Below are 56148 nucleotides of genomic sequence, written 5' to 3' on the forward strand. Positions count from 1 at the left end.
AGGGCTTTCCGGGCGTGGATTGTAGTAGCCGGATGGGCGCAAGCGCCCTCCGGCCTCTGTCAGAAGGTTTCCCAGTTCCCGTCAACCATCGCTGCTGCGGGTTTGGCTTTTGCGACGTAGGTTTTCACCGGTGCCGCTTTTACCGCCTGACCGCGAGTGATTTTAAACACCGCGACCGCTTCGTTCAGGCGCGCCGCCTGATCTTCCAGCGCCGCCGCGGCTGCCGCTGACTCTTCCACCAGCGAGGCGTTCTGCTGAGTCACGCGATCCATCTCGGCGACTGCCTGCCCGACCTGATCGATACCACGGCTCTGCTCGTCGGACGCCGAGGCGATTTCGCCCATGATATCGGTCACGCGGGTGACGGCATTCACGATCTCAGACATGGTCTCCCCGGCCTGATTCACCAGTGCAGAACCGGCGTTGACGCGATCGCCTGAATCATCGATCAGCGCTTTGATCTCTTTCGCGGCCTGAGCGCTACGCTGGGCCAGAGTACGAACTTCCCCTGCCACGACTGCAAAACCACGGCCCTGCTCACCTGCACGCGCCGCTTCTACCGCCGCGTTGAGAGCCAGGATGTTGGTCTGGAAGGCAATGCCGTCGATCACGTTGGTGATCTGGGCAATTTTGCTGGAACTGGTGGCAATCTCATCCATCGTGCGCACCACGCCTTCCACCACGCTGCCGCCTTTTTTGGCGGTGGTTGATGCATCCAGCGCCAGTCGGGACGCCTGACGGGCGTTATCGGCGTTTTGCTTCACGGTGGCGGTCAGCTGTTCCATGCTCGCGGCGGTTTCTTCCAGCGACGCCGCCTGCTGCTCGGTGCGGGAGGAGAGATCGTTGCTGCCGGCGGAAATTTCACCTGCGCCCGTATAGATTGTGTCAGCCCCTTCGCGCACCACGCCGACGGTGTTCGCCAGTGCGGTTTGCATCTCTTGTACGTTACGCGCCAGTACCGCCATTTCGTTCTTCCCCTGGGCGTCGATCGGCTGCGTCAGATCGCCTGCCGCAATCGCGCGGATATGGCTGATCACATCATGCAACGGAAGCAACAGCACGCGGCGCATCGCAATCCAGCTGGTAATAATAACGGCTGCGACCACCACCATAATGGCGGAGAGGATCCACAGGATACGCGTGTAGTCGCTTTCATTGTCCTGAATGCCTTTGCTGGTCAGCTTCGCCTGCGCTTCACGCCACTCGCGATACACCTTTTGCATCGCGGTCTGCTTTTGCTCGGCGTTTTGCTTGAACATATCTTCCAGGTTGCCCTGTGCCAGTAAGGTGTTCATTTGCGTCAGGGTGGAGGAGTAGACGCGGTACTGCTCTTCCAGCTGTTTGGAGAGGTTTTCGTCCATTCCCGGCGTTTCCGGCAGGGCGTAATATTTATCGTAATGACCCTGCGCTTCCGTCAGCAGGTTTTTCGCGGTAGCGACCAGCTCATTCAGCTGCCCGCCGTTAATCTGGCTCGCCACGCTGCTCTGCAAGCGGAGCATTCCACGGTTGAGAGTGACGCGCGCCTGGTTGAGGCTGATCCAGGCGTCAGTAAATTCCGCGACGTTCTGGCTGGAGAGCTGAGAGACGGTGAAATTGTCTTTGTCATTATTCAGAGCATTGATGAATACCCCGGCGGAGATCAGCTGAACGGCGCCCAGCCCGAGCAACACCGAGATTAAGAGGGTGATGACTTTTATACGTTTAAACATGCGATGCCTTTAGTTATCTGCAGGATTTTATCTGACCTGTATCTATCGGCAGGGGCGCGGGGTTGTTTAACGCCTTCTCCGGCATGAGAAGCCCATTCGCGGAATTTTTCAAATCCATTCAGCAGGTTAATACATCAAAATAAATGTGACGGATCTCTCATTTTCGCCGCTGCCCCCAAAGGGTTATAGCTTCACCATAAAGATGCATTTAAAATGCATCTTATATTCTTAATGATGAGGTAACGACGATGGCCTTCCGCGACCAACCTTTAGGCGAGCTGGCGCTCTCCATCCCACGCGCATCTGCGCTGTTTCGTAAATACGATATGGACTACTGCTGCGGCGGGAAGCAAACGCTGGCGCGTGCGGCATTGCGTAAGGCGCTGGATGTTGATGCGATTGAAGCTGAGCTGGCGCAGCTGGCCGAACAGCCCATCGAGAAAGACTGGCGCAGCGTGGCGCTGGCGGAAATCATCGACCATATCATCGTGCGTTACCACGACCGTCACCGCGAACAGCTCCCGGAACTGATTCTGCAGGCAACCAAAGTTGAGCGTGTGCATGCCGATAAAGCCTCCGTACCGCGCGGCCTGGCGAAATACCTGACCATGCTGCACGAAGAGTTATCCAGCCACATGATGAAAGAGGAGCAGATCCTGTTCCCGATGATCAAACAGGGCATGGGTACGCAGGCGATGGGACCGATCAGCGTCATGGAGAGCGAGCACGACGACGCGGGCGAACTGCTGGAGGTGATCAAACACACCACCAATAACGTGACGCCGCCGCCAGACGCCTGCACGACCTGGAAAGCGATGTACAACGGCATTAACGAGATGATCGACGATCTGATGGAACACATCAGTCTGGAAAATAACGTCCTGTTCCCGCGTGCATTAGCCGGGGAATAAAAAAAGCCCGGTCGCGTGAACGCTTACCGGGCCTCTGTTTTGTGCCTTAGTGTGCCGGAGAGGCGAAAGGCGCCTCCGGCAACAGACTTAGCGCATGCCTGCCATACGTTTCTTACCGATAAACAGCCAGCCTAACCCCAGCGCAATGAACCACAGCGGCGTCACGATCAGCGCCTGACGGGTGTCATCTTCCAGCGTCAACAGAACCAGCACAAACACGAAGAACGCCATACAGACCCAGCACATCAGCTTGCCGAGCGGCATCTTGTAGATGGATTTCTCATGCAGCTGCGGACGCTGTTTGCGGTACACTAGGTACGAGCAGAGGATGATGGTCCAGACAAACATGAACAGGATCGCGGAGACCGTGGTGATCATGGTGAAGGCGCCAATCACACTCGGGTTGACGTACAGCATCACCACACCGCCCAGCAGGCAGATGCAGGAGAAAGTCAGCCCTTTCGCCGGTACGGCACGTTTGGAGAGCTTCGCGAAAGCGCTGGGTGCCACGCCTTCCTGCGCCAGACCGAACAGCATACGGCTGGTCGAGAACACGCCGCTATTGGCGGAAGAGGCCGCCGACGTCAGCACCACGAAGTTAATCAGGCTTGCCGCAGCAGGCAGACCAACCAGCACGAACAGTTCTACAAACGGGCTTTTGGTTGGAACGACGGAGCTCCACGGCGTCACGGACATAATGACGATCAGCGCGAAGACGTAGAACATGATGATACGAATCGGGATGGAGTTGATTGCGCGCGGCAGGGATTTCTCCGGATCTTTGGTTTCCGCAGCGGTGGTGCCCACCAGCTCAATACCCACGAAGGCGAACACCGCAATCTGGAAGCCAGCAAAGAAGCCGCTCAGCCCTTTCGGGAACCAGCCGCCGTCATTCCACAGGTGTGTAAAGGAAGCCTGCACGCCGGTCGGTGACTGGAAGTGCGTCAGCACCATCACCAGCCCCACGACAATCAGCCCGACGATGGCGACGATTTTGATCATCGCAAACCAGAACTCCATCTCACCAAACATTTTTACGGTGGCGAGGTTAAGGCTCAGCAGCAGGACGATCACCGCAAGGGACGCCACCCAGTCGGAAAGACCGGGGAACCAGAACTGCGCGTAGGCGGTGATGGCGACAACGTCAGCCATGCCGGTGACCACCCAGCAGAACCAGTACGTCCAGCCGGTAAAGTATCCCGCCCAGGGGCCGAGCAGGTCAGAAGCGAAGTCGCTAAAAGATTTGTATTCGAGATTCGAGAGCAGCAATTCACCCATTGCACGCATCACGAAGAACAGCATAAAACCGATGATCATATAGACGAAGATGATCGACGGCCCGGCAAGACTGATGGTTTTGCCCGACCCCATGAACAGCCCTGTGCCGATGGCACCGCCGATGGCGATAAGCTGAATATGACGGTTTGTGAGATTGCGCCTTAGCGACTGTTCAGACGAAGCCTCTTCGTCGGCAACGACTTTTACCTGATCTACCATGTGTTTTTTTCCTGTTATGCCTGTCTGTGTTGTTAAGGCTCTTCTGGCCTTTAGTTACGTCATGATGTGACGGTCCCTTAAAAAGGACTCATCGATAGTAGGTAAGAATCGGCGGGATGAATACTATGAAATAGATATTATGTTAATAATATGTTTAAAGTGAGTGTCATATCACTCATACAACGCGAAACAGCTCACAAAAATACACGCAACTCGTAGCTTTGCAAGATAAAATATTGATATCGGCTTAACTATAGGTTTTCTCACTATTTCCCCTCCCGCAGGGGGAGAGGAAATGTGTGTGCCGATTACAGAATTTCCAGCAGCTCGACTTCAAACACCAGGGTGCTGAATGGCGGGATGGACGCGCCAGCGCCACGCTCGCCGTAAGCCAGGTTCTGCGGGATAGTCAGTTCCCATTTGGAACCCACAGGCATCAGCGTCAGCGCTTCGATCCAGCCAGGGATCACGCCGTTGACCGGGAATTCAGCCGGTTCGCCACGGGCGACAGAGCTGTCGAACACCGTACCGTCGATCAGTTTACCGGTGTAGTGCACGCGTACATGGTCAGTACGTGCAGGGATTGCGCCTTCGCCCTGAGTGATGACGCGGAACTGCAGGCCGGATTCGGTGCTGTTCACGCCCTCTTTCTCACGGTTCTCTTCCAGGTATTTCACGCCTTCGGCGGCCATCTCTTCAAAACGCTCGCGACGAACGGCATCTGCACGTTCGTGAACTTCACGCAGTGCGCGATGTACAACGTCTACCGGTACAGCCGGGTGTTTGCCTTCCAGCGCGTCAGCGATACCCGCCACCAGTGCTTCAGGTAACAGTCCTTCCAGGCCGGATTCGCTCAGCTGCTGTCCTACCTGCAAACCGATACCGTAGCTTGCCTGCGCTTCGATAGTGTCAAAAGTCGGGGTGGTCATGGGTTTTCCTTCCATCACATTTAAAGTAGCGGGCAGCATATCAGCCACGCCCTTATGGGTAAAACTTTGTCTTAAGTTAAGATGACAAACTGCGCTGAAACAGAAACAATAGAGGTGACCAGGTGTTTTCCTAAACGTGAGTCACACGAGTCGGGTTTACTACGCCATTCAGGCAGTTAGCAGACTATACTTCTCAGGACAGGATTATAATGATGCGGAGCAGGAGGAGAGCCATGCCCGGGCGATTTGAACTGAAACCTACCCTGGCGAAAATCTGGCATGCGCCGGACAACTTTCGCATCATGGATCCGCTGCCGCCCTTCCATCGCAGAGGCGTGATTATTGCTGCCCTGTTGGTGGTGATTGGGTTCCTGCTTCCTTCTGGCGATGACAGCAGCGATACGCAGCCTGTCACGCGTAATGCGCAGTTAGATATTCAGTCGCAGTCGCGGCCACAGCCCGATCAACAGCCGATGCAAACACAGCTGGTCACGCCGTCAAACGATCCAGGCCAGGTGGCGCCGGTCTCTCCGGAACCGATTCAGGAAGAGCAGCCGCAGGAACAAGCCGCAGCGCCAGTTCAGTCGCAAGCGCAGCAGCCCACTGGTATTGAACAGCAGTGGCGCTCATATCGCGTCGAGCCGGGTAAAACCATGGCGCAGCTCTTCCGCGACCATAATCTGCCACCGACCGATGTGTACGCCATGGCGCAGGTAGAAGGCGAAGGAAAACCCCTGAGTAATTTGCAGAATGGCCAGATGGTACAGATTCGCCAGAACGCCAGCGGCGTGGTGACAGGGCTGACGATTGATACCGGCAGCGGTCAGCAAGTGCTTTTTATGCGTGAGCCAAACGGCAGCTTTATCCGCGTGAAGTAGCCGAAAGCCCGGTCACACCGACCGGGCGTTCATATCAGGCGGTTTTTTTCGCCTTATTCACCCACCAGATCCCCGAACAGACCAGCACCAGCGCAATAGCGTATTTTATCTCCAGAATGTTTTCCCCGAGGAAAATGGCGGACAGCACAGTACCGGCAACGGGAATGACAAAGTTGAAGGGGGCTATCATGCTGACGCGGTTTACTTTGAGCAGCATACTCCACAGGGCAAAGGCCACGGACGAGAGCAGCGTCAAATAGCCGAGAACGGCCACCGCAGCCGTGCTGTGCACTTCCAGCCGCCCACCCGTCGAGTAGCCCCCTACCACCAGCACCAGCCCGCCAATGGCCAGTTGCCACCCGGTCATTACCGTGGGATCGACGGTTTGCGAAATACGTTTCCCGTACAGCGTGGCTGCCGAGAGGATGAGCGCCGCCAGCACCACAAAACCATCGCCGTTCCAGACAAAGTGAAAATCCAGTAATCCGCTGTTGAAATTCACCAGCATCACGCCCGCAAAGCCCAGAATACAGCCGATGGTTTTGTTATAGCTGAGTTTGTCGTTTTGATAGATAAAGTGCGCGAGCAGTACGCTGAAGAAGGTTCCGGTCGCATTCATGATCGACCCTTTCACGCCGGTCGTGTACGCAAGGCCCACATAGAAGAAAACGTACTGGATTGACGTTTGCGTCAGGCCCAGCAGGGTCAGCTGCCCAAACTGCCGTGGCGTGAGCCGGGCGATGGGTTTGCGTTGCGCGAGGGCAAACATCAGCAGTAGCAGGCCTGCAAAGAGAAAACGGTAACCGGCAAAGACCACTTTCGACGGAATATCGTCAGTGGCAATCTGAAAAAGTTCGTAACCGCTTTTGATCGCCGGATAAGAGCTTCCCCACAGCAGGCAGCAGAGCGTGGCGCTGGCGTAGGCGATATTCTTACGGGCAAACAGGGATACGGGCTGAGAGGCATCCATAGCAAATCTCAAAGATAAAATAGCGTTTCAATTATTATCAGGGATTGCGACGGGAATAGCTACCATACAAGTTGAGAGGTGTGATTCTGGCGGGGCTAAAAAACAAAACGCCGGCACAAGGCCGGCGCTTAGACGCTAACTAAGTAAAAAATTACTCAGCTACAACGTTAACAACCAGTTTAGCGAACACTTCGCTGTGAACCTGGAAGTCCACTTCGTGCTCACCAGTGGTACGCAGAACGCCGTTCGGCATGCGAACTTCGCTCTTAGCCACTTCAACGCCAGCTGCAGTTACAGCGTCAGCGATGTCGCGGGTACCGATAGAACCGAACAGTTTACCTTCGTCGCCAGATTTAGACGCGATGGTAACGGTGCCCAGTGCATTGATTGCTTCAGCACGAGCGTTAGCAGCCGCCAGAACGTCAGCCAGTTTGGCTTCCAGTTCAGCACGACGTGCTTCGAAAAACTCAACGTTTTTCTTAGTAGCTGGAACAGCTTTACCCTGTGGAACCAGGAAGTTACGTGCGTAACCCGCTTTAACGTTAACCTGATCACCCAGGCTGCCCAGGTTTGCTACTTTATCAAGCAGAATAACTTGCATTACCTTATCCTCTTAAAGTCGTATTAATGGACCGTGCCCGATTACTGATGACGATCAGTGTACGGCAGCAGGGACAGGTAGCGAGCGCGTTTGATAGCGCGAGCCAGCTGACGCTGATATTTTGCACGAGTACCGGTGATACGGCTTGGGACAATCTTACCGCTTTCGGTGATGTAGTTTTTCAGCGTTGCGATATCTTTATAGTCGATCTCTTGAACGCCTTCCGCGGTGAAACGGCAGAACTTGCGACGACGGAAATAACGTGCCATATGGCTAGTCTCCAGAATCTATCAAATCAATCTGCTCGGCATGCAGAACCATTTTGCTCAGACCGTTCTTTGCCTTGTGGCAAGAGATGAACCCCTGAACGGTGACTGCACAGCCGACCGTTATACTGTGAGTAATGGCCTGGTTTTCGTGTCCGCTAATAATAACGGGCATTTGGCACCACGCCTGCCGGTGAAACCCGGCTTCCTCCTGCACAGAACGATGCTCAAGCACGAACTGGCAATGAGGAATTCCTGATGGGCTGACCTTACGAAGGGGGGTCCTGCACACGGTACCGGACAACACCAGACGGTTGGTCATCAGAAATTACTCTTCAGAATCCCCAGCATCAGAATCATCTGCGGTTTCGTTTGCGAAATCATCGCGACGCTCACGGCGCTCGTCTTTCGCTTTAACCATCGGAGATGCTTCGGTAACTGCGTTCTTAGTACGCATTACCATGCTGCGGATAACGGCGTCGTTGAAGCGGAAGTTAGTTTCCAGCTCATCGATCACTTCCTGCGGAGCTTCAACGTTCAGCAGAACGTAGTGAGCTTTGTGCAGTTTGTTGATCGGGTAAGCCAGCTGACGGCGGCCCCAGTCTTCCAGACGGTGGATCGTACCTTCTGCTGCAGTGATTGCACCAGTGTAACGTTCGATCATACCCGGAACCTGTTCGCTCTGGTCAGGATGGACCATAAAAACGATTTCGTAATGACGCATCGAATTGCTCCTTACGGATTATTCAGCCTCCTGTCTGGGTCAGCCGCGGCCCATGGAGGCAAGGAACGTGTTAAAGGGCGGCCGAAAAATTGACGCGTCATTCTAATTGCGAACCCCCATAAACTCAAGCTGATTGCACAAATAATTCGCACAAAGCGTAAAGCTGGCCTAAGTGGATGATTTAAAATTAGACACATCGGAAAGCGCTACTTTTTTGAACAACAGCATCAGAAATGGTCGCCATTCCACATACTATTAGCGATTACACTTTAATCAGACCCTATCCCAGGCGAATAAGGAGAGGAAAACCGTCACACAGCACGCAGTCGTGGAGCGCATATCATGAAAAAAATCGTAATAGCCATTCTGGCTGCGCTTTTGCTCAGTGCAAACGCGATGGCAGCCATCAAGATCGACGGTCGACAGGCCAGAAATATGGATGATGTGCAGAGCTTAGGCGTAATTTACATAAACCATAACTTCGCCACCGAAAGTGAAGCAGATCAGGCGCTGAATGAAGAGACCGATGCATCGGGCGCAAAGTACTACCACGTCATTTTGACCCGTGAGCCCGGTAGCAACGGCAATATGCATGCAAGCGCAGATATCTATCGATAAGACTTTGACGCTAGCACCAGGAAAGCCAAAACGAGAACATAGCCATAGTTTGACTTGCCCCCTGCCCGGGGGCTTTTTTTATTTCTGCCCGTAATAAGCATCAGGGCCATGCTTGCGCAGATAGTGCTTGTTCATCAAATAGCGATCAATGGGCTGTAGCTGCGGATTGATTCCGCGCGCAATCCACGCCATCTTCGCCACCTCTTCAAGTACTACCGCGTTGTGCACCGCCTCGTGAGCATTTTTGCCCCACGCAAACGGGCCGTGCTGCCAGACGACAATCCCCGGCGTATGCAGCGGCTCGCACTCGCCGATCGTCTCGATGATGACCTTGCCCGTATTCAGCTCATATTCACCCTGTACTTCTGCTTCGGTTAATGGCCGGGTACAGCGAATATCACCGAAGAAATAGTCTGCGTGCGTGGTGCCGAGTGCCGGGATAGCGAGCCCGGCCTGCGCCCAGGCTGTCGCATGGGTGGAGTGGGTATGCACCACGCCGCCGAGGGTAGGATAGCGGCGGTACAGCGCCAGATGGGTTGCTGTATCCGAGGAAGGGTTCCATTTCCCCTCGATAACGTTACCCTCAAGATCCACTACCACCATATCCTCTGGCTGCATGACGTCATACGCCACCCCGCTTGGTTTGATGACCGCCCACCCGCGCACGCGGTCGATAGCACTCACGTTGCCCCAGGTGAACGTCACCAGGCCGTAGCGCGGCAAATCCCTATTCGCGTCATAGACCTGCTGTTTAAGCTGTTGCATGAGCCGCCTCCCGCAATCCCGCCCGCGCCATGCGCTCGCAAACCCAGTCGCGCGCTTTCGCCACTTCGGCTAGTGGGTCGTCTGCCGTTTCGCTCCACATCTCAATCAAATAAGGCCCGCAATAACCGCTCTGTTTGAGTGTCCGGAAGCACTGTTCGAAATCCACCACCCCGGTGCCGAACGGTACGTTTTTGAATACGCTGGGACGTGTATCTTTGACGTGAACAGCCACGATATGCCCGCAACCTGCCTGCAACTCCATTTGTACGTCGTTATCCCACGCCGAGAGATTGCCGATATCAGGATAGATCTGGAACCACGGATTATTGAGATAGTGTGCGTAGCCCAGCGCTTTGCTGATGGAGTTCATCAGCGGGTAATCCATGATCTCCATCGCCAGCGTCACCTGGGCACGGCTGGCCATTTCTACGCTTTGCTTCAGCCCCTCACGAAAGCGACGCCGCGTTTCGTCATTGGCCTCCTGATAATAGACGTCATAGCCCGCCAGCTGGATGACGCGAATCCCGACATCCTGCGCGAAAGTGATGGCTTTACGCATGATCTCCAGCCCCTGGTCGCGAATCTGGTCATCTTCGCTGCCCAGCGAAAAACGGCGGTGCGCACTTAAGCACATTGACGGCACCCGCACGCCCGTTTCCGCCACCGCATTGACCAGCGCCAGCCGCTGTTCACGGCTCCAGTCGAGACGCGCGAGACGAAGATCGGTCTCATCCACCGACATTTCGACAAAATCGAACCCCAACTGACGCGCCAGTTGCAGGCGCTCCCGCCAGCACTCCCCGGCAGGAAGTGCTTTTTCGTAGATCCCGAGCGGGACCTGTTTCGATAACATATCCGCTCCTTATCCCCACAGCTGGGCGATGGAGCGTTTAAACTGACGCGCAGCCTCTACCGGTGAAACCGCATCACGAATGCTGCGCCCGGCAATAAAGACGTGAATCGGAATGCCTTTAAAAAGCGGTAAATCTTCCAGCGCCAGGCCGCCGGTCACCGTCACTTTGAAGCCCATCTCCGAAAGACGTTTAATTGCGCTGATATCCGCATCACCCCAGGCGACCCCTGCGGCCTGCGCGTCGCGGCTGCGGTGATACACCACCTGCTGAATGCCCGCATCACGCCACTCTTGCGCCTGCTCCCAGGTCCAGTAGCCGGTCAGCTCAATCTGCACATCGCCATTAAACTCGTTTGCCACTTCCAGCGCGCCTTTGGTGGTGTTGATATCGGCACAGCAGATCACCGTCACCCAGTCTGCGTTCGCTTCAAAACACATGCGGGAGAGAATTTTCCCGGCGTCAGCGATCTTGGCGTCGGCCAATACGATTTTATGCGGGTATAGCGCTTTCAGGTCACGGACGGCGCGAACGCCTTCCCCGACGCAGAGAATGGTGCCGACTTCGATGATGTCCACCTCTTCAGCAATCAGACGCGTGGTTTCATACGCATGGGCCATCGTTTGGTTATCCAGTGCGACCTGCAACATCGGTAATGACATTTTCAATTCCCTCTTAAACTGCCGCCGCAGTGGCGTGATCGATTAATTCCAGCACTTCCTGCTCGGTACGGCAGGCGCGTAAACGGTCGAAATTGGCTTCATCATCAAACAGGTTAACGATCTGCATGATGCCCACCTCCTGGTGAGTCGTCGCATCGACTGCCGCCAGGGTGATCAGGATATCGACCGGGTCGTTATCTTCATGGTTAAACACCAGCGGCGACTTCAGCGTCACCAGCGCAAAACCGGTTTTTTTAACGCCCTCTTCCGGGCGGCCATGCGGCATAGCCAGACCCGGTGCGATAACAAAGTACGGGCCGTGCTGCGCCACGCCGTCGAGGATGGCCTGGTAATAGCGCGGCTCAACCACATCGGCGTTAACCAGCAAATCGACGCCCAGTTTGACGGCGTCCTGCCAGGTGCTGGCCTCGGCCTGAAGCAGGATGGAATGGTTCTCCGCCAGCGAATCTCGTAATTTCATGACGCGTCCTTATTTGATATCACCAGGGAAGTGCGCTTTGATGACCTCCATCAGCTTCGGACCAAAATCGGCAGCAGAGAGCATGTTGCGCACGCCCACCACATATTTATTGCCCGTCACCGTGATCTCCCCTGCGATATGCGTGGAGGCAATAATCACATCTGCCCCGCTCAGTTCGCTTTTGTATTCGCCCACGGCACAGCTATTTACCGAATGATCAACGCCCTGCCCGGTGAGAAACTGGTCCACTTTCATTTTCATGATCATGGAGCTGCCCTGTCCGTTACCACACACTGCCAGAATACGTACGGTCATAATCAAAACTCCTTATTAAGCAGACTGATCTGCCAGTTGTTTCTCTGCGTCTTCTTCAGCGCGAAGTGCGCGTCCGGCGAAGACCATATAAACCAGTGCAATCAGGATAATGATGGCCATAAATGCGAGCCCGATGGAGGCGAAGCCCTGCATCATCGGCGGCGCCAGAATCGACCAGTCGGCCATGCCCATCCAGGCGCTCATGCCGGTCAGTTTGACCGCCCATACGCAGCCGAAGATTTCGATCATCCCCATCACCAGACAAATCTTCAGCGCCGCGCGCCAGCCGCCGAAGTGGTTAGCAAACACGCCGATGGTGGCGTTAGAGAAGAACATCGGGATAAAGCCGGGAATGATCAGAATGGAGGAGCCGCAGCCAACCAGAATGCCCACGGCAATCAGCTGGCCGATGGTGCCCCACATAAAGCCCCACACCACGGCGTTCGGCGCAAAGCTATAGATTGCCGCACAGTCGATCGCCAGAACGGCACCGGGGATCAGGCGCTGAGAGATACCGTTGAAGGCTTCGGAAAGTTCAGCCACAAACATGCGCACGCCCTGGGTGATGATGAAAATCGCCACCGCGAACTGGAAGCCCGTTTGCAGAATGTAGATAGTCCAGTGGGTTTTGCCGGCCATTGCCTGCACAACGTCAATGCCGAAGGAGAGCAGGATCGCGCCAAAAAAGAGGGTCATGACGATGGCGGTGGAGACAATATTGTCGTGGAAGATATTCAGCCAGCCGGGCAGTTTGAGATCTTCAACGCTCTCCTCTTTCTTACCGAGGTACGGCGCAACTTTATACGCAATCCAGGAGGCAAACTGCTGCTGGTGACCAATGGAGAAACCGCAGCCGTCGGTCACGTCCTGCGTCGGCTTGTACATCATGTTGGAGGTGATACCCCAGTAGAGCGACACCAGCACCGCCGTGCAGATAATGGTGGTCCACATCGGGTAACCGAAGATATAGAAGAAGACGGCAATCAGCCCCGCCTGCTGGAACATGATGTGCCCGGTGAGCATGATGGTGCGAATGCCGGTAATACGCCGCAGCAGGACGAACGTAATGTTCAACGCCAACGCAAGCAGCACCGCATACCCCACCCAGCTGTAAGCCTCGCCCATGCGTTCAATGGTCGCCATCATCGAGGCATAGGTGTCAGAGATGGCACCGTTAATGCCGTAAACTTCCGACATTTTGGCGACAACAGGCTTGAACGTGCTGGTTAATATGCCTGACCCTGCCTGCAGCAACATAAACCCGATAATCGTTTTGATGGTGCCTTTAACAATTACGCTCGCGCTTTTGCGTAACAGGATATAGCCGAGGCAGGTCACAATACCCAACAACAGCGGCGCATTGGTCATTACCTGATTGAAGAAAACGGTAAAGACGCTGTAGAGGATTTCCATAACACACTCCAGAAAGTGAGGGTACGAAGGATAAACTGCGTACAAGAAGTGCCCTCACTCTAGTAATCACAAATAATCACCACAAGATTGCATTTGATTATTTGTGACGCGTCACGCAAATAATTTCCCTGCACTTTATAGTGATTTTCATTCAGCATTCACCATCACAAATTTTTTCTTTAAATTTATATAATTAACTCAACAAGCTAACAATTAAGCCTGTTTGCACGCTCGCGCCAGGCATCCATGCCCGATCCATCAATCAGTAAAATCGCCATTGCAAAGCTGATTTAATGGTGACAACATAAATCACAACACATCACATTGTGATTAATTATGATTGAAACAGGGAGTCAAACGATGAGTAAAGTAAAATCCATCACCCGCGAATCATGGATTCTGAGCACTTTCCCGGAATGGGGTAGCTGGCTGAATGAAGAGATCGAGCAGGAACAGGTCGCACCGGGCACCTTTGCAATGTGGTGGCTGGGTTGCACCGGGATTTGGCTAAAATCGGAGGGCGGCGCAAACATCTGTGTCGATTTCTGGTGCGGGACGGGCAAGCAGAGCCATGGCAATCCGCTAATGAAAGCAGGACATCAGATGCAGCGCATGGCTGGCGTCAAAAAACTGCAGCCGAACCTGCGCACCACGCCGTTTGTGCTGGATCCATTCGCGATTCGTCAGATCGATGCCGTGCTCTCAACCCACGATCACAACGATCATATCGACGTGAACGTGGCAGCGGCGGTCATGCAAAACTGCGCTGACGATGTGCCCTTTATTGGGCCACAAACCTGCGTGGATCTGTGGATGGGCTGGGGCGTGCCAAAAGAGCGCTGCATCGTGATGAAGCCCGGCGACGTTGTGAAAATCAAAGACATTGAGATCCATGCCCTCGACGCCTTTGACCGTACCGCATTGATTACTCTGCCTGCCGACCAAAAAGCGGCTGGCGTGCTGCCGGACGGCATGGACGAGCGCGCGGTGAACTATCTGTTCAAAACGCCTGGTGGATCGCTCTATCACAGCGGCGATTCGCACTACTCCAACTACTATGCGAAGCACGGCAACGAGCATCACATCGACGTAGCGCTGGGATCGTACGGGGAAAACCCGCGCGGTATCACCGACAAAATGACCAGCGCCGATATGCTGCGCATGGCGGAAGCGCTCAACACCAAAGTCGTGATCCCGTTCCACCACGATATCTGGTCAAACTTCCAGGCCGATCCGCAGGAGATCCGCGTCCTGTGGGAAATGAAAAAAGATCGTCTGAAGTATGGCTTCAAGCCGTTTATCTGGCAGGTCGGCGGCAAATTTACCTGGCCGCTGGATAAAGATAATTTCGAGTACCACTACCCGCGTGGTTTCGATGACTGCTTCACGATAGAACCCGATCTGCCGTTCAAATCGTTCCTGTAGTGGCGGAACTCAGGTTGCCAGGCGAGTCGCCTGGCAATTCTCTCATTTGCTTAGTATTTTCAGGCTATTTCAAATATCATCTTTTAAAATCAATTTATTTCGGAATAGCTCATGACGGAAGCGCAACGGCATCAAATTTTACTGGAACTCCTGGCGCAAACCGGCTTTGTCACCGTCGAACAAGTGATTGATCGCCTGGCGATCTCCCCGGCCACGGCGCGGCGTGATATCAACAAACTGGATGAGAGTGGGAAGCTCAAAAAAGTGCGCAACGGTGCCGAGGCGATCAGCCAGCAGCGCCCACGCTGGACGCCGATGAATATCCATCAGGCGCAGAATCATGATGAAAAGGTGCGTATTGCGCGGGCGGCTTCGCAGCTGGTGAATCCGGGGGAAAGCGTGGTGATCAACTGCGGCTCCACGGCCTTTTTACTGGGCCGCGAGATGTGCGGGAAACCGGTGCAAATCATCACGAACTATCTGCCGCTGGCCAATTACCTGATCGACCAGGAGCATGAAAGCGTGGTGATCATGGGCGGCCAATACAACAAGAGTCAGTCCATCACCCTCAGTCCACAGGACAGCGAAAACAGCCTGTATGCCGGGCACTGGATGTTTACCAGCGGTAAGGGCCTGACTGCCGACGGGCTGTACAAAACCGATATGCTGACGGCGATGGCGGAGCAGAATATGCTAAACGTTGTCGGAAAACTGGTGGTACTGGTCGACAGCAGCAAAGTGGGCGAGCGCGCAGGCATGCTGTTCAGCCGGGCAGAACAGATCGACATGGTGATCACCGGAAAAAACGCTAACCCTCAGATCCTGCAAAAACTGGAGGATCTGGGTGTCACCATCCTTCGCGTTTAGAGATGCTTTTGGAAAAAACCGGTCGTGGCATCCAGCGCCGTGGGCGTGATGCGATGGCCCACACCGGCTTCCCACAGGCAGGTCAGGTTTTTATCCAGCCCCTCACGCAACAACGCCTGCTGTAAACGGAATGTCTCGGCGGCAGGCACAATATCGTCTGCTTCGCCGTGCCAGAGCAGCAGCGGGCGGTCTGCCAGACGCGGTAAGGCGTGTGTCACGTCCCACTCCGCGAGGGTTGCCAGAACGCTTTCAACGTCCTGCGCCTGTGGCGGAAAGAGGGTCTGCGACAGAGAGGTAAAGTATCCCGACCCCATCAGGCTCGCTACGCATTTTACCTCCGGGTGGCGCGCCATAATGCCCAGCGCGGTCATCCCGCCCATCGACGCCCCCGCGACGGCAAGACGTTCATCGGCCACCAGCCCCGCCGCATAAAGCGCATCGCGAAGCCCAGCGAACTCCGTCAAACTGCCGTGTAATATTTGCCAGAACTGCCCTAACCGCGCCTGTTCATCACCCGTAAATAGCGCCCCGTGCTCGGGTGCATCAGGCATCAACACGCGAAAACCCGCCTGCGCCAGCGCGACGGCAAAATAGCTGTAAACCAGTTTTGATGAGGTAAACCCATGATAAAAAATAATAACGGGTAAAGGTTGCTCACTTAACCCCGCCGGGAAAGCGTGTAGAATTTCATGGTCGCCAAGCCGCTGTGTCTTAAGTTCAATCATCGTCGATCCTCTTTCTAATGGGTGATTCATAATCTTGAGAACTGGATTACGCTTTCACGATATTTTCATTCGAAAATGACGTCACAGATAACAGTTTGGGAACATTCCCCCAAAATGAAATTCGCAGACATCTACACTATGGCTATCAGGAAACGAGATATGGTTATGCGCAGGTTCGCTGCTTTATTGCTGGTGCTGCTGTTAACAAGCTGTAGCGTGCTGGAAGGAACACCACAGCCCGCCCCGGCCGCCACCAGTTATCCTCAGGAAATTCGTCGTAATCAGACCGAAGGATTACAACGTATGGGTACCGTCAGTGTGCTGGTTCGTGGCTCACCGGCGGATGCGGAGGATGCAATAAAAGCGAAAGCTGTCGCTGCAAAAGCAGATTACTACGTCATTATTATGGTGGATGAAACCATTATTACCGGACAGTGGTACTCGCAAGCCATTTTGTATCGCAAATAACTGTCAGGATTTAAACGACATTTACACTGCTTTGCGTCCATAGACGTTTTCCTGTCCACAATAAACTCCATGCCTGTGACAATGGAAGTGAGTTTATTTGCGAAGGATTGCCCGGCGGATACCGGAGACATGTGAAATGGAGCTGACAATGAAACGATCTCTTGCTTTGACCTCACTGCTGCTCTCAGCGGGGCTGATGAGCACAACCGCGCAGTCAGCCGAATTTGCCAGCGCTGATTGTGTCACAGGCTTAAATGAAATTGGCCTTATCTCCGTGAATAACATTTCAGGGAGCCCGCAAGACGTGGAACGTGTGATTGCATTTAAAGCGGATGAGCAGGGTGCTTCGTGGTATCGCATTGTCCAGATGCAGGAAGACCGATACGCCGACCAGTGGCGAGTACAGGCTATTCTCTATGCCTGACACGCCCCCGATAAAAGCCACTTAATTTTAGTGGCTTTTGTATTTTTACCCATCTATTATCTTTAACATTACCAAACAGAGACATTGACGTAACATTTTGTTACATAAAGTTGATAAATGTTAGCGCCGCTCTGCCGTTGAACTGCCATACCTTTTCAACAATGAGCAATTTATGATCAACTTTTTCCGCCGTTCAGGCCTTGGCGCAAAGCTATCGTTACTTACCGGCGTGAGTGTCGCAACGCTCTTTCTGCTGTTCACTTTTCTTCTGAGCCATAAAGCCAGCCAACAGCTGGAAGCACTGGCAGTGGAAGATCTTCATAACCAGTCCACCGGCATCGTGGATATGGTGCAGATGTTTAATACCAGCCTGAGTGAAGAAGTTGAGAGTTACACTAAACTCTTCGGCACCTTTCTGCCCCAGCCGCTCAGCATCGATCCCGGTCAGCTACGCGCCATCAATGGCCAGAACGCCCCCTTGCTGAAAGGCGGCGATACCGAACTGCATGAAAACAACAGCTTCTCCGACGACTTTCTGAGTCGTACCGGCGCGATCTCAACCTTGTTTGTCCGCAGCGGCAACGACTTTGTACGCGTGGCAACCTCCCTGCGCAAAGAGAACGGTGAACGTGCAATCGGTACCGTGCTGGACAACTCCAGCGCCGCCTTCAACGCCGTCACCAAAGGCGACGTCTATCGCGGCCTGGCCCTGCTGTTTGGCAAGCGCTACATCACTCAGTACCAGCCGGTTAAAGATGCGAGCGGTCAGGTGATTGCGATCGTGTTTGTCGGCGTAGATATCAGCCATTCCTGGAACGTAATGCGCGATAAAATTCTCAATCGCCGCCTGGGCGACAGCGGCCACTTTTACGTCCTGGATCGCAGCAACGGCAAAACACGCGGGCAGTATCTGTTCCATGCCAGCGAAGAGGGCCAACTGCCAAAATGGGATAGCGCACTCCAGCAGCAACTGCTGAGCGGAAAAGAGGGCACCGTCGAGCGCATCAGCGACGATGGTCGCACGCTGAAAATGGCCTATACGCCGCTGCCGGGCTGGAACTGGACGATTGTCGGTGAAGTGGATAAATCCGTACTGCTGGCGAACGTCAACGCCTTACGTGACCGCTTCCTGCTGGCAGGCGTCGTGCTCTCGGCGCTGTTCGCTGCCGCGTTTGTCATTATCATTCGCCGCTGGTTAACCCGCCCTCTGCGCGATGTGATTCACCTTGCCCGCCAGTACGCCGCAGGCGATCTGCGTGCCGAACTGCCCGTCAGCCGTCAGGATGAAGTGGGGCAACTGATCGGCGCGATTAACGGCATCGGCGGCGGGCTCCAGCAAATCGTGCACCAGGTGCGCGAAGCCGCAGGTGAGATTCACCTTGGCACCAACGCACTGGCAGCCGATGCGGGCGAAATTTCCGGGCAGATCAACAAGCAGGCCAGCAGCGTTGAAGAAACCTCCGCGAGCATGGAGCAACTGGCGGCCACCGTGCAGCAAAATGCGGCGAACATGGAACAAACGCAGCAGCTGGTACGGGAAACATCGCGCGCTGTCCATCACGGCGGGGAAACGGTCGGTAACGCTGTCGCCACCATGGATGATATTCGCGACGCATCGAAACGTATCGAAGATATCACCCGCGTGATTGAGTCCATCGCGTTCCAGACCAATATTCTGGCGCTGAACGCTGCAGTAGAAGCCGCGCGCGCCGGTGAACACGGCAAAGGTTTTGCGGTGGTGGCGCAGGAGGTCCGGGCGCTGGCCGCGCGCAGTGCAAACGCCGTTAAAGAGATCGAGCAACTTATCGGCGACACGCTGAAAAAGGTAAGCGAGGGCCACCAGCTGTCCGAGCAAACCCGGCAGGCGATGGACTCGATCATCGTGCATATCGATAACATCAACCAGCTGGTCACGGAGATTAACCACGCCTCGCACGAGCAGTCGGCGGGGATCCGTCAGGTCAATCTGGCGATGACCCACATCGGCGAAGCAACACATATTAACGCCGACCGCGTATCGCGCAGCGAGCAAACCGCACACACGCTGCGCGAGAAAGGCTCACACCTGACCGAGCTGGTGAGTCTGTTCCGCCTGAAGGGCTAACCGACCCGCCCCGTGGCGCGCAGCAGCAGGTCGTTTTGCACCTGTTCGCTCAGCAGTGAGCCGCCGCGGGGATCCAGCATCATGCGACACCAGGCTTGTGCCACCGGCGGCGAGGCATGTCGCAACATCTGCGCCCCGGCACCCAGTAAAAAGAGCTGCTGGGTAATTTCCCGGCCCTGAGCCTCCTGCGGTTTACGCAGTTTTTGCTGCAGCTGCCGCCAGCCACGATCAAAATGACGATCCTGACCTTTCACCTGCGCGAAGTCTTCGTGCAGCACATCAACAATGCCCGAATGTTTCGTCAGCACCCGCAGTACATCCAGACACATGATGTTGCCCGACCCCTCCCAGATGCTGTTCACCGGCATTTCGCGGTACAGGCGCGGCAATTCGCTCTCTTCGCAATACCCGGCACCGCCCAGCACTTCCATCGCCTCGGCGACAAAGGGAATTCCGCCTTTGCACACGCTGAATTTCGCTGCGGGCGTAAAGAGCCGCGCCCATGCAGATTCTTGCGGATCGTCCCGACGATCCCAGGCGCGCGCCAGGCGGAACAGCAGCGCCGTTTGCCCTTCGAGCTGGAGCGCCATCCGGCTCAGCACATCGCGCATCAGTGGCTGGTCGATAAGGTTTTTGCCAAACGTCTGCCGCTGATGGGCATGATACAACGCGACCGAGAGCGCGCGGCGCATCAGCCCGTGGCTGCCCAGCGCACAGTCAAAGCGCGTCAGGCCGCCCATCTTCAGGATCTGACGCACACCCTCGCCCTCTTCGCCTAAAAGCCAACCGGAGGCGTTCATAAACTCGACCTCACTGCTGGCGTTCGACCGGTTACCGAGCTTGTCTTTCAGGCGTTCCAGCCGGACGGCGTTGCGCTGCCCGTCGGGCAGAATGCGCGGTACGAAAAAGCACGACAGCCCTCCGTGAGCCTGAGCCAGCACCAGATGGGCATCGCTTTGCGGCACAGAGAAAAACCATTTATGTCCTATCAGCCGATAGCTGCCGTCGCTGCACTTCTCTGCCCGCGTGGTGTTGCTCAGCACATCGGACCCGCCCTGCTTTTCGGTCATTCCCATACCGATAAGCAGCCCACGCTTTTGCGCGCCGGACGCCAGATGCGGGTCGTAGCGATCGCTCAACAGCGGCGAGAGCCAGTCGTGGAAGGGTTTGGGAAGGGATTGCTGAAGTAACGGCGTGGCGGCGAAGGTCATGGTGATGGGGCAAAGCGTTCCGGCCTCAACCTGAGCGTGGAGCACAAACCGCGCGGCGCGGGCGACAAACGCCCCTTTACGCACCTCCTCCTCCCACGCCAGATTGTGGACCCGATTAGCGCATAGCCCCTGCATCAGCAGATGCCACGCCGGATGGAAGCGCACATCGTCCAGCCGCTCCCCGCGCGGATCGTAACGTAACAGTTCTGGCGGATTGGCGTTTGCGAGGCGGCCCAGCTCCAGCGACTCCGCCGTTCCGAGCTGCTGGCCGATGCTGGCGAGAAATTCGCTGTCCCATTCCGCCCCTTCGCGTGCCACCGCCTCACGCAGCGCGCAATCGGACAGAAACAGATTGCTGTTCGACAGGGGTACAGGCTGATTGAAAACCGTGTGTGTCTGCCAGTGCATGTGTCTCCCTCCTTCAATGGCAATGAAGGTAAGTATGGACAGACTGCACAACGGCTGCATGGGAGTCGGGTCACAAGGCGACGATCTGATTGAAATCATTCGTGAAACAGGTCACACAATATAAGAATAAACTATTTCACGTCGGCCATTCTGTTGAATAATTTATTCTCATCTTCCGAGAGAGAATCATTATGCAATCTTCCCAACGTGCGCCGGATGCGCACAAGCGCGCTTTAATTGCAGGTTCGATTGGCAACTTCATCGAATGGTATGAATTCGCGGTGTACGGTTTTATGGCGACCGTCATTGCGAAGAACTTCTTCCAGCTGGAAGGTGAAGCGGGGATGACCAGCCTGATCCTCACCTACGCCTCATTTGCGATCGCGTTCTTCTTCCGCCCGCTCGGCGCAGTGGTTTTTGGCCGCATCGGCGACCGCATTGGCCGTAAGCCGACGCTGATTATCGTGCTGGTGCTGATGACGCTCGCGACGGCCGCTATCGGCATGGTGCCGGTTTACGCCAGCATCGGCATTGCCGCACCGCTGATCATTACCGGGCTGCGCATTTTGCAGGGCCTGTTTGCGGGCGGCGAGTACGGCGGTGCCGTGTCGCTGATGACCGAGTTCGCCCCGCGTGGCAAACGGGGGCTTTACGGCGCGTGGCAATCCTTTACCGTGGCACTTGGGCTGCTGGCAGGCGCTGGCATCGTCGCACTGCTTTCGGTCGTGATGACGCCGGACGCGCTGCATGACTGGGGCTGGCGTATTCCGTTCTTCCTCGCGCTGCCAATGGGCGTGGTCGCCCTGTGGCTGCGCGTCAGCATGGAAGAGACGCCGAGTTTTGTGCAGCAAAAGGAAAAACCGGTGGTCGCCGAAGCGCACACCGCTGCCACGCTGAAAGCGATTGTGATGGGGATTGGCCGTGTGATGGTCTGGTCAGCCGCCGGGTATACCTATCTGGTGATCATGCCGACCTATCTGCAATCCGCATTGCATACGGGCTTTAACCAGGCGCTGCTGATTGCGGTGATTTCGAATATCGGATTTGCGCTGACGATTATCCCGTCAGGAATCCTCAGTGACCGCATCGGGCGACGCACGGTGATGGTGATGGCGACCGCGCTGCTGCTGATCCTCGCCCTGCCGCTGCTGAAAATTTTGCAGGCGGAATCCAGTACCCTGGCGGTGAAAGCGATTGTGGTGTTAATTGCGGGCGGTCTGGTGGGGATGCTCGCGGGGCCAGGGCCTGCGATGCTGTCGGAGATGTTCCCGACGCGCGTGCGCTATACCGGGCTGGGTCTGGCCTATTCGCTGTCTAACGCCATTTTTTCTGGCTGCGCGGGGTTGATTATCACCGGGTTGATCAAGCAGACGGGGAATCTGGATATTCCAGCGTATTACGTGATGGCGACGGCGGTGGTGAGCATTGTCGCGCTGATGACGCTGAATAAAGATGACCATTTGCGGTCTTTAGAAGAGTAGTGTTTGGCCGGGTGGCGGCTTCGCCTGACCCGGCCTGGACGTTTTTGTAGGCCCGGTAAGCGAAGCGCTACCGGGCACAAAAAATCACCCGCGCTGACGCACCGCTTCGAACAGGCAAATACCTGTTGCCACAGACACGTTCAGAGACGAGACGCTGCCCGCCATCGGAATGCTGATCAGCTCGTCGCAATGCTCGCGCGTCAGACGGCGCATCCCTTCCCCTTCAGCACCCATCACCAGCGCCATACGGCCGGTCATTTTGCTCTGATAAAGGGTATGGTCTGCTTCGCCAGCGGTGCCGACAATCCAGATGTTCTCTTCCTGCAGCTGACGCATGGTGCGCGCCAGGTTGGTCACGCGGATCAACGGCACGTTTTCCGCCGCGCCACAGGCGACTTTCTTCGCCGTAGCATTGAGCTGCGCAGAACGGTCGCGCGGTACAATCACCGCATGTACGCCTGCCGCATCTGCACTACGCAGGCATGCGCCGAGGTTGTGCGGATCGGTCACGCCGTCGAGGATCAGGAAGAACGGGTTATCGAGCTGGGCGATCAGATCCGGCAGATCGTTTTCCTGATACTGACGGCCCGGTTTCGCACGCGCGATAATGCCCTGGTGAACGGCACCCTCGCTTTTTTCGTCGAGGAACTGGCGGCTCGCCAGCTGAATCACCACGCCCTGGGCTTCCAGCGCATGGATCAGCGGCAGCAGACGTTTATCCTCGCGGCCTTTCAGAATATACACTTCCTGAAAACGCTCCGGAGCGCGCTCCAGCAGGGCCTGCACCGCATGGATGCCGTAAATCATTTCACTCATTGATGGTTCTCATTAATTGCTTTTGCCGGGCAATTCTACGCTTGCCCGGCCGACAAAGGGTGAGGGAGTGTTACTCCGCCACTTTTTTCTTCGCAGCACGCTTCGCTTTGGTCGCGGCCGCTATTTTCTGGGTCTTGGCGGACGGTTTTTTCGCGCCTTTCTCTTTCTTCGCTTTGGGTGGTTTTGGCGCTGCTTTGCCTTTATCACCACGGAACGCGGCATCCGGCTCGAAGTTCACCTTTTTGCCCGCCTGACGACGTCTGCCGCCGGTTTTACCGTTCGACCCTTTTTTCGCTTTTTCGCGCTCGGTTTTGCCGACGTTACGCGGAGCACGTTCGCTTGAGATCAGACTGAAATCAATCTTACGTTCGTCCATGTTAACGGCTTCCACCTTCACTTCCACGCGGTCGCCCAGACGGTAAGTCTGGCCGCCGGATTCACCCGTCAGGCGTTGACCTACCTGATCGTAGCGGTAGTAATCGTTATCCAGCGAGGAGACGTGGACCAGGCCGTCGATAAACAGCTCGTCGAGACGCACAAAGAAGCCAAAGCCGGTGACGCTGGCGATGACACCTTTAAAGATATTGCCCACCTGATCCAGCATGAAGTCACACTTCAGCCAGTCCGCCACGTCACGCGTTGCTTCGTCGGCGCGACGTTCGGCCATGGAACAGTGCTGACCAAGCTGGAGCATCTCTTCCATGGAATAGTGGTAGCCGCCCGTTTCGGTGGTGTTGCCCTTATGCCCCTGCTCTTGCGCCAGCAGATATTTAATGGCGCGGTGCAGTGACAGATCCGGGTAACGACGAATCGGCGAGGTAAAGTGCGCATAAGACTGCAGCGCCAGGCCGAAGTGACCGCGGTTTTCCGGATCGTAAATCGCCTGTTTCATGGAGCGCAGCAGCATGGTTTGCAGCATTTCCGCATCCGGGCGATCGCTGATGGACTCCAGCAGCTCGGCGTAATCGCGCGGCTCTGGTTTACTGCCACCCGGCAGCTCCAGGCCCAGCTCCGCCAGCACCGAACGGAACGCGGTGATCGCTTCAGTGGTCGGTTTATCGTGAATACGGAACAGCGCAGGCTCTTTGGCTTTCTCAACGAAACGCGCCGCCGAGATGTTTGCCAGGATCATGCACTCTTCAATCAGTTTGTGGGCATCGTTACGCTGCGTCTGCTCGATACGCTCGATACGACGTTCAGCGTTGAAGATAAACTTCGCCTCTTCGCTCTCAAAGGAGATCCCGCCGCGCTCTTCGCGCGCCTGGTCCAGCACTTTGTAGAGGTTGTGCAGCTCTTCGATGTGTTTGACCAGCGGCGCATATTGCTCGCGCAGCTCCTGGTCGCCCTGCAGCATGTGCCAGACTTTGGTGTATGTCAGACGCGCGTGCGAGCTCATCACCGCTTCATAGAATTTATAGCCGGTTAAGCGCCCTTTGGTGGAGATAGTCATTTCACAGACCATACACAGACGATCAACCTGCGGGTTCAGGGAGCACAGCCCGTTGGAGAGCACTTCGGGCAGCATTGGAACGACCTGCGACGGGAAGTACACGGATGTACCACGGCTGCGGGCTTCGCTGTCCAGCGGGGTGTTGGGGCGGACGTAATAGCTGACGTCAGCAATCGCCACCCACAAACGCCAGCCGCCGCCGCGTTTTTTCTCGCAGAAGACGGCATCATCGAAGTCGCGGGCGTCTTCGCCATCAATGGTCACCAGCGGCAGATCGCGCAGATCCACGCGGCCGATTTTGGCCTCTTCCGGGACCTGCTCTTTCAGATCTTTGACCTGATTTTCAACCGCAGCCGGCCAGACGTAAGGGATTTCATGCGTACGCAGCGCCATATCCACGGCCATGCTGGTGCCCATGTTATCGCCCAGCACTTCCACGATCTTACCAATCGCTTTGGTGCGGCGCGTTGGACGCTGGGTGAGTTCGACCACCACCACAAAGCCCATGCGTGCGCCCATCACCTCTTCAGGCGGGATCAGAATGTCGAAGCTCAGACGGCTGTCGTCTGGCACTACAAAGCCCACGCCTGCATCGGTGAAGTAACGCCCGACGATCTGGCTGGTTTTGGGTACCAGCACGCGAACGACGCGCGCTTCGCGGCGGCCCTTGCGGTCAGCCCCTAACGGCTGCGCCAGAATCTGATCGCCGTGGATGCACATTTTCATCTGTTCAGAAGACAGATACAGGTCGTCTTTGCGGCCTTCAACGCGCAGGAAGCCGAAGCCATCGCGATGGCCAATGACGGTGCCTTTGAGCAGGTCGAGACGTTCCGGCAGCGCGTAGCACTGGCGACGCGTAAAGACCAGCTGGCCATCACGCTCCATGGCACGCAGGCGGCGACGAAGGGCTTCAATTTGCTCTTCGCCTTCAATGTTTAATTCAACGGCAAGTTCTTCACGATTGGCGGGCTTTTCGCGTTTTGTTAAGTGTTCGATGATGAACTCGCGGCTTGGGATAGGATTCGCGTACTTTTCTGCTTCGCGTTCCTGGAAAGGATCATGTGACATGTCGGTTCCTCCGTTGTCAGCTCCGGTGGAAATTTTCTTCATTCCACCAGCAATAATTTATATAGCGGTTGATTCTCTTCAACCAAATCGGCCAGCGTGTAGTTATCCAGTTCCTTGAGAAAACTTTGCACAGCCGTAGAAAGCGCCTTTTTCAGGCGGCAAGCGGGGGTAATGTGGCAGAAGTCGCTGCTGCAGTTCACCAGAGTTAATGGCTCCAGTTCACGTACCACATCTCCAACACGAATACTCTGTGCAGGTTTTCCGAGACGAATCCCCCCGTTTTTCCCGCGGACGGCAGTTACGTATCCCGCACGGCTAAGTTGATTGATTATTTTGACCATATGATTACGGGACACGCCGTACACCTCTGTCACCTCAGAGATACTGGTCATCTGTCCTTGTGGCAACGACGCCATGTAAATCAGCGCACGTAAGCCGTAATCGGTGAAACTCGTTAACTGCACATCAACCTCAGGAAAAGGGAAAAACGCGGTCTAACCGCAGAGATATTCACTATTGATGATAAACCAGCCAGATACTTAGCGGCTAATTTATTTGACTGAAAGGGGGAAAGAGGAACTAAAAAGCCGGATACGCGTTGCTTATCCGGCTAAAGAAGCGTTTTGTAGGCCTGGCAAGCGTAGCGCCGCCAGGCAGAACGAGGTTTATGCGTCGAACGGGTCGCGCAGAATCATCGTTTCGGTACGGTCAGGGCCGGTAGAGATAATATCGATCGGCACTTCGGTCAGCTCTTCAATACGCTTGATGTAGTCCAGCGCGGCTTTCGGCAGACCGCTACGCTCTTTCACACCAAAGGTGGTTTCGGACCAGCCTGGCATGGTTTCGTAAATCGGCTCGATACCTTCCCAGTCGTCAGCGGCCAGCGGAGTGGTGGTCACTTCGCGGCCATCTGGCATACGGTAGCCCACGCAGATTTTAACTTCTTTCAGGCCGTCCAGCACGTCCAGCTTGGTCAGGCAGAAGCCAGACAGGGAGTTGATCTGCACTGCGCGACGCACTGCAACCGCATCCAGCCAGCCGGTACGACGACGACGACCGGTGGTCGCGCCAAACTCGTTACCTTGCTTGCACAGGAACTCGCCGATGTCATCAAACAGCTCAGTCGGGAACGGACCTGCACCCACGCGAGTGGAGTAAGCTTTGATGATACCCAGCACGTAATCCACATAGCGTGGACCCAGACCGGAGCCAGTCGCCACGCCACCCGCGGTGGTGTTAGAGGAGGTCACGTACGGATAGGTACCGTGGTCGATATCCAGCAGCGTACCCTGCGCGCCTTCGAACATGACGAAATCGCCACGTTTGCGCGCCTGATCCAGCAGGTCAGACACATCCACAACCATACCGGTCAGGATGTCAGCAACCGCCATGACATCATCCAGCACTTTCTGGTAGTCAACGGCGTCTACTTTGTAGAAGTTCACCAGCTGGAAGTTGTGATATTCCATCACTTCTTTCAGTTTTTCAGCGAAGGTGGCTTTGTCGAACAGGTCGCCAACGCGCAGACCGCGACGAGCAACTTTATCTTCGTAAGCAGGGCCGATACCACGGCCGGTGGTGCCGATAGCTTTCGCGCCACGTGCTTTTTCGCGCGCCACGTCCAGTGCGACATGATAGTCGAGGATCAGCGGGCAGGCTTCGGAGAGCAGCAGACGCTCACGAACCGGGATACCACGGTCTTCCAGGCCTTTCATCTCTTTCATCAGCGCAGCAGGAGACAGCACAACACCGTTACCGATGATGCTGGTCACATTTTCACGAAGAATGCCTGATGGAATAAGATGGAGGACGGTTTTTTCACCGTTGATTACGAGAGTATGGCCTGCGTTGTGACCACCCTGATAGCGTACAACATATTTAGCACGTTCAGTCAGAAGATCGACAATCTTCCCTTTACCTTCGTCACCCCATTGGGTGCCCAGTACGACAACGTTGTTACCCATTTTTCAAAATCACCGATTGCTTAAAAATGGATTCTACCACCGCTTTTTCAGAGTTACAGCACTTTTTGCCCTCAATATAATGCAAATCCGACCACTTTTTGATCAGCCAATCGTTTTCCTCAACATGTAGTAGATCACCACTCCTGCAACCACAAGACCCCCGCCAAAACGACGTAAAATATTATCCGGCAGTTGGGTCATGGTGGCGATCATTCGGCGCCAGGCGCGCGGATAAAGCATCGGGCCAAGGCCTTCGAGCACCAAAACCAGAGCAAGCGCCAGCAAGATGGTGGAATTCATTTTAGCTCCTGATAAAAGAAAACCACCGCTCCGTTGAGAGCGGTGGTTTGATAACTCAAACGGGAATGAGTTTATCGCGTGGCGTTGCCTGGCGTCTTCATATAACGGAAGAAATCGCTGTCAGGACTGAGCACCATCACATCCTGGTTGCTCTGGAAGCTGTTTTCATACGCACGCAGGCTACGGATAAAGGCATAGAAATCCGGATCCTGGCTGAATGCATCGGCAAACAGTTTCGCGGCTTCCGCATCACCTTCACCGCGCATAATGCGGCCCTGACGTTCGGATTCTGCCAGCGTTTTCGTCACTTCATAGTCCGCTGTCGCGCGCAGTTTCTCAGCCTCTTCCTGACCCTGTGAACGGTGGCGACGGGCAACCGCTTCACGCTCAGCGCGCATACGGTTGTAAATCGCTTCGGACACTTCCGCAGGCAGGTTGATCTGTTTGATACGCACATCGACCACTTCGATACCTAACGCCGCCATACTGTTCGGGTTGATCACCGGCACTTTGCCGTTGGTTTCAGCCTGAACACGCTCAGCCGCTTTAGCAATCGCATCGTCCGCTGCTGGCGTCGCAACTTCGTCTTCCGTGCCCGCAGTACCGGAGTTCAGCGCATCACGCACTTCCAGGGTCAGACGACCACGGGAGTCGGTCACGATGTCTTTCACATCCAGACGACCAATTTCAGAACGCAGACGGTCAGAGAACTTACGTTTCAGCAGCACTTCGGCCTGAGAGACGTCACCGCCGCCTGTTGCCAGGTAGTAACGGCTGAAGTCGCTGATACGCCATTTGATGTAAGAATCGACGATCAGGTCTTTTTTCTCTTTGGTGACAAAACGATCGGCCTGGTTATCCATCGTCTGGATACGAGCGTCGAGCATTTTCACTGATTCAATCATCGGGAGCTTGAAGTGCAGACCCGGTTCAAAGACCAGCGGTTTGTTTTCATCGTCACGAAGGACTTTACCGAAGCGCATGGTAATCCCGCGCTCGCCCTCTTTCACCACAAAGATGGAGGTATAAAGTACGACCAGCGCGATGATGATAATCGCAATAACTGACTTACGCATCGTTATTCCCCCTGACGCTGGCTGTCGTTACGCTGTGCGTTGGCACGGCGTTGGTCCATGATGTCACCATCGCTTGAAGAAGACGTGGTATTGGCGCTGGAATTGCTGCTGGATGCCGGAGGCAGACGCAGCAGATTGTTTGCTCCGCTGTTATCCTGTTTTGCCGCAGGCGCATTACCGCCTTTCAGCATCTGGTCCAGCGGTAGCACCATCAGGTTGCCACCTTTGTTGTCGTTCACCAGCACTTTACGGGTGTGGCTCAACACTTTCTCCATGGTCTCGATATACAGACGCTCACGGGTAATTTCCGGGGCAGCTTTATATTCCGGCAGGAGCTTCGCGAAGCGAGCCACTTCACCCTGGGCTTCCAGGATGGTCTGAGTCTTATACGCACGCGCCTCTTCGAGGATACGCTGCGCCTGACCGTTAGCACGAGGCTGAACTTCGTTGGTGTAAGCTTCAGCTTCACGGATGTATTGCTGTTCGTTTTCACGTGCGGCAATTGCATCATCGAAGGCAGCTTTGACCTCTTCCGGCGGACGAGCGGCCTGGAAGTTGACGTCCAGCAGGGTGATACCCATATTGTACGGACGGATGGTCTCTTCCAGCTCGCGCTGGGTATCGCTACGAATAACGGTACGGCCTTCGGTCAGAATACGGTCCATGGTGTATTTACCGATCACGCCACGCAGGGCGCTGTCGGTAGCCTGACGCAGACTGTCGTCGGCGCTGGTCACACTGAACAGATAGTGCTGCGGATCGGTGACACGGTACTGCACGTTCATCTCAACGCGCACCACGTTCTCGTCAGAGGTCAGCATCACGCCAGACGCCGCCAGTTCGCGTACCGATTCCACGTTTACCGCAGTCACGTTATCCACGAACGTTGGCTTCCAGTTCAGACCCGGCTCAACCAGATGGCTAAACTTACCGAAACGAGTGACCACACCGCGCTCAGCTTCTTTAATGGTGTAGAACCCGCTGGCAGCCCAAATGATGACCACGGCAGCAGCAACAATGCTCACTACGCGGCCACCCATGTGCGGGCGCGGACCCTGAGTGGAATTTCCACCCGAGCCAGAACCTTTACCTGTACCGAAACCACCAAGCTTTTTGCTCAGCTTGCGAAAGATATCGTCCAGATCAGGAGGCCCCTGCTCGCGACCACCTTTGTTGCCATTTCCCCCAGAGTTGCCGCCTTGATTATTGCTGCTTCCCCACGGGTCGCGGTCTTGTCCGTTATTACCGGGCTGATTCCACGCCATGTATATGCTCCATATTTGTTATGCAAGGGCGAATTTTCAGGCTCGTGCACCTTTATCTGGTCAGACGACGTAGTCCACCAGCGTAGGTTCTTGTTTACAGAGGCGACGCCAGTCAACGATCGGCATACGCACCTGCATCCCCACGCTGCCGTCATCCTCCATCCACTCTTTTTCTATCGCCTGAAGCTGATAAAACCGGCTGCGCAGCCTGCCTTCCTGTGGCGGCAGACGCAGCGTGTGCTGAGCCACCTCACCAGAAAGACGTTCTGTCAAAGCCTGGAAAAGTAGTGGCACACCGACACCGGTCTGAGCGGAAAGCCAGACCCGAATCGGTTTGTTCTCTTCATCTCGGTCGATACGCGGCTCGAAATCGTCCAGCATATCGATTTTGTTCATCACCAGAAGCGTTGGGATCTCGTGCGCGTCGATCTCTTCGAGCACGGTATTCACCGCGTCGATGTTTTCCTGCACGCGAACATCCGCAGCGTCGATGATATGCAGCAGCAGCGTCGCCTGACGCGTCTCCTGCAGTGTGGCTTTAAACGCGGCCACCAGATCGTGTGGCAAATGACGAATAAACCCTACGGTATCCGCCAGCACTGTTTCACCCACATCCGCAACGTCAATGCGACGCAGCGTCGGGTCAAGGGTCGCAAACAACTGGTCTGCGGCATAAACCTTGGCCTCAGTGATCTGGTTAAACAGGGTGGATTTACCGGCGTTGGTATACCCCACCAGCGACACCGTTGGGATGTCAGCTTTGGTTCGCGAACGACGTCCTTGCTCACGCTGTTTTTCAACTCTTGCCAGACGTGAGAGGATCTGGGTAATACGGCCGCGCAGCAATCGACGGTCGGTTTCGAGCTGGGTTTCACCCGGACCGCGTAAACCAATCCCGCCTTTTTGCCTTTCAAGGTGGGTCCAGCCGCGCACAAGACGCGTGGCCAGATGACGCAATTGCGCCAGCTCAACCTGCAATTTCCCCTCGTGGGTACGTGCACGTTGAGCAAAAATGTCTAAAATCAGTCCGGTACGGTCGATAACACGACATTCGCACAGGGCTTCCAGGTTACGCTCTTGAGCCGGAGATAGCGCATGGTCAAACAGCACGACGGACGCGCCGGTTGCTTTTACGGCTTCCGCAATTTCGACTGCTTTACCTTCACCAACAAAAAACTTTGGGTGCGGCGCTTTACGGCTACCGGTAATCACCTGTAATGCTTCGACACCGGCGGAAGAGACCAGAGCTTCAAACTCCTGGAGATCTTCCATATCTTTGTCTTGCGTAAAATAGATGTGTACCAGTACCGCATGCTCGCCGGCATCATAACGGTCAAACAAGCGTATTATCCTCAAAATAAATCAGCGGGGAACGCAGAAATCTGGCTCCCCGTGTGGAAAAACAGCCCGTTACCTTATTCGGTTTCTTCGCTGTCCTGCGCAGGAGCAGAAGAGCCCTGTGCGTTGCTGCCATGATGGTAGTTACTACCGGTGCCGCCGCCAGCGTTGTTGCTGTGATGAGATACTGGACGAGACGGAACAACAGTAGAGATAGCGTGCTTATAAACCATCTGGCTGACCGTGTTTTTCAACAGGATCACGAACTGATCGAAAGACTCAATCTGACCTTGCAGCTTAATACCATTCACCAAATAAATAGAAACTGGAACACGTTCACGACGCAATGCGTTCAGAAACGGATCTTGTAAAGATTGCCCCTTAGCCATTCTATCTTTTCCTTATATGCTTGTTATGTACTTAGAACCTTGCGATTCTGAAAAATTGCGCACGATACGACTTAATTGTACACATTCAGTCTGCGATAGCACCCACAACCTGTAAAACTTCATTGTACGCCTGGTCTGGTTTCTCACTGTCTAACCAGTGGATACCGTCCCAACCGCGCAACCAGGTTATCTGGCGTTTCGCTAACTGTCTGGTGGCGCAAACACCTCGATAAACCATTTCATCGTATGAGATCTCGCCTTCAATGTATGACCACATCTGGCGGTATCCGACACAACGAATGGAAGGCATGTCCGTATGCAAATCTCCGCGAGCAAATAGCGCCCGCACTTCTGCTTCAAAACCTGAAGCTAACATCTGATGAAAACGCTGCTCAATTCGTTGATGGAGCAGTTCACGGCTCGCCGGGGCGATGGCGAACTGATGCACCTGATACGGCAGAGCCTCTCCTGACGTTTGCGTCAGTTCCGTTAAAGTTTTACCCGAAATGAAAAAAACTTCCAGTGCCCGGGAAAGCCTTTGCGGATCATTTGGATGAATCCGTGCTGCGGCAACCGGGTCAATTTCCTCCAGCTGCTTGTGCAACGCGCCCCATCCCTGCTCTGCCGCCTGCTGCTCAATTCTGGCTCTCACTTCAGGGTCTGCGGATGGCAAGGGTGATAACCCTTCCAGCAGCGCCTTGAAGTAGAGCATGGTCCCGCCAACTAACAACGGTATCCGGCCCGCTGTGGTGATCTCGGCCATTTGCGCCAGCGCATCGCGGCGGAAATCCGCTGCGGAGTACGCCTGCGACGGGTCGAGAATATCCAGCAGTCGGTGCGGTGCCGCGCGCAGTTCTTCTGCGTCTGGCTTCGCCGTGCCGATATCCATCCCTTGATAAATAAGGGCGGAATCGACGCTAATCAACTCTACTGGCAAAACTTTACGTAGCTCAATGGCTAACGCGGTTTTACCCGAGGCCGTTGGGCCCATTAAAAAAATCGCCTTTGGCAGGCTCGCCTTACTCACATCACTCATTTTTCAGGGCATTCATCGCCGAATCTAAATCAACACGTTGTAATAAACCACCCGGCGGTGCTTTGACCAAATGAGGGCAAAGACGTTCAACTTCGGCCAATACGGTAATGGCTTGCGCCATATTCCACGGATGATGGTCACTCGCTAAATGACGGGCGATCCACTGCGCGGTATTGGTGGCATCAAAGGTCGTTTGCTGCGCCAGGTAGCCTATCAGTTCAGGAATCAAGTTTTGTAAATTTTGTTGGCGTAAGGGTAAAGGCACCGCGCGAATCGTCACATGATGCGCCTCTAACACAAATTCGATGCCCATTTCCGCCAACAGCGCTTTCGCACGGTTTAACAGACCGGCTTCGTCCGCTGAAATTTTGAGCCGAACCGGAATCAGCAGCGGCTGAGCACAGGCCGCATTTGCCCCCGGCGTCAGCTGCGCCTGCTTCAGCCAGCGCTCCGCAACCGGTAACGCCAGCAGGGCCAGTTTCCCGTCACGCTCCATCAGCGCCATATCCGGCGCAACAATGGTTAACACCCGACCAAAACTTTGGCTGTGGCCTTCCAGCGCAGGGACCGATGGTGCCACGGGCTCTTTGCGCTCTACGGCTGGAGTATCCAGCAATTTGCTATAAAGCGCACCCTGCTGCTTTTGATAACCCGGCGCATGAGGGTAATTCGCACCGCTCGGGCGCGGTGCCGGGCTGGTCGGGGAATAGCGCGGGGTTTCGGGTTCACGGGCAACGGCGGGTTCTGCAAACTGGTTACGGCCAGCCGCCACGCGGTTTTCCGGGATCGGACGCGGCGCGGCGCTCTCTTCTTCCAGCGGCAATACCGCTTCCGCCTGCTGCTGTAAAACGCTCAGCACGCCCTGATAGATAAAATCATGGACCAGACGCGACTGGTGGAAACGCACTTCATGCTTGGCAGGATGCACGTTGACATCCACCTGATGCGGATCGATTTCAAGATAGAGAACAAACGCAGGCTGCTGATCCGCGCCGAGTTTATCTTCACAGGCCTGGCGGATAGCGTGGTTGATCAGACGATCGCGCATCATGCGACCGTTGACGTAACAGTACTGGATTTCCGCCAGCGCCGCGTTCATGGATTTTGGATCGGCCACCCAGCCGCGCATCGCGAGATCGCCGTGCTGCCATTCAATTGCCAGCGCCTGTTCCAAAAAGCCAGTCCCGCAAATCGCCCCTAAGCGACGCTCTTTCTGCCCGCCTTCGGCAACGGCGCGATACTGGCGCATCACTTTGCCGTTGTGGCTCAGGTTGATCGTCACGTCAAAACGCGCCAGCGCAATGCGGCGAATGATTTCGTCGATGTGGCCGAATTCGGTTTTTTCGGTACGCATAAACTTGCGCCGCGCCGGGGTGTTGTAAAAGAGATCCAACACTTCCAGCGTGGTGCCCACCGGATGCGCGGCGGGTTTGACGGTCACGTCCATGTCGCGCCCTTCCGCGTATGCCTGCCAGGCTTCCTGCTGTTCGGCGGTGCGGGAGGTGAGCGTCAGACGCGAAACGGAGCTGATACTGGCCAGCGCTTCGCCGCGAAAACCGAGGCTGATAATGGCTTCCAGATCGTCGAGAGAGGCAATTTTACTGGTGGCGTGACGCGCCAGCGCCAGCGCCAGCTCGTCTTTTTTGATCCCACAGCCGTTGTCGCGAATGCGGATAAGTTTGGCGCCGCCGCGTTCAATATCAATATCGATGCGGGTGGCTCCCGCATCAAGACTGTTTTCAACCAGCTCTTTCACGACCGATGCAGGACGCTCCACCACCTCGCCGGCGGCGATTTGGTTCGCAAGCTGCGGCGGCAGAACCTGAATCGGCATGATCTCTCCTTAGTTGGTCGCGCTCATGTCGCCAGGCAGGGCGGCGCTGGCGGTTTGACCCGCGCCCCCTTGCGGCGCTGACTGGAGCGGATGCGCGGCAAAATAGTTGCGCAGACCGTTATAAATCGCATCGGCAATTTGCTGCTGATAGCTGTCGCTGCCCAGCAGGCGCTCTTCGCCGTTATTGGTGATAAAGCCGGTTTCAACCAGAATCGACGGGATATCCGGTGAGCGTAACACCCCTAAACTCGCATGCTCAGGACGGCGTTTGTGAATCGCACCGACGCGCTGAAGCTGGCTAATCACGTTCGTCGCCACATCATACCCGACGCGCTGAGAATGGCCGAATTGTAAATCCAGTACCGCCTGGCTGAGGTACGGGTCGGACTGACTGTTCGCCAGTACGTCACCTGCGCCGCCGAGCAGTTCAGACTGTTTCTCATGCTCCTCGAGCCAGTTCGCCATTTCGCTGTTCGCACGACGATTTGACAGCACCCACACCGACGCACCGGTCGCGCTGCGATTCGGCGCGGCATCCGCGTGAATCGACACCAGGAAGTTGGCGTTTTGCTTACGCGCCACGTCGGAACGCCCCATCACGGAGATAAAGTAGTCGCCGTCGCGGGTCATGACGCCTTTAAACATCGGATCGTCATTCAGCAACGCCCGCAGCTTACGCGCAATCGAAATTGTGACGTTTTTCTCCTGCGTACCGCCCGGCCCAATCGCGCCAGGGTCCTGTCCGCCGTGACCGGCATCAATGGCAATGATCACTCTCTCATCGGACGACACCGCACGGGCGCGCGCCGCAGGACGTGTCACGGTATTGCTGCTGGTGACGCTGGTAAGACGATCGTTTTGCGCTTTGAACGGATTCCGCGCCGGTTCAGAAGGACGCGGCGCGACCACCGGCTGCTCTACACGTTGTGCCACGACGGGCGCTGGCGGCGGAGGGGGCGGCGGCGGAACATCGGCATTGATGGTAAAGACCACGGTGTAGTTAGCACCATTTTGCTGCTTCACCGCACGGGTTTTGCCGTTTTGCGTCAGATCCACCACCAGTCTCAGGGACTGAGGATCTTTTGCATTGCCGGAGCGAATACTTTTCACCAGGTTATTACCGCTAAACTGCAGCGGTAGCCCCTGGATCACGCCGGTCTGTTTGATATCCAGCGCAACGCTACGTTTATCAACCTGGGTAAAGGCGTAATCGGGATCGCCCATAAAACTGAAGGTGATACGCGCCTGCGCATCACCGTTGGACACCTGAATGTCCGATAAGCTCGCCGCACCGGCCTGCGCGCACAGCAGCACCGTGGCGGCCAACAACCAACCTTTAACGCGATTAATCATCCCGTTATCCCTTCATTCAGCTGGCTAAGCGAGCCAGCAAGGAACAGCCTGATGAGGAAACTGCACTGATGCGTGCCTCACGCCCTTGCGCCTGGTAATCTAAGTGAATTTCGACATCCGGGTCAGGCAACACACCCGCACCTTGTTGCGGCCACTCCACCAGGCAAATGGCATCGTTGGCGAAATAGTCACGGATACCCATAAATTCCAGCTCCTCTGGGTCCGCAAGACGGTAAAGATCAAAGTGATATACCATCAGATTGTCGAGCGTGTAGGGTTCGACCAGGGTATAGGTTGGGCTTTTCACATTCCCTTTGTGGCCTAGCGCCTGTAAAAAACCCCGGCTGAAGGTGGTTTTACCCGCGCCCAAATCACCGTACAGATAGATGACGGTGGCACCGTCACAGGCCAGTGCCAGGCGCTTGCCGAGATCCAAAGTTGCCTGCTCGTCGGGTAAAGCAATCACACGATTAGTCATTTTCTACGTCAATCACATCCGGGTTAACAACACGCCGCAGCGTGTCAAAAAGATCGGTGGCCAGCATGCCGCGCGTTCCGTACTGCGCCGCCACTCTGTCAGCGGCGGCACCGTGCGCCACGCAGCCTGCAATAGCTGCATCATAAGGGGTAAGTTTCTGTCCAAGCAACGCGCTGATAATGCCGGAGAGCACATCGCCCATTCCGCCACTTGCCATTCCCGCATTGCCCGCGTCGATAATGCCCAACGCGCCAGATTCACAGGCCACTATCGTGCCTGCCCCTTTCAGAACCGCAACACCCCCATAACGTTTTACCAGACGCTGCGCAGAAAGTAAGCGATCGCTTTCAATTTCTGCGACGCTGCAGTTAAGCAGCCGCGCGGCTTCGCCGGGGTGTGGCGTCAGGATGCGATTGTGACGTTTATCAGGATTGATTGCCAGAAGGTTCAGCGCGTCGGCATCCCACAGCATCGGTTTACGGCAATTCTCGACTTTCTGTAGCGCTTTTTTGCCCCACTCCTGTTGACCCAGCCCCGGGCCTATCGCCACCACGTCTGCCCAGGCCAGGCTATCTTCGAGAGAGTGCTGCGTCAGTTCGCTGACCATCAGTTCAGGGCGAGCGGTAATTAACGGCGGGATGTTTTCGATGCGAGTGAGCACTCGCACCAGACCCGCGCCCGCCCGCAGAGCGGCCTCTCCGGTCATGCGAATCGCCCCTGCCGTGCCGTGATCGCCACCGATGATCACCAGTTTCCCGTGATCGCCTTTGTGGGACGTCGGACGGCGCGGCGGCAGCCACTGCGCAAGCTGGGAAGCATCAAAACGAGAAAGCGACGTCTCCTGGCCCGCGAGCCAGCTATCCAGGCCGAGCGCATGATGGTGAAGCGTCCCCACCACATCGCGCGCTTTGCCAGTCAACAATCCAGGTTTAAGGGCGATAAAGGTCACGGTAGCCGTGGCATGAATCACCGCGCCAGGCGTCGCGCCCGTTTGCGCCAGCAGGCCCGAAGGAATATCCAGGGCGATTACGGGAGCGGGATGGGTGTTAGCATGTTCAATCAGTGTCGCAACGTTGTCGCGCGGAGCCTGGCTCAGCCCGGTGCCGAGTAAACCATCAATAATCAGATCGATACCCTCTGGCCAGACGATATCCGAAGCATGGATCACGCCACCGGCGTTTAGCCAGGCATCCCGGGCTTCGCTCGCCTCGTCTGGCAACGGTTTGTCGCTCTCCAGTGCCAGCAGGGTCACATTCAGGCCAGCGGCGGCGGCCAGTCGGGCCACCACGTAGCCATCGCCGCCGTTATTGCCGTGTCCGCAAAGAATCAACCAATGAGTGGCGTGCGGATAGGTTTCACGCGCAATGCGAAACGCCGCTTCGCCCGCGCGGAGCATCAGCTCATACAGGGTAATGCCCAGGCTATCTGCCGCCTCTTTTTCAGCGCGTCGCAGGTCATCCGCAGGCCAAATGGAATGTGGTATACTTGCGGGGATTTTCTTCACCGTATGGTCCGTCATGTCACAGCCCCTCGATCTCAATCAATTAGCGCAAAACATTAAACAATGGGGCGCTGAGCTTGGCTTTCAGAAAGTCGGTATCACCGATACTGATCTTTCCGCGAGCGAGCCAAAACTGCAGGCCTGGCTGGACAAACAATACCACGGCGAAATGGAGTGGATGGCGCGTCACGGGATGATGCGCGCCCGGCCCCACGAGCTTTTACCGGGTACCCTGCGCGTCATTAGCGTTCGCATGAACTACCTCCCCGCTAACGCGGCGTTTGCCCGCACGCTGAAAGATCCTTCTCTGGGTTACGTCAGCCGATATGCGCTTGGGCGTGATTATCATAAGCTTTTGCGTAACCGCTTAAAAAAACTCGGGGAAACTATCCAGCAGCACTGCGGCTCGCTGAATTTTAGACCTTTTGTCGACTCTGCGCCTATTCTTGAGCGCCCTATCGCTGAAAAAGCCGGGCTTGGCTGGACAGGTAAGCACTCACTTATCCTCAGCCGCGACGCAGGCTCATTCTTCTTTCTCGGTGAATTGCTGATAGATTTGCCGCTGCCGGTCGACGGCCCGGTCGAAGAAGGGTGTGGTCGCTGCGTGGCGTGCATGACCATCTGCCCGACGGGAGCGATTGTCGAGCCTTACACCGTGGATGCACGCCGCTGCATCTCGTATCTCACCATCGAACTGGAAGGGGCGATCCCCGAAGAGTTCCGCCCGCTGATTGGCAATCGAATTTATGGCTGTGACGACTGTCAGCTCATCTGCCCCTGGAATCGCTACTCGCAGCTCACGGATGAAGACGATTTTAGTCCCCGCAAAGCGTTACATGCGCCGAAACTGACGGAGCTGTTTGCCTGGGACGAACCGTATTTCCTCAGGATCACTGAAGGTTCGGCAATTCGCCGTATCGGCCATCTGCGCTGGCTGAGAAATATTGCCGTTGCGCTGGGAAATGCTCCCTGGGACGAGGCTAATATTCTGGCGCTTGAAAAGCGCAGAGGTGAGCACCCACTTCTCGACGAACACATAGAATGGGCGATTGCGCAGCAAATTGAGAAGCGAAACGCCTGTGTAGTCGAGGTGCAATTACCTCAGAAAAAACGTCTGGTGAGAGTGATCGAAAAGGGGCTTGTGCGCGACGCCTGAACTATTCACAGCCTGTGAATAAAATCATGAAGTCAGCAACCATCGGGCTTTGCAGAGAGGTCAAGAGATCTCAATAACATTTTGAAATGATATTTTTATCTTTATATTCAATTGCTTATGAATATACCGTTCACCCTGCGAAGGTTTTTGGGCTTTTAGCAAAATAGTGGGATCTGTGGATAACTCTGTTCACAAGAGTTTGTCAGAAACAAAAGAAAGCGTCCCCAACGAAGAACTTCGCTGTGGATAAACTGGGTATGAAGAAGAATTTGGAGCGGGAAACGAGACTCGAACTCGCGACCCCGACCTTGGCAAGGTCGTGCTCTACCAACTGAGCTATTCCCGCTTGGGTGGTGCGTGTCTTGCGACACTTTTCAAATTTTGGAGCGGGAAACGAGACTCGAACTCGCGACCCCGACCTTGGCAAGGTCGTGCTCTACCAACTGAGCTATTCCCGCTTGGGTGGTGCGTACATCTTGCGATACTTTTCAAATTTGGAGCGGGAAACGAGACTCGAACTCGCGACCCCGACCTTGGCAAGGTCGTGCTCTACCAACTGAGCTATTCCCGCAAAAATTTGTTGCTGTCGTAACGTGTAATTCTCTGTCGTTACGGGAGGCGCATTATACGAGAAATCCTTTTAGCTGCAACCCCCCTGAAAGCGATTTTTTTGAAATCCTGTTCAAGTGCCTAATTAATCGGCAAGCTGCACAATTTAACGGCAAAAACCCGGCTGCGCAAGCGCGCCGGGCAGCAAACTTACAACTTAATAAAGTTTTCGCGGTAATACGCCAGCTCAGCCACCGACTCACGAATATCGTCCATCGCCTGATGGGTGCCCTGCTTTTTGAAGCCATCCAGAATTTCCGGTTTCCAGCGACGCGCCAGCTCTTTCAGGGTGCTCACATCCAGATAACGGTAATGGAAATAGGCTTCAAGCTCCGGCATGTACTTAAACAGGAAGCGGCGATCCTGGCCGATGCTGTTACCGCAGATCGGTGATTTTCCGGCCGGCACCCACTGTTTCAGAAACTCAATGGTCGCCAGCTCCGCGTCGCGATCGCCCTGAGTGCTGGCTTTCACGCGCTCTACCAGTCCGCTGCCGGTATGGGTGCGCACGTTCCAGTCGTCCATCAGCGCCAGCTGTTCGTCAGACTGATGTACCGCAATGGTCGGGCCTTCCGCCAGAATGTTCAGGTTGGCATCGGTCACCAGCGTTGCGATCTCAATGATGCGATCGCGCTCGGGATCCAGACCGGTCATTTCAAGATCAATCCAAATCAGGTTGTTTTCATCCGCGCTCATGTTATTTTCCACCCTTCTCGCATAACCGGCAGTAGCAGGTTAACTAGTATTAATTAGTGTGTATCATAGAGGTTTTGCCCGATACGGGCGACCAGGAGTCAGCACGATTGAGTAAAAATAAACTCTCCAAAGGGCAACAGCGCCGTGTGAGTGCCAACCATCAGCGCCGTCTTAAGACCACTTCGGAGAAACCCGATTACGACGACAACCTGTTTGGCGAAACGACCGAAGGCATGGTGATCAGCCGTTTCGGCATGCACGCCGATGTGGAAGCCGCCGACGGTAGCGTCCACCGCTGCAACATTCGTCGCACCATCCGTTCACTGGTGACCGGTGACCGCGTGGTATGGCGTCCAGGCAAAGCGGCGTCCGAAGGTGTCAACGTAAAAGGGATCGTCGAAGCGGTACATGAGCGCACGTCCGTTCTGACACGCCCCGACTTCTACGACGGCGTCAAACCGATCGCTGCCAACATCAATCAGATCGTGATTGTATCGGCGATCTTACCCGAGCTTTCGCTCAATATTATCGACCGCTATCTCGTTGCCTGCGAAACGCTGGACGTTGAGCCGCTGATCGTGCTCAACAAAATCGATCTGCTGGATGACGACGGTATGGCATTTGTGAACGAGCAAATGGACATCTACCGTAATATTGGCTATCGCGTACTGATGGTCTCCAGCCACAAGAAAGATGGCCTGAAACCGCTTGAAGAGGCGCTCACCGACCGCATCAGCATCTTTGCGGGCCAGTCTGGCGTGGGGAAATCCAGCCTGTTAAACAATCTTCTGGGGCTGCAGGACGAGATCCTGACCAACGATGTGTCCGACAACTCCGGGCTGGGTCAGCACACCACCACGGCCTCGCGCCTATACCACTTCCCACACGGCGGCGATGTCATTGACTCCCCAGGGGTGCGTGAATTTGGTTTGTGGCACCTTGAGCCGGAACAAATCTTCAATGGATTTGTCGAATTCCATGACTATTTAGGCGCTTGCAAATACCGCGACTGTAAACACGATAACGACCCTGGCTGCGCCATTCGTGAAGCGGTTGAAAACGGGAAAATTGCCGAAACCCGTTTCTACAACTATCACCGCATTCTCGAAAGCATGGACCAGGTAAAAACGCGTAAAAACTTTTCTGATTCTGATAACTGACAACTAAGCTAAGCGTCGCTAAAATCGTCCCCTTTTTTCAGGTTCCGGCGCTATGAAGCCGGATCAGGAACGACAAAACAATGGCCTGGAGGCTACCTTGTTAAACTCATTCAAACTTTCGCTTCAATACATTCTGCCTAAACTATGGCTCACCCGCCTGGCGGGCTGGGGCGCGAGCAAACGAGCGGGCTGGCTGACTAAGCTGGTTATCGATCTGTTCGTTAAATACTACAAGGTCGACATGAAAGAGGCGCAGAAGCCGGACACCGCCAGCTACCGCACCTTCAACGATTTCTTTGTCCGCCCATTGCGTGATGACGTTCGTCCGCTGAACACCGACCCGAATGTGCTGGTGATGCCGGCAGACGGCGTGATAAGCCAGCTTGGCAAAATCGAAGAAGACAAAATCCTGCAGGCCAAAGGCCACGACTACAGCATGGAAGCCCTGCTGGCAGGTAACTACCTGATGGCAGACCTGTTCCGCAACGGCTCATTTGTCACCACCTACCTCTCGCCGCGCGACTATCACCGCGTACACATGCCGTGCAACGGTATCCTGCGTGAGATGATCTACGTGCCAGGCGATCTGTTCTCCGTGAACCATCTGACGGCGCAAAACGTCCCGAACCTGTTCGCCCGTAACGAGCGCGTCATCTGCCTGTTTGATACTGAATTCGGTCCCATGGCGCAGATTCTGGTGGGTGCTACCATTGTTGGCAGCATCGAAACCGTCTGGGCTGGCACCATCACGCCGCCACGCGAAGGTGTAATCAAACGCTGGACATGGCCGGCTGGCGAAAACGAAGGCTCTATTGCCCTGCTGAAAGGCCAGGAGATGGGTCGCTTCAAACTGGGTTCTACCGTGATCAACCTGTTCGCGCCGGGTAAAGTGAATCTGGTGGATTCTCTGCAAAGCCTGTCCGTGACCAAAATTGGTCAGCCGCTGGCTATCTCGACGGAAACCTTCGTGACACCAGAAGTCGAGCCTGTGCCACTGGCAGAAGAAGAGATTAAAGCCGAACACGACGCCAGTCCGCTGGTTGACGACAAGAACGACCAAGGCTAACCAAAGGGGTTACTGAAGTGCGCCCGATTATCATTTTTCTGATGGCCTGGTGCCTCAGTACAGGGGCGTACGCAGCGACAGCCCCTGATGCCAAACAGATCTCTCAGGAACTGGAGCAGGCAAAGGCGGCCAAACCCGCCCAGCCGGAAGCCGTTGAGCAGCTCCAGGCCGCGCTGAACGCGCTTGAGGAACGTAAAGGTTCCCTCGAGCGCGCAGAGCAATATCAGCAGGTTATCGATAACTTTCCCAAACTCTCCCAAACGCTCCGCTCGCAGCTGAATAATTTACGCGATGAGCCGCGTAACGTTCCGTCGGGCATGACGACGGACGCCCTGAATCAGGAAATCCTGCAGGTCAGCAGCCAGCTGCTGGAGAAAAGCCGTCAGGCGCAGCAGGAGCAAGAGCGGGCGCGTGAAATCGCAGATTCGCTCAGCCAACTGCCCCAACAGCAAACCGATGCTCGCCGCCAGCTGAACGAAGTCGAGCGTCGTATCGGCACCCAGCCCGGTAATAATCCGCAAAATCTCAGCCTGCAGGCCGAATCGGCCAAACTGAAAGCCCTGGTCGATGAGCTTGAGCTGGCCCAGTTGTCTGCCAATAACCGTCAGGAACTGGCGCGAATGCGTTCCGAACTGGCGCAGAAACAGGGCCAGCAGCTCGATACCTATCTGCAAGCCCTGCGAAATCAGCTTAACAGCCAGCGTCAGCGCGAGGCAGAACGCGCACTGGAGAGCACCGAACTGCTGGCAGAAAACAGCGAAAATCTCCCGGCGGGGATCGTGGCGCAGTTCAAGATTAACCGCGAGCTGTCCGCAGCCCTGAACCAGCAGGCCCAGCGTATGGATTTGGTGGCCTCGCAGCAGCGCCAGGCGACCAATCAGACGTTACAGGTGCGTCAGGCGTTGAACACCCTGCGCGAACAGTCCCAGTGGCTGGGTTCATCGAATCTGCTGGGCGAAGCCTTACGCGCTCAGGTAGCGCGTCTGCCGGAGATGCCTAAGCCGCAGCAGTTGGACACGGAAATGGCGCAGCTGCGCGTCCAGCGTTTGCGTTATGAAGACCTTCTCAACAAACAGTCTCAAGTCCGTCAGCAGCATCAGGCCGATGGCGAGCCGTTGACCAGCGAAGAGAACCGCATTCTCGACGCTCAGCTGCGCACTCAGCGCGAATTGCTGAACTCTCTGCTGCAGGGCGGCGACACGCTGATTCTGGAACTGACCAAGCTGAAAGTCTCCAACAGCCAGCTGGAAGACGCGCTGAAAGAGGTGAACGAAGCCACGCACCGCTATCTGTTCTGGACCTCCGACGTGCGGCCGATGAGCATCTCCTGGCCGATTGACCTCGTGCAAGACCTGCGCCGCCTGATTTCACTGGATACCTTTGGTCAGTTGGGCAAAGCGGGCGTGATGATCCTCACCAGCAAAGAGACGATTTTCCCGCTGCTCGGCGCGCTGATTCTGGTTGGTTTTAGTATTTACTCGCGCAGGCACTTCACCCGCTTCCTGGAGCGTTCCAGCGCCCGGGTGGGGAAAGTGACGCAGGACCACTTCTGGCTCACGCTGCGCACCGTGTTTTGGTCGATTCTGGTGGCGTCCCCGCTGCCGGTGCTGTGGATGACGCTGGGCTATGGCCTGCGAGAAGCCTGGCCGTATCCGCTCGCCGTAGCGATTGGCGATGGCGTGACGGCCACGGTGCCGTTGCTGTGGGTGGTGATGATTTGCGCGACCTTTGCCCGTCCAAACGGGCTGTTTATCGCCCACTTCGCCTGGCCGCGCCAGCGCGTAACGCGGGCGATGCGCTATTACCTGATGAGTATCGGGCTTATCGTGCCGCTGATTATGGCGCTCATTATGTTCGATAATCTCAACGACCGTGAGTTTTCCGGCTCCCTCGGACGTCTGTGCTTTATGCTGATCTGCGGCGCGCTGGCGATGGTAACCCTGAGCCTGAAGCGAGCCGGAATTCCGCTGTATGTCGACAAAACCGGCAGCGGCGAAAACATGGTGAACCGCATGCTGTGGAACCTGCTGCTCAGCGCTCCGCTGGTGGCAATTCTTGCCGCAGCAGTCGGGTATCTGGCAACCGCCCAGGCTCTGCTTGCCCGTCTGGAAACGTCGGTGGCGATCTGGTTCCTGCTACTGGTCGTGTATCACATTATCCGCCGCTGGATGCTGATTCAGCGTCGCCGACTGGCGTTTGACCGTGCCAAACATCGTCGCGCCGAAATCCTCGCCCAGCGTGCGCGTGGCGAAGACGATCCGCACAGCACCAGCAGCACTGAAGGCACAACAGAAGTGGACGAGGTCGAACTGGATCTGGATGCCATCAGTACCCAGTCCCTGCGCCTGGTGCGCTCCATCCTGATGCTTATCGCGCTGCTGTCGGTGATTGTACTGTGGTCGGAGATCCACTCGGCGTTTGGCTTCCTTGAGAACATCTCTCTGTGGGATGCCACATCTACTGTGCAGGGCGTCGAAAGCCTTGAGCCGATTACGCTGGGTGCGGTGTTGATTGCGATTCTGGTGCTGATCATTACCACCCAACTGGTGCGTAACTTCCCTGCTCTGCTGGAGCTGGCGCTGTTACAGCATCTGGATCTCACCCCCGGCACCGGATATGCCATCACTACGATTACCAAATACCTGATTCTGCTGTTTGGCGGACTGGTTGGCTTCTCGATGATTGGGATTGAGTGGTCCAAGCTGCAATGGCTGGTCGCGGCACTGGGTGTCGGTCTGGGCTTTGGTTTGCAGGAGATCTTCGCCAACTTCATCTCCGGCCTGATCATCCTGTTCGAAAAACCTATCCGCATTGGCGATACCGTGACGATCCGCGATCTGACCGGGAGCATCACCAAGATCAACACCCGTGCGACTACCATTAGCGACTGGGATCGCAAAGAGATCATCGTGCCGAATAAGGCGTTTATCACCGAGCAGTTTATCAACTGGTCGCTGTCCGACTCCGTCACGCGTGTGGTGCTGACCGTTCCGGCGCCATCAGATGCTAACAGCGAAGAGGTGACGCAGATTCTGTACACCGCTGCCGAGCGCTGTTCGCTGGTGATCGATAACCCGGCACCGGAAGTGTTCCTGGTCGATTTGCAGCAGGGGATTCAGATTTTCGAACTGCGTATCTACGCCGCCGAGATGGGCCACCGTATGCCGCTGCGTCATGAAATCCACCAGCTGATTCTGGCCGGGTTCCGCGAGCACGGTATTGATATGCCATTCCCACCGTTCCAGATGCGTCTGGAAACACTCGATGGGCATAAAACGGGAAGAACGTTGACGTCTGCGGCGCGCAAGCGCCCGGCGGGAAGTTTGTAGGGTAAGTAGGGTCTGATGCACTCACCCGCCCTCTCCCTCAGGAGAAGGGCTCACATAAAAAACCCTCTCTCGAGAGGGTTTTTGCTGCTTATCTAGGCGCGATCAACCGTAAACGCAATCACATCGCCTAATTGCTCGGCGCCGAGCGCCAGCATCACCAGACGATCCACGCCCAGCGCTACGCCGGAGCAGTCTGGCAGACCGGCTTTTAATGCTTCCAGCAGATGGGTATCAATCGGCTGCTGCGGCAGGCCGCGCGCGGTACGCTTGCGGTTATCCTGTTCGAAGCGCTGCTGCTGTTCGCGGGCATCGGTCAGCTCGTGGAAACCATTCGCCAGTTCCATGCCTTTGTAATAGACCTCAAAACGCTCGGCGACGCGGTGATCTTCGGTGCTGATCTGCGCCAGCGACGCCTGACTTGCCGGGAAGTGATAGACAAAGGTCGGGCGGTCTTTACCAATCTGTGGCTCCACGCCAAAGGTGAACAGCAGTTGCAGCAAGGTATCGCGATCTTCTTCTGTATCCGCGACGTTGCTCAGATCCAGCTTCGCTGCCACTTCACGCAGCTGCGTTTTGTCCGCGGACAGGGGATCGATTTCCAGATGACGCTGGAAAGCCTGCTGATAAGAGAGCGTCTCAGCGCCGGCGCACTCCAGCACCTGTTGCAGCAGATCGTCCACTTCGTTCATCAGACGGTACATGTCGTAATGCGGGCGATACCACTCCAGCATGGTGAACTCTGGGTTGTGGTGGCGCCCCATCTCTTCATTGCGGAAGCTGCGGCACAGCTGATACACCGGGCCACAGCCCGCCGCCAGCAGGCGCTTCATGTGATATTCCGGGCTGGTCATCAGGTACAGATTCATCCCCTGAGAATGACCAGGACCGACAAAACGGGTTTCAAACGGGACCAGATGAATATCTGTTACCGTTGCCTGACTCATGCACGGCGTTTCCACCTCAAGTACACCACGGTCAGCAAAGAAGCGGCGAATTTCTGCCATAATTGCTGCACGTTTTAACAGGTTAGGGATGGTTGCGCTCGGCTGCCAGGTGGCCGTTTCGCTCATGGGAATTTTCTCCGGATTCAGACAAGGGCACGAAGTCTACTCGTTAGCGGGGAGAGAGACAAATTTTGCACAGTAAATTTTCTCGATTCAGCAATCCGCTAAATTCCGTGACGCAATCCATCAATTACGGTGATAAATCCCAGGACTTAACAGCAAAAAAATCGAACGCGTCAAATTTCCCCCACATCCATACGGTTATACTGTTTTACCCATAAAGGAGCAGTGGAAACGCATTCGCAACCGCCCTTGCGGCAAGTGAAACCTGTCAGGTCACACGTTGCGAAAAAACAAAAATCTGGAGGAATGTCGTGCAAACTTTTCAAGCCGATCTTGTCGTTATAGGTGCTGGCGGTGCAGGATTACGGGCTGCGATTGCTGCAGCCCAAGCGAATCCAACCGCTAAAATCGCACTGATTTCAAAAGTCTATCCGATGCGCAGCCACACGGTTGCCGCAGAAGGAGGGTCCGCCGCCGTAGCGCAGGATCATGACAGCTTCGAATACCATTTCCACGACACGGTTGCAGGGGGCGACTGGCTTTGCGAACAGGACGTCGTTGACTACTTTGTCCATCACTGCCCGACGGAAATGACCCAGCTGGAGCAGTGGGGCTGCCCGTGGAGTCGCCGTCCGGATGGTAGCGTTAACGTGCGCCGCTTCGGCGGGATGAAGATCGAACGCACCTGGTTTGCCGCCGATAAAACCGGCTTCCACATGCTTCACACCCTGTTCCAGACCTCCCTTCAGTTCCCTCAAATTCAACGCTTCGACGAACACTTCGTCCTCGACATTCTGGTTGACGACGGTCATGCCCGTGGTCTGGTGGCGATGAACATGATGGAAGGCACGCTGATTCAGATTCGCGCCAATGCGGTAGTGATGGCGACGGGCGGTGCAGGCCGTGTCTATCGCTACAACACCAACGGCGGGATCGTCACCGGTGATGGCATGGGCATGGCGCTTAGCCACGGCATTCCGCTGCGCGACATGGAGTTCGTGCAATACCACCCAACCGGTTTACCGGGTTCCGGCATTCTGATGACGGAAGGCTGCCGTGGTGAAGGCGGTATTCTGGTCAACAAAGATGGCTATCGCTATCTGCAGGATTACGGCATGGGCCCGGAAACACCGCTCGGTGAGCCGAAAAACAAATACATGGAACTCGGTCCGCGCGACAAAGTTTCTCAGGCGTTCTGGCACGAATGGCGCAAAGGTAACACCATCTCCACGCCGCGCGGCGATGTGGTCTATCTCGACCTGCGCCATCTGGGCGAGAAGAAATTGCTGGAGCGTCTGCCGTTCATCTGCGAACTGGCGAAAGCCTACGTTGGCGTCGACCCGGTGAAAGAACCGATCCCAGTGCGTCCAACGGCGCACTACACCATGGGCGGTATCGAAACCGATCAGCAGTGCGAAACACGCATCAAAGGGCTGTTTGCCGTCGGGGAGTGCTCTTCCGTCGGCCTGCACGGTGCCAACCGTCTCGGCTCCAACTCGCTGGCAGAGCTGGTGGTGTTTGGTCGTATGGCAGGTGAGCGTGCGATGGAGCGTGCTGCTACCGCCGGTGAAGCCAACAGCGCCGCGCTCGACGCGCAGGTAGTGGATGTCGAAAAACGCCTGAAAGCGCTGGTTAACCAGGAAGGGACGGAAAACTGGGCGAAAATCCGCGACGAAATGGGGCTCTCCATGGAAGAAGGCTGCGGCATCTACCGTACGCCGGAGCTGATGCAGAAAACCGTCGATAAGCTGGCGGAACTGCAGGAGCGCTTCAAACGCGTGCGCATTACCGATACCTCCAGCGTGTTTAACACCGACCTGCTCTACACCATCGAGCTGGGCCACGGCCTGAACGTTGCCGAATGTATGGCGCACTCCGCCCTGGCGCGTAAAGAGTCGCGCGGCGCGCATCAGCGTCTGGACGAAGGCTGTACCGAACGCGACGACGTGAATTTCCTCAAGCATACCCTCGCTTATCGCGACGCGGACGGTACCACTCGTCTGGATTACAGCGACGTGAAAATTACCACGCTGCCACCAGCAAAACGCGTGTATGGGGCAGAAGCGGAAGCAGCCGATAAGAAGGAGAAGGCGAATGGCTGAGATGCAGACGTTGAAAATTGAAGTGGTGCGCTACAACCCGGAAGTGGACGTCGCACCGCACAGCGCGTTCTACGACGTGCCTTTTGATGAGCAGACCTCCCTGCTGGATGCGCTCGGGTACATCAAAGATAACCTGGCACCCGACCTCAGCTATCGCTGGTCCTGCCGCATGGCTATCTGCGGCTCCTGCGGCATGATGGTCAACAAAGTGCCGAAACTAGCCTGTAAAACCTTCCTGCGCGAGTACACCAAGGGCATGAAGGTCGAAGCGCTGGGTAACTTCCCGATTGAACGCGATCTGGTGGTCGATATGACCCACTTTATCGAAAGTCTGGAAGCGATTAAGCCTTATATTATTGGCAACCCGCGCACGCCGGATCAGGGTCCAAACACCCAAACCCCGGCGCAGATGGCGAAATACCATCAGTTCTCCGGCTGCATCAACTGCGGTCTGTGCTACGCCGCCTGCCCGCAGTTTGGCCTGAATCCGGAGTTTATCGGCCCGGCCGCCATCACGCTGGCACACCGTTATAACGAAGACAGCCGGGACCACGGGAAGAAAGAACGTATGGCGCAGCTGAACAGCCAGAACGGCGTGTGGAGTTGCACCTTTGTGGGCTATTGCTCGGAAGTGTGTCCGAAGCATGTCGACCCGGCCGCCGCTATTCAGCAGGGTAAAGTGGAAAGCTCGAAAGACTTTCTTATCGCCACCCTGAAACCACGCTAAGGAGTGCATGATGACGACTAAACGCAAAGCCTACGTGCGGCCAATGCCAGCCACCTGGTGGAAGAAACTGCCGTTTTATCGCTTCTATATGCTGCGTGAAGGCACGGCGGTTCCCGCGGTCTGGTTCAGCCTTGAACTGATGTACGGCCTTTTCGCGCTGAAGCACGGTCCGGAAACCTGGGCCAGTTTTGTGGGCTTCCTGCAAAACCCGATCGTGGTGATCCTGAACCTGATCGTGCTCGCCGCCGCGCTGCTGCATACGAAAACCTGGTTTGAGCTGGCGCCGAAAGCAGCAAACATCATCGTGAAAGGCGAGAAAATAGGACCGGAGCCTGTCATTAAAGGGCTTTGGGCGGTGACTGCAGTGGTGACTGTGGTCGTTCTGTTTGTGGCACTGTTCTGGTAAGGAGGCCTGAGTGATTAATCCCAATCCAAAACGCTCTGACGAGCCGGTATTCTGGGGCCTGTTCGGTGCAGGCGGCATGTGGAGCGCCATCGTCGCACCGGTCATCATCCTGCTGGTAGCGATCCTGCTGCCGCTGGGGCTGTTCCCTGGCGATGCGCTGGGCTACGACCGCGTGTTTGCGTTCGCCAGCAGCTTTATTGGCCGCGTGTTTATCTTCCTGATGATTGTTCTGCCGCTCTGGCTGGGGCTGCATCGCATCCACCACGCCATGCATGACCTGAAAATCCACGTGCCAAACGGCAAGTGGGTATTCTACGGTCTGGCAACCATTCTGACGGTTGTCACCCTGGTTGCTATCGTCACAATTTGATATTGTGCGTCTTCATCCGGCCCGCCCTTCCGGCGGGCTTTTTTTATGGAAGATGCTCAGATGAAAAAATCACTTTGCTGTGCGTTACTGCTCAGCGCGTCATTCTCAACGCTCGCGGCACCCGTGACAGACAAACAGCTGGCCGACATCGTTAACCGCACCATTGCCCCGCTCATGCAGGAGCAGGCTATCCCCGGCATGGCGGTCGCGGTGATTTACCAGGGCAAACCTCACTTCTTCACCTGGGGTAAAGCCGATATAGAAGCTAACCGCCCCGTCACTCAGCAAACCTTGTTTGAACTGGGTTCCGTGAGTAAAACCTTCACCGGTGTGCTGGGCGGCGATGCCATCGCGCGCGGCGAAATTCGCCTGAGCGATCCTGTGACAAAATACTGGCCTGAGCTGACGGGTAAGCAGTGGCAGCACATTAACCTGCTTCATCTGGCGACCTACACGGCGGGTGGTTTGCCGTTGCAGGTGCCTGATGAAGTAACCGATCGGGCTGCCTTGCTGAAGTTCTATCAAGACTGGCAGCCACAGTGGGCGCCCGGCGAAAAGCGTCTTTACGCGAACGCCAGCATTGGCCTGTTTGGTTCGCTTGCGGTCCAACCCTCCGGTATGAGCTTTGAACAGGCCATGACCACGCGCGTACTCCAGCCGCTGAAACTTAATCACACCTGGCTGACCGTACCTGAGAGCGAACAGCAGCATTACGCCTGGGGCTATCGCGACGGCAAAGCGGTTCACGTTTCGCCGGGCCAGCTGGATGCAGAGGCCTACGGCGTTAAAACCACGATTGAGGATATGGCGAGCTGGGTACAGGCCAACATGAATCCGGCAACCGTAAGCGATCAAAAACTGCAGCAGGGCATTACGCTTGCCCAATCGCGCTACTGGCAGATCGGTGAGATGTATCAGGGCTTAGGCTGGGAAATGCTGAACTGGCCGGTGAAGGCGAAAACGGTGGTGACCGGCAGCGATAATAAAGTGGCACTGGCACCGGCCACTGCGGTGGAAATTAATCCGCCTGCGCCTGCCGCGAAAGCATCATGGGTACATAAAACCGGATCCACCGGCGGATTTGGCAGCTACGTGGCCTTTATTCCGGAAAAAGATCTCGGCATCGTGATGCTGGCGAATAAAAGCTATCCCAACCCAGCTCGTGTAGATGCCGCGTTCCGTATTCTTGACGCGCTCCAGTAACCTTTTGTCCCGCATTTTCCTTGCTGTCATCTACACTTAACAAAAAAACAGCAAGGAAACTTCTATGCGCATTTTGCCTGTTATCGCCGCGGTGACAGCCGCGTTTTTAGTTGTGGCCTGTAGTTCCCCTACCCCGCCGAATGGCGTCACCGTAGTTAATAACTTTGATGCACAGCGTTATCTCGGTATCTGGTATGAAATCGCCCGCCTCGATCACCGCTTTGAGCGCGGGCTACAGCGCGTCACCGCAACCTACAGCACCATGGATGACGGTGGCATTCAGGTCATTAATAAGGGATATAATCCAGAGCGTGGAATGTGGCAACAGACGATCGGCAAAGCCTACTTTACCGGCGACCCGAGCAGAGCCGCACTGAAAGTGTCGTTCTTTGGCCCGTTCTACGGCGGGTATAACGTGATTGCGCTGGATCGGAAATATCGCCATGCGCTGGTCTGCGGGCCGGATCGCGACTATCTGTGGATACTCTCACGCACACCGACTATTTCTGACGAAATGAAAAAGCAAATGCTCGATGTCGCGACCCGACAAGGGTTTAATGTGTCGAAATTAATCTGGGTTGAACAGCCGCATTAATGGGTGCTGAGTTTAAGCCCAATAATCCCCGCGACGATTAACGCGAGGCTGGCGATTCGCGCCGGACTCGCGGACTCCCCCAACAGTAGAATGCCGGTAATTGCCGCACCGACTGCGCCAATCCCCGTCCACACGGCATAGGCTGTCCCCACGGGCAGCGTGCGCATCGCCCAGGAGAGCAGTGCAATACTGACAATCATCGCGGTGACGGTAATGATGCTGGGCGTGAGGCGCGTAAAACCGTGGGTGTATTTCAGGCCAATGGCCCATACCACTTCCAGCAAACCGGCGATCAAAAGAATTATCCAGGACATATCAGGCTCCTTAACTTAAATAACAGTCTGGGGCCGTCCCCGGTGAGAGAAGCGCTTGCAGGTCGTCCCGCAAGGCTGAGTTGAGAGGCCTATTCTGCGCAAGATGTGATTTTTTTTCAATCTGTTTGCTGAATGTAAGTAAAAGCCTGAAATAGCCTCAGTATGCAACGGAGTTCCATCATTTATCACTCATCGGACTTCCCTATGATGGTGTGCTTTCTGATGGCAGAAAGCCGAACCCGTTGCCTGATGCGAAAAAAAACATGTTTAAAATTCTCTTGATTGACCGTTGTCACTTCACCCGCTCAGGGTTTGCAGCATGGCTCAATCATTCAGGTCTGTTCCCCGGCTCTTTTATGGTTACCGGCGTTAACAACCTGTTCCTTGCCCGGGAGCATATCCTGCAATGGAACCCTACACTGATTATTGCTGACTTAAATAGTTTTACTCAGGATATGGGTGATATCCAGCAACTCTCCTCGCTGCTCATTGCCAGCGAGACGCGGCCTTTTATTTTGCTGCAATCCAGCGAAAAAACGGACATGTCGCAATATATAAAACAGTTCCCGCTGTGGGCATCGCTGTGTAAAAACACGCCGCTCTACACGCTAGCGACGGTGATTAATGACGCCCTGAGTTCCTGTGCCAGCTATGAGATACCGCAAATTGCGACGCCGCTCCTGACACGACAGGAAGAGAAAGTATTAGCACTGTGGATGGAAGGTGCCAGCAATCAGAAAATTGCCGGAAAGCTGAGTATTAACAGTAAGACGGTCTACACCTACAAACGGAACATCCGTATGAAGCTGCATATGGATACGAGGTTTTCACCGTTTTTGACACTTCAGGACGTTGCAAGCTGACGGTACGGTGGCAGTTCCGTACCGTCCGTTAACACCGCTATTAATTCTGTGCTTTCGTTGCTGCACCAGAAATAGCGTTACCGCCGCTTTGGATATCTTCACCCACGCCACGCGTGGTGTTGCATGCGGTTAATACTGAGGAAAGCACCAGTACAGAAAAGATCGCTGCAATTGTTTTCTTAACCATAATATATCTTCCTTTTATAGCCAATGTTATTTGTGTATAGCCACTTAAGGATAGACAAAATCCCGCCGGTCGACGGAAAAGGACGTATTTTTTCGGAGTTTTAGAAGTGATTAGCTGGCCGCGTGGGAAATAATATGGCCCAGATCTTTAATATCCTCGCCGACACCACGTGCGGTATTGCACCCGGAAAGGATCGCGCTGGAGAGCACCAGCATCAGCAGAATTTTAACGGTACGTTTCATCATCCCTGCCTGAATCAATCAGGCGCAGCAGACGCTGCGCCTCAATCATTTACATGAATTACTTCACGCGGGATACGTATTCGCCAGAGCGAGTATCCACTTTGATCACTTCGCCAATCTGAACGAACAGTGGAACTTTAACCACTGCGCCAGTGGACAGCGTTGCTGGCTTGCCGCCAGTCCCTGCGGTGTCACCTTTCAGGCCTGGATCGGTTTCAATGATTTCCAGCTCAACAAAGTTAGGCGGAGTCACGCTGATAGGCTGACCGTTCCACAGGGTCACGATGCATTCAGCCTGATCCAGCAGCCATTTCGCGTTGTCACCAACGGCTTTCTCGTCAGCAGCCAGCTGCTCGAAAGTTTCGTTGTTCATGAAGTGATAGAACTCGCCGTCGTTGTACAGGAAGGTCAGGTTCATATCGACCACGTCAGCGCCTTCAGCGGAGTCGGTGGATTTGAAGGTTTTCTCAACACGGGTACCGGTCAGCAGGCGACGCAGCTTAACGCGCGCAAATGCCTGGCCTTTACCTGGTTTAACGAATTCGCTGGCTTCAACCGCATACGGTTCGCCGTCCATCATGATTTTAAGACCAGCACGAAAATCGTTGCTATAGTAAGTCGCCATAAGGCCCTCTGAAAATTGTTAACTGGTAGCTAAGCCACAAAATGGCGCATATTGTAACCCTAAATACCCCGTCCAGAGAAGATTGGTTATCGCAACTTGCCGATGTAATCACCAGTCCTGATGAACTGCTGCGTCTATTGAATATAGGCACGGATGAAAATTTGCTCGCCGGTCGTGAAGCAAAACGCCTCTTTGCCCTGCGCGTGCCGCGTGCGTTTGTCGCGCGTATGGAGAAAGGCAATCCCGACGATCCGCTTCTGAAACAGGTGCTTACCTCGCAAGATGAGTTCGTGACAGCGCCGGGCTATAGCACCGATCCGCTGGAAGAACAGAACAGCGTGGTGCCGGGCCTGCTGCATAAATACCTCAACCGTGCGCTGCTGCTGGTGAAAGGTGGCTGTGCGGTAAATTGTCGCTATTGCTTCCGTCGCCACTTCCCGTATGCCGAAAATCAGGGCAATAAGCGCAACTGGCAGGTGGCACTGGACTATATTGCCGCCCATCCGGAGCTGGATGAGATCATCTTTTCCGGTGGCGATCCGCTGATGGCAAAGGATCATGAGCTGGACTGGCTGCTCACGCAACTCGAAGCGATCCCGCACATCAAACGGTTACGCATTCACAGTCGTCTGCCGATTGTGATCCCCGCGCGCATTACGGATACCCTGGTTTCGCGCTTCGAACAGTCGCGACTGCAAATCCTGCTGGTGAATCATATTAACCACGCCAACGAGATCGACGACGCATTTCGTTCGGCGATGGTTCGTCTGCGCCAGGCTGGCGTGACCTTGTTAAACCAGAGCGTGCTGTTGCGCGGCGTGAATGATAACGCACGTGCGCTCGCCGATCTGAGCAATGCG

General features: G+C 55.4%; 57 protein-coding genes and 3 tRNA genes (1 of these 60 cut by a window edge). 21 read left to right on the forward strand and 39 right to left on the reverse strand.

Features of this window, described 5'->3' with window-relative positions; all coding sequences use genetic code 11:
• Positions 1-59 precede the first annotated feature (59 nt).
• On the reverse strand, positions 60-1709 hold the full coding sequence (locus ABIE11_RS15565; RefSeq protein ID WP_123429610.1) for a methyl-accepting chemotaxis protein: 1650 nt from the start codon (positions 1707-1709) through the stop codon (positions 60-62).
• A gap of 248 nt (positions 1710-1957) precedes the next feature.
• Between ABIE11_RS15565 and ytfE the strand changes: the two genes are divergently transcribed.
• The gene (gene ytfE, locus ABIE11_RS15570) at positions 1958-2620 is read left to right on the forward strand and encodes an iron-sulfur cluster repair protein YtfE (RefSeq protein WP_129035692.1); all 663 of its coding nucleotides are present in this window, start codon (positions 1958-1960) and stop codon (positions 2618-2620) included.
• Between the two features lie 87 nt (positions 2621-2707).
• Here ytfE and cycA read toward each other — a convergent pair whose 3' ends face one another.
• A complete protein-coding gene (gene cycA / locus ABIE11_RS15575; protein WP_100777871.1) occupies positions 2708-4117 on the reverse strand; it encodes a D-serine/D-alanine/glycine transporter in 1410 nt (469 codons plus the stop codon).
• A gap of 308 nt (positions 4118-4425) precedes the next feature.
• Positions 4426-5046, reverse strand: coding sequence for an FKBP-type peptidyl-prolyl cis-trans isomerase (gene fklB, locus ABIE11_RS15580; protein ID WP_187469894.1), 621 nt, complete (start codon positions 5044-5046; stop codon positions 4426-4428).
• Between the two features lie 233 nt (positions 5047-5279).
• Between fklB and ABIE11_RS15585 the strand changes: the two genes are divergently transcribed.
• The gene (locus ABIE11_RS15585) at positions 5280-5924 is read left to right on the forward strand and encodes an OapA family protein (RefSeq protein ID WP_429184838.1); all 645 of its coding nucleotides are present in this window, start codon (positions 5280-5282) and stop codon (positions 5922-5924) included.
• A 34-nt stretch (positions 5925-5958) separates the two neighbouring features.
• On the opposite strand, the gene ABIE11_RS15590 is transcribed toward ABIE11_RS15585, so the two are convergent.
• From ABIE11_RS15590 to rpsF, 5 genes are all read right to left on the reverse strand, one after another.
• Positions 5959-6894 (reverse strand): DMT family transporter, encoded by a 936-nt coding sequence (locus ABIE11_RS15590; RefSeq protein WP_181827223.1) that lies wholly within the window; start codon positions 6892-6894, stop codon positions 5959-5961.
• A 151-nt stretch (positions 6895-7045) separates the two neighbouring features.
• On the reverse strand, positions 7046-7495 hold the full coding sequence (gene rplI, locus ABIE11_RS15595; RefSeq protein ID WP_059179941.1) for a 50S ribosomal protein L9: 450 nt from the start codon (positions 7493-7495) through the stop codon (positions 7046-7048).
• A gap of 41 nt (positions 7496-7536) precedes the next feature.
• Positions 7537-7764, reverse strand: a complete 228-nt coding sequence (gene rpsR, locus ABIE11_RS15600) for a 30S ribosomal protein S18 (protein ID WP_000135199.1) — start codon at positions 7762-7764, stop codon at positions 7537-7539.
• 4 nt (positions 7765-7768) lie between these two features.
• Positions 7769-8083 (reverse strand): primosomal replication protein N, encoded by a 315-nt coding sequence (priB, locus tag ABIE11_RS15605; protein ID WP_100777875.1) that lies wholly within the window; start codon positions 8081-8083, stop codon positions 7769-7771.
• A gap of 6 nt (positions 8084-8089) precedes the next feature.
• A complete protein-coding gene (gene rpsF / locus ABIE11_RS15610) occupies positions 8090-8485 on the reverse strand; it encodes a 30S ribosomal protein S6 (protein WP_100777876.1) in 396 nt (131 codons plus the stop codon).
• Between the two features lie 342 nt (positions 8486-8827).
• Between rpsF and yjfY the strand changes: the two genes are divergently transcribed.
• Positions 8828-9103: a DUF1471 family protein YjfY gene (gene yjfY, locus ABIE11_RS15615; RefSeq protein ID WP_100777877.1), complete on the forward strand. Its 276-nt coding sequence runs from the start codon at positions 8828-8830 to the stop codon at positions 9101-9103.
• A gap of 78 nt (positions 9104-9181) precedes the next feature.
• On the opposite strand, the gene ABIE11_RS15620 is transcribed toward yjfY, so the two are convergent.
• From ABIE11_RS15620 to ulaA, 6 genes are read right to left on the reverse strand one after another with little or no spacing between them, the layout of a single operon-like run.
• Positions 9182-9868, reverse strand: coding sequence for an L-ribulose-5-phosphate 4-epimerase (locus ABIE11_RS15620; protein ID WP_429184839.1), 687 nt, complete (start codon positions 9866-9868; stop codon positions 9182-9184).
• Positions 9855-10721: an L-ribulose-5-phosphate 3-epimerase gene (locus ABIE11_RS15625; RefSeq protein ID WP_429184840.1), complete on the reverse strand. Its 867-nt coding sequence runs from the start codon at positions 10719-10721 to the stop codon at positions 9855-9857. The genes ABIE11_RS15620 and ABIE11_RS15625 overlap by 14 nt, the downstream gene beginning before the upstream one ends.
• A gap of 9 nt (positions 10722-10730) precedes the next feature.
• Positions 10731-11381, reverse strand: a complete 651-nt coding sequence (gene ulaD, locus ABIE11_RS15630; RefSeq protein WP_100777880.1) for a 3-keto-L-gulonate-6-phosphate decarboxylase UlaD — start codon at positions 11379-11381, stop codon at positions 10731-10733.
• A gap of 13 nt (positions 11382-11394) precedes the next feature.
• Positions 11395-11862 (reverse strand): PTS ascorbate transporter subunit IIA, encoded by a 468-nt coding sequence (gene ulaC / locus ABIE11_RS15635; protein ID WP_102104443.1) that lies wholly within the window; start codon positions 11860-11862, stop codon positions 11395-11397.
• A 9-nt stretch (positions 11863-11871) separates the two neighbouring features.
• Complete coding sequence (gene ulaB, locus ABIE11_RS15640; protein ID WP_100777882.1) at positions 11872-12177, reverse strand: PTS ascorbate transporter subunit IIB; 306 nt, start codon at positions 12175-12177, stop codon at positions 11872-11874.
• Positions 12178-12192: 15 nt separating this feature from the next.
• On the reverse strand, positions 12193-13590 hold the full coding sequence (gene ulaA, locus ABIE11_RS15645; protein ID WP_429184841.1) for a PTS ascorbate transporter subunit IIC: 1398 nt from the start codon (positions 13588-13590) through the stop codon (positions 12193-12195).
• 360 nt (positions 13591-13950) lie between these two features.
• Between ulaA and ulaG the strand changes: the two genes are divergently transcribed.
• The gene (gene ulaG / locus ABIE11_RS15650; protein ID WP_107702393.1) at positions 13951-15015 is read left to right on the forward strand and encodes an L-ascorbate 6-phosphate lactonase; all 1065 of its coding nucleotides are present in this window, start codon (positions 13951-13953) and stop codon (positions 15013-15015) included.
• A 111-nt stretch (positions 15016-15126) separates the two neighbouring features.
• Entirely contained in the window at positions 15127-15882 is a 756-nt protein-coding gene (ulaR, locus tag ABIE11_RS15655; RefSeq protein WP_100777885.1) for an HTH-type transcriptional regulator UlaR, read from the forward strand.
• Here the strand turns inward: ulaR and yjfP are convergent.
• Positions 15879-16607 (reverse strand): esterase, encoded by a 729-nt coding sequence (yjfP, locus tag ABIE11_RS15660; RefSeq protein ID WP_429184842.1) that lies wholly within the window; start codon positions 16605-16607, stop codon positions 15879-15881. The two genes, ulaR and yjfP, sit on opposite strands and share 4 nt — an antisense overlap.
• Positions 16608-16745: 138 nt before the next feature.
• Here yjfP and bsmA point away from each other — a divergent pair, with 138 nt between their 5' ends.
• The 3 genes from bsmA to ABIE11_RS15675 all read left to right on the forward strand — a co-directional run bounded on the left by bsmA (position 16746) and on the right by ABIE11_RS15675 (position 19603).
• The gene (gene bsmA, locus ABIE11_RS15665; RefSeq protein ID WP_100780773.1) at positions 16746-17075 is read left to right on the forward strand and encodes a biofilm peroxide resistance protein BsmA; all 330 of its coding nucleotides are present in this window, start codon (positions 16746-16748) and stop codon (positions 17073-17075) included.
• A 136-nt stretch (positions 17076-17211) separates the two neighbouring features.
• On the forward strand, positions 17212-17499 hold the full coding sequence (gene yjfN / locus ABIE11_RS15670) for a DUF1471 family protease activator YjfN (RefSeq protein WP_100777887.1): 288 nt from the start codon (positions 17212-17214) through the stop codon (positions 17497-17499).
• A 172-nt stretch (positions 17500-17671) separates the two neighbouring features.
• Positions 17672-19603 carry a methyl-accepting chemotaxis protein gene (locus tag ABIE11_RS15675; RefSeq protein ID WP_100777888.1) on the forward strand — a complete coding sequence of 644 codons (1932 nt, stop codon included), beginning with the start codon at positions 17672-17674 and terminating at the stop codon, positions 19601-19603.
• Here ABIE11_RS15675 and ABIE11_RS15680 read toward each other — a convergent pair.
• Positions 19600-21222 carry an isovaleryl-CoA dehydrogenase gene (locus tag ABIE11_RS15680; protein WP_429184843.1) on the reverse strand — a complete coding sequence of 541 codons (1623 nt, stop codon included), beginning with the start codon at positions 21220-21222 and terminating at the stop codon, positions 19600-19602. The genes ABIE11_RS15675 and ABIE11_RS15680 overlap by 4 nt on opposite strands.
• Positions 21223-21413: 191 nt before the next feature.
• Between ABIE11_RS15680 and ABIE11_RS15685 the strand changes: the two genes are divergently transcribed.
• Positions 21414-22703, forward strand: coding sequence for an MFS transporter (locus tag ABIE11_RS15685; RefSeq protein WP_181827213.1), 1290 nt, complete (start codon positions 21414-21416; stop codon positions 22701-22703).
• Positions 22704-22787: 84 nt separating this feature from the next.
• Here the strand turns inward: ABIE11_RS15685 and rlmB are convergent, their stop codons facing one another.
• The 14 genes from rlmB to nnr form a co-directional block, all read right to left on the reverse strand.
• The gene (rlmB, locus tag ABIE11_RS15690; protein WP_095280487.1) at positions 22788-23519 is read right to left on the reverse strand and encodes a 23S rRNA (guanosine(2251)-2'-O)-methyltransferase RlmB; all 732 of its coding nucleotides are present in this window, start codon (positions 23517-23519) and stop codon (positions 22788-22790) included.
• A gap of 70 nt (positions 23520-23589) precedes the next feature.
• On the reverse strand, positions 23590-26037 hold the full coding sequence (gene rnr / locus ABIE11_RS15695) for a ribonuclease R (RefSeq protein WP_312155526.1): 2448 nt from the start codon (positions 26035-26037) through the stop codon (positions 23590-23592).
• Between the two features lie 38 nt (positions 26038-26075).
• Positions 26076-26501, reverse strand: coding sequence for a nitric oxide-sensing transcriptional repressor NsrR (gene nsrR, locus ABIE11_RS15700; protein WP_100777892.1), 426 nt, complete (start codon positions 26499-26501; stop codon positions 26076-26078).
• 201 nt (positions 26502-26702) lie between these two features.
• Positions 26703-28001: an adenylosuccinate synthase gene (locus ABIE11_RS15705; protein ID WP_100777893.1), complete on the reverse strand. Its 1299-nt coding sequence runs from the start codon at positions 27999-28001 to the stop codon at positions 26703-26705.
• Positions 28002-28103: 102 nt separating this feature from the next.
• Positions 28104-28301: a DUF2065 domain-containing protein gene (locus tag ABIE11_RS15710; RefSeq protein ID WP_095280484.1), complete on the reverse strand. Its 198-nt coding sequence runs from the start codon at positions 28299-28301 to the stop codon at positions 28104-28106.
• A gap of 71 nt (positions 28302-28372) precedes the next feature.
• Positions 28373-29377: a protease modulator HflC gene (gene hflC, locus ABIE11_RS15715; protein WP_100777894.1), complete on the reverse strand. Its 1005-nt coding sequence runs from the start codon at positions 29375-29377 to the stop codon at positions 28373-28375.
• Positions 29378-29379: 2 nt separating this feature from the next.
• On the reverse strand, positions 29380-30642 hold the full coding sequence (hflK, locus tag ABIE11_RS15720) for an FtsH protease activity modulator HflK (protein WP_100777895.1): 1263 nt from the start codon (positions 30640-30642) through the stop codon (positions 29380-29382).
• Positions 30643-30702: 60 nt separating this feature from the next.
• On the reverse strand, positions 30703-31983 hold the full coding sequence (gene hflX / locus ABIE11_RS15725) for a ribosome rescue GTPase HflX (protein ID WP_100777896.1): 1281 nt from the start codon (positions 31981-31983) through the stop codon (positions 30703-30705).
• A gap of 74 nt (positions 31984-32057) precedes the next feature.
• The gene (gene hfq / locus ABIE11_RS15730) at positions 32058-32369 is read right to left on the reverse strand and encodes an RNA chaperone Hfq (RefSeq protein ID WP_006810391.1); all 312 of its coding nucleotides are present in this window, start codon (positions 32367-32369) and stop codon (positions 32058-32060) included.
• Between the two features lie 85 nt (positions 32370-32454).
• Entirely contained in the window at positions 32455-33405 is a 951-nt protein-coding gene (gene miaA / locus ABIE11_RS15735; RefSeq protein ID WP_429184844.1) for a tRNA (adenosine(37)-N6)-dimethylallyltransferase MiaA, read from the reverse strand.
• Positions 33398-35239, reverse strand: a complete 1842-nt coding sequence (mutL, locus tag ABIE11_RS15740) for a DNA mismatch repair endonuclease MutL (RefSeq protein ID WP_429184845.1) — start codon at positions 35237-35239, stop codon at positions 33398-33400. The genes miaA and mutL overlap by 8 nt, the downstream gene beginning before the upstream one ends.
• A 9-nt stretch (positions 35240-35248) precedes the next feature.
• The gene (gene amiB, locus ABIE11_RS15745; RefSeq protein WP_100777898.1) at positions 35249-36592 is read right to left on the reverse strand and encodes an N-acetylmuramoyl-L-alanine amidase AmiB; all 1344 of its coding nucleotides are present in this window, start codon (positions 36590-36592) and stop codon (positions 35249-35251) included.
• A gap of 16 nt (positions 36593-36608) precedes the next feature.
• Entirely contained in the window at positions 36609-37070 is a 462-nt protein-coding gene (tsaE, locus tag ABIE11_RS15750; protein ID WP_100777899.1) for a tRNA (adenosine(37)-N6)-threonylcarbamoyltransferase complex ATPase subunit type 1 TsaE, read from the reverse strand.
• Positions 37063-38589 (reverse strand): bifunctional ADP-dependent NAD(P)H-hydrate dehydratase/NAD(P)H-hydrate epimerase, encoded by a 1527-nt coding sequence (gene nnr / locus ABIE11_RS15755; RefSeq protein WP_429184846.1) that lies wholly within the window; start codon positions 38587-38589, stop codon positions 37063-37065. Before nnr ends, tsaE begins: the two co-directional genes overlap by 8 nt.
• Between nnr and queG the strand changes: the two genes are divergently transcribed.
• Positions 38588-39727, forward strand: a complete 1140-nt coding sequence (gene queG, locus ABIE11_RS15760) for a tRNA epoxyqueuosine(34) reductase QueG (RefSeq protein WP_319424112.1) — start codon at positions 38588-38590, stop codon at positions 39725-39727. The two genes, nnr and queG, sit on opposite strands and share 2 nt — an antisense overlap.
• A gap of 270 nt (positions 39728-39997) precedes the next feature.
• Here queG and ABIE11_RS15765 read toward each other — a convergent pair.
• The 4 genes from ABIE11_RS15765 to orn all read right to left on the reverse strand — a co-directional run bounded on the left by ABIE11_RS15765 (position 39998) and on the right by orn (position 41032).
• Positions 39998-40073: transfer RNA gene (locus ABIE11_RS15765), tRNA-Gly, on the reverse strand.
• Between the two features lie 36 nt (positions 40074-40109).
• A tRNA-Gly gene (locus ABIE11_RS15770) sits at positions 40110-40185 on the reverse strand.
• Between the two features lie 37 nt (positions 40186-40222).
• Positions 40223-40298 (reverse strand) — tRNA-Gly (locus tag ABIE11_RS15775).
• Between the two features lie 188 nt (positions 40299-40486).
• Positions 40487-41032: an oligoribonuclease gene (gene orn / locus ABIE11_RS15780; RefSeq protein WP_100777902.1), complete on the reverse strand. Its 546-nt coding sequence runs from the start codon at positions 41030-41032 to the stop codon at positions 40487-40489.
• 107 nt (positions 41033-41139) lie between these two features.
• Between orn and rsgA the strand changes: the two genes are divergently transcribed.
• The 3 genes from rsgA to mscM all read left to right on the forward strand — a co-directional run bounded on the left by rsgA (position 41140) and on the right by mscM (position 46587).
• The gene (rsgA, locus tag ABIE11_RS15785) at positions 41140-42192 is read left to right on the forward strand and encodes a small ribosomal subunit biogenesis GTPase RsgA (RefSeq protein ID WP_100777903.1); all 1053 of its coding nucleotides are present in this window, start codon (positions 41140-41142) and stop codon (positions 42190-42192) included.
• A 97-nt stretch (positions 42193-42289) separates the two neighbouring features.
• Positions 42290-43258 carry an archaetidylserine decarboxylase gene (asd, locus tag ABIE11_RS15790; RefSeq protein WP_429184847.1) on the forward strand — a complete coding sequence of 323 codons (969 nt, stop codon included), beginning with the start codon at positions 42290-42292 and terminating at the stop codon, positions 43256-43258.
• 17 nt (positions 43259-43275) lie between these two features.
• Entirely contained in the window at positions 43276-46587 is a 3312-nt protein-coding gene (gene mscM, locus ABIE11_RS15795; protein ID WP_429184848.1) for a miniconductance mechanosensitive channel MscM, read from the forward strand.
• Between the two features lie 92 nt (positions 46588-46679).
• Here mscM and epmA read toward each other — a convergent pair whose 3' ends face one another.
• A complete protein-coding gene (epmA, locus tag ABIE11_RS15800; RefSeq protein WP_100777906.1) occupies positions 46680-47657 on the reverse strand; it encodes an elongation factor P--(R)-beta-lysine ligase in 978 nt (325 codons plus the stop codon).
• Positions 47658-47965: 308 nt separating this feature from the next.
• On the opposite strand from epmA, the gene frdA reads away from it, so the two are divergent.
• From frdA to ABIE11_RS15830, 6 genes are all read left to right on the forward strand, one after another.
• Complete coding sequence (gene frdA, locus ABIE11_RS15805; protein ID WP_129035671.1) at positions 47966-49756, forward strand: fumarate reductase (quinol) flavoprotein subunit; 1791 nt, start codon at positions 47966-47968, stop codon at positions 49754-49756.
• The gene (locus tag ABIE11_RS15810; RefSeq protein ID WP_100777908.1) at positions 49749-50483 is read left to right on the forward strand and encodes a succinate dehydrogenase/fumarate reductase iron-sulfur subunit; all 735 of its coding nucleotides are present in this window, start codon (positions 49749-49751) and stop codon (positions 50481-50483) included. Before frdA ends, ABIE11_RS15810 begins: the two co-directional genes overlap by 8 nt.
• A gap of 10 nt (positions 50484-50493) precedes the next feature.
• Positions 50494-50889, forward strand: a complete 396-nt coding sequence (gene frdC, locus ABIE11_RS15815; protein ID WP_429184864.1) for a fumarate reductase subunit FrdC — start codon at positions 50494-50496, stop codon at positions 50887-50889.
• Between the two features lie 10 nt (positions 50890-50899).
• Positions 50900-51259: a fumarate reductase subunit FrdD gene (frdD, locus tag ABIE11_RS15820; RefSeq protein ID WP_102104428.1), complete on the forward strand. Its 360-nt coding sequence runs from the start codon at positions 50900-50902 to the stop codon at positions 51257-51259.
• Positions 51260-51319: 60 nt separating this feature from the next.
• On the forward strand, positions 51320-52462 hold the full coding sequence (ampC, locus tag ABIE11_RS15825) for a CMY2/MIR/ACT/EC family class C beta-lactamase (RefSeq protein WP_429184849.1): 1143 nt from the start codon (positions 51320-51322) through the stop codon (positions 52460-52462).
• Between the two features lie 64 nt (positions 52463-52526).
• On the forward strand, positions 52527-53057 hold the full coding sequence (locus ABIE11_RS15830; RefSeq protein WP_429184850.1) for a lipocalin family protein: 531 nt from the start codon (positions 52527-52529) through the stop codon (positions 53055-53057).
• Here the strand turns inward: ABIE11_RS15830 and sugE are convergent.
• Positions 53054-53371: a quaternary ammonium compound efflux SMR transporter SugE gene (sugE, locus tag ABIE11_RS15835; protein ID WP_100777912.1), complete on the reverse strand. Its 318-nt coding sequence runs from the start codon at positions 53369-53371 to the stop codon at positions 53054-53056. The two genes, ABIE11_RS15830 and sugE, sit on opposite strands and share 4 nt — an antisense overlap.
• 263 nt (positions 53372-53634) lie before the next feature.
• Here sugE and ABIE11_RS15840 point away from each other — a divergent pair, with 263 nt between their 5' ends.
• Positions 53635-54234 (forward strand): LuxR C-terminal-related transcriptional regulator, encoded by a 600-nt coding sequence (locus ABIE11_RS15840; protein ID WP_100780775.1) that lies wholly within the window; start codon positions 53635-53637, stop codon positions 54232-54234.
• Between the two features lie 40 nt (positions 54235-54274).
• Here ABIE11_RS15840 and ecnB read toward each other — a convergent pair whose 3' ends face one another.
• The 3 genes from ecnB to efp form a co-directional block, all read right to left on the reverse strand.
• Positions 54275-54421 (reverse strand): lipoprotein toxin entericidin B, encoded by a 147-nt coding sequence (gene ecnB, locus ABIE11_RS15845; protein WP_100777913.1) that lies wholly within the window; start codon positions 54419-54421, stop codon positions 54275-54277.
• 110 nt (positions 54422-54531) lie between these two features.
• A complete protein-coding gene (locus ABIE11_RS15850; protein WP_429184851.1) occupies positions 54532-54663 on the reverse strand; it encodes an entericidin A/B family lipoprotein in 132 nt (43 codons plus the stop codon).
• Between the two features lie 58 nt (positions 54664-54721).
• Positions 54722-55288, reverse strand: coding sequence for an elongation factor P (gene efp / locus ABIE11_RS15855; protein WP_095280459.1), 567 nt, complete (start codon positions 55286-55288; stop codon positions 54722-54724).
• Between the two features lie 41 nt (positions 55289-55329).
• Between efp and epmB the strand changes: the two genes are divergently transcribed.
• Positions 55330-56148 carry the 5' portion of an EF-P beta-lysylation protein EpmB gene (epmB, locus tag ABIE11_RS15860; RefSeq protein ID WP_429184852.1) on the forward strand. It continues 210 nt past the right edge of the window, so only the first 819 of its 1029 coding nucleotides appear in the window; the start codon lies at positions 55330-55332; the stop codon falls past the right edge of the window.

The organism is Lelliottia sp. 489, assembly GCF_050435885.1.
Lineage (GTDB): Bacteria > Pseudomonadota > Gammaproteobacteria > Enterobacterales > Enterobacteriaceae > Enterobacter > Enterobacter nimipressuralis.

Coding starts and splice junctions, on each gene's coding strand:
- ABIE11_RS15840 (WP_100780775.1), top strand. CDS start 53,635: ATGTTTAAAATTCTCTTGATTGACCGTTGTCACTTCACCCGCTCAGGG.
- rplI (WP_059179941.1), bottom strand. CDS start 7,495: ATGCAAGTTATTCTGCTTGATAAAGTAGCAAACCTGGGCAGCCTGGGT.
- yjfP (WP_429184842.1), bottom strand. CDS start 16,607: ATGATTGAACTTAAGACACAGCGGCTTGGCGACCATGAAATTCTACAC.
- ABIE11_RS15830 (WP_429184850.1), top strand. CDS start 52,527: ATGCGCATTTTGCCTGTTATCGCCGCGGTGACAGCCGCGTTTTTAGTT.
- orn (WP_100777902.1), bottom strand. CDS start 41,032: ATGAGCGCGGATGAAAACAACCTGATTTGGATTGATCTTGAAATGACC.
- frdC (WP_429184864.1), top strand. CDS start 50,494: ATGACGACTAAACGCAAAGCCTACGTGCGGCCAATGCCAGCCACCTGG.
- amiB (WP_100777898.1), bottom strand. CDS start 36,592: ATGATTAATCGCGTTAAAGGTTGGTTGTTGGCCGCCACGGTGCTGCTG.
- rpsR (WP_000135199.1), bottom strand. CDS start 7,764: ATGGCACGTTATTTCCGTCGTCGCAAGTTCTGCCGTTTCACCGCGGAA.
- yjfY (WP_100777877.1), top strand. CDS start 8,828: ATGAAAAAAATCGTAATAGCCATTCTGGCTGCGCTTTTGCTCAGTGCA.
- cycA (WP_100777871.1), bottom strand. CDS start 4,117: ATGGTAGATCAGGTAAAAGTCGTTGCCGACGAAGAGGCTTCGTCTGAA.
- hfq (WP_006810391.1), bottom strand. CDS start 32,369: ATGGCTAAGGGGCAATCTTTACAAGATCCGTTTCTGAACGCATTGCGT.
- ulaB (WP_100777882.1), bottom strand. CDS start 12,177: ATGACCGTACGTATTCTGGCAGTGTGTGGTAACGGACAGGGCAGCTCC.
- ulaG (WP_107702393.1), top strand. CDS start 13,951: ATGAGTAAAGTAAAATCCATCACCCGCGAATCATGGATTCTGAGCACT.
- ABIE11_RS15680 (WP_429184843.1), bottom strand. CDS start 21,222: ATGCACTGGCAGACACACACGGTTTTCAATCAGCCTGTACCCCTGTCG.
- sugE (WP_100777912.1), bottom strand. CDS start 53,371: ATGTCCTGGATAATTCTTTTGATCGCCGGTTTGCTGGAAGTGGTATGG.
- miaA (WP_429184844.1), bottom strand. CDS start 33,405: ATGAGTGATGTGAGTAAGGCGAGCCTGCCAAAGGCGATTTTTTTAATG.
- fklB (WP_187469894.1), bottom strand. CDS start 5,046: ATGACCACCCCGACTTTTGACACTATCGAAGCGCAGGCAAGCTACGGT.
- ulaA (WP_429184841.1), bottom strand. CDS start 13,590: ATGGAAATCCTCTACAGCGTCTTTACCGTTTTCTTCAATCAGGTAATG.
- ABIE11_RS15625 (WP_429184840.1), bottom strand. CDS start 10,721: ATGTTATCGAAACAGGTCCCGCTCGGGATCTACGAAAAAGCACTTCCT.
- ABIE11_RS15850 (WP_429184851.1), bottom strand. CDS start 54,663: ATGAAACGTACCGTTAAAATTCTGCTGATGCTGGTGCTCTCCAGCGCG.
- ulaD (WP_100777880.1), bottom strand. CDS start 11,381: ATGTCATTACCGATGTTGCAGGTCGCACTGGATAACCAAACGATGGCC.
- rnr (WP_312155526.1), bottom strand. CDS start 26,037: ATGTCACATGATCCTTTCCAGGAACGCGAAGCAGAAAAGTACGCGAAT.
- ulaC (WP_102104443.1), bottom strand. CDS start 11,862: ATGAAATTACGAGATTCGCTGGCGGAGAACCATTCCATCCTGCTTCAG.
- ulaR (WP_100777885.1), top strand. CDS start 15,127: ATGACGGAAGCGCAACGGCATCAAATTTTACTGGAACTCCTGGCGCAA.
- ABIE11_RS15565 (WP_123429610.1), bottom strand. CDS start 1,709: ATGTTTAAACGTATAAAAGTCATCACCCTCTTAATCTCGGTGTTGCTC.
- priB (WP_100777875.1), bottom strand. CDS start 8,083: ATGACCAACCGTCTGGTGTTGTCCGGTACCGTGTGCAGGACCCCCCTT.
- mutL (WP_429184845.1), bottom strand. CDS start 35,239: ATGCCGATTCAGGTTCTGCCGCCGCAGCTTGCGAACCAAATCGCCGCC.
- queG (WP_319424112.1), top strand. CDS start 38,588: ATGTCACAGCCCCTCGATCTCAATCAATTAGCGCAAAACATTAAACAA.
- tsaE (WP_100777899.1), bottom strand. CDS start 37,070: ATGACTAATCGTGTGATTGCTTTACCCGACGAGCAGGCAACTTTGGAT.
- ytfE (WP_129035692.1), top strand. CDS start 1,958: ATGGCCTTCCGCGACCAACCTTTAGGCGAGCTGGCGCTCTCCATCCCA.
- ampC (WP_429184849.1), top strand. CDS start 51,320: ATGAAAAAATCACTTTGCTGTGCGTTACTGCTCAGCGCGTCATTCTCA.
- rpsF (WP_100777876.1), bottom strand. CDS start 8,485: ATGCGTCATTACGAAATCGTTTTTATGGTCCATCCTGACCAGAGCGAA.
- hflC (WP_100777894.1), bottom strand. CDS start 29,377: ATGCGTAAGTCAGTTATTGCGATTATCATCATCGCGCTGGTCGTACTT.
- nnr (WP_429184846.1), bottom strand. CDS start 38,589: ATGACGGACCATACGGTGAAGAAAATCCCCGCAAGTATACCACATTCC.
- ABIE11_RS15705 (WP_100777893.1), bottom strand. CDS start 28,001: ATGGGTAACAACGTTGTCGTACTGGGCACCCAATGGGGTGACGAAGGT.
- epmA (WP_100777906.1), bottom strand. CDS start 47,657: ATGAGCGAAACGGCCACCTGGCAGCCGAGCGCAACCATCCCTAACCTG.
- rlmB (WP_095280487.1), bottom strand. CDS start 23,519: ATGAGTGAAATGATTTACGGCATCCATGCGGTGCAGGCCCTGCTGGAG.
- ABIE11_RS15675 (WP_100777888.1), top strand. CDS start 17,672: ATGATCAACTTTTTCCGCCGTTCAGGCCTTGGCGCAAAGCTATCGTTA.
- bsmA (WP_100780773.1), top strand. CDS start 16,746: ATGGCTATCAGGAAACGAGATATGGTTATGCGCAGGTTCGCTGCTTTA.
- ABIE11_RS15585 (WP_429184838.1), top strand. CDS start 5,280: ATGCCCGGGCGATTTGAACTGAAACCTACCCTGGCGAAAATCTGGCAT.
- efp (WP_095280459.1), bottom strand. CDS start 55,288: ATGGCGACTTACTATAGCAACGATTTTCGTGCTGGTCTTAAAATCATG.
- ecnB (WP_100777913.1), bottom strand. CDS start 54,421: ATGGTTAAGAAAACAATTGCAGCGATCTTTTCTGTACTGGTGCTTTCC.
- ABIE11_RS15710 (WP_095280484.1), bottom strand. CDS start 28,301: ATGAATTCCACCATCTTGCTGGCGCTTGCTCTGGTTTTGGTGCTCGAA.
- ABIE11_RS15620 (WP_429184839.1), bottom strand. CDS start 9,868: ATGCAACAGCTTAAACAGCAGGTCTATGACGCGAATAGGGATTTGCCG.
- yjfN (WP_100777887.1), top strand. CDS start 17,212: ATGGAGCTGACAATGAAACGATCTCTTGCTTTGACCTCACTGCTGCTC.
- ABIE11_RS15685 (WP_181827213.1), top strand. CDS start 21,414: ATGCAATCTTCCCAACGTGCGCCGGATGCGCACAAGCGCGCTTTAATT.
- ABIE11_RS15590 (WP_181827223.1), bottom strand. CDS start 6,894: ATGGATGCCTCTCAGCCCGTATCCCTGTTTGCCCGTAAGAATATCGCC.
- ABIE11_RS15810 (WP_100777908.1), top strand. CDS start 49,749: ATGGCTGAGATGCAGACGTTGAAAATTGAAGTGGTGCGCTACAACCCG.
- hflK (WP_100777895.1), bottom strand. CDS start 30,642: ATGGCGTGGAATCAGCCCGGTAATAACGGACAAGACCGCGACCCGTGG.